The sequence below is a fragment of the Bradyrhizobium sp. LTSP885 genome (genome assembly GCF_000938305.1).
Classification (GTDB): Bacteria; Pseudomonadota; Alphaproteobacteria; order Rhizobiales; family Xanthobacteraceae; genus Bradyrhizobium.
This window is the reverse complement of sequence record NZ_JYMT01000031.1, coordinates 173,015-229,906: the sequence shown is the minus strand read 5'-3', so window position 1 is coordinate 229,906 and position 56,892 is coordinate 173,015. Positions and strand designations below refer to the sequence as shown.

55 protein-coding genes (2 of these 55 only partly in view) are annotated in these 56,892 nt (G+C 63.2%); 26 read left to right on the top strand and 29 right to left on the bottom strand.

The features are described from left to right. Positions 1–44, bottom strand: partial view of a hypothetical protein gene (locus tag UP09_RS19685; RefSeq protein ID WP_044539908.1) — the 5' portion only. Its footprint begins 748 nt before the window's first position; the window shows 44 of its 792 coding nt (coding positions 1–44); its start codon is at positions 42–44; the stop codon falls past the left edge of the window. 49 nt (positions 45–93) lie between these two features. Beyond that, positions 94–306: a hypothetical protein gene (locus tag UP09_RS37695; protein WP_156164677.1), complete on the bottom strand. Its 213-nt coding sequence runs from the start codon at positions 304–306 to the stop codon at positions 94–96. Positions 307–486: 180 nt separating this feature from the next. On the opposite strand from UP09_RS37695, the gene UP09_RS19680 reads away from it, so the two are divergent. Next, positions 487–783 carry an HU family DNA-binding protein gene (locus tag UP09_RS19680; protein ID WP_044539907.1) on the top strand — a complete coding sequence of 99 codons (297 nt, stop codon included), beginning with the start codon at positions 487–489 and terminating at the stop codon, positions 781–783. Positions 784–992: 209 nt separating this feature from the next. Here UP09_RS19680 and UP09_RS19675 read toward each other — a convergent pair whose 3' ends face one another. After that, the gene (locus tag UP09_RS19675; RefSeq protein ID WP_044539906.1) at positions 993–1,187 is read right to left on the bottom strand and encodes a hypothetical protein; all 195 of its coding nucleotides are present in this window, start codon (positions 1,185–1,187) and stop codon (positions 993–995) included. 505 nt (positions 1,188–1,692) lie between these two features. On the opposite strand from UP09_RS19675, the gene UP09_RS19670 reads away from it, so the two are divergent. Both UP09_RS19670 and UP09_RS19665 read left to right on the top strand, forming a co-directional pair. Continuing rightward, positions 1,693–1,881: a hypothetical protein gene (locus UP09_RS19670; protein WP_044539905.1), complete on the top strand. Its 189-nt coding sequence runs from the start codon at positions 1,693–1,695 to the stop codon at positions 1,879–1,881. 120 nt (positions 1,882–2,001) lie between these two features. Then, on the top strand, positions 2,002–2,184 hold the full coding sequence (locus tag UP09_RS19665) for a hypothetical protein (protein ID WP_044539904.1): 183 nt from the start codon (positions 2,002–2,004) through the stop codon (positions 2,182–2,184). A gap of 11 nt (positions 2,185–2,195) precedes the next feature. On the opposite strand, the gene UP09_RS19660 is transcribed toward UP09_RS19665, so the two are convergent. From UP09_RS19660 to UP09_RS38180, 16 genes are all read right to left on the bottom strand, one after another. After that, a complete protein-coding gene (locus tag UP09_RS19660) occupies positions 2,196–3,023 on the bottom strand; it encodes a TIGR04222 domain-containing membrane protein (protein ID WP_044539903.1) in 828 nt (275 codons plus the stop codon). A 4-nt stretch (positions 3,024–3,027) separates the two neighbouring features. Beyond that, on the bottom strand, positions 3,028–3,582 hold the full coding sequence (locus UP09_RS19655) for a glycine-rich domain-containing protein (protein WP_197082701.1): 555 nt from the start codon (positions 3,580–3,582) through the stop codon (positions 3,028–3,030). Positions 3,583–3,845: 263 nt separating this feature from the next. Further along, positions 3,846–5,402 (bottom strand): L,D-transpeptidase, encoded by a 1,557-nt coding sequence (locus UP09_RS19650; RefSeq protein ID WP_044539901.1) that lies wholly within the window; start codon positions 5,400–5,402, stop codon positions 3,846–3,848. A gap of 332 nt (positions 5,403–5,734) precedes the next feature. Next, positions 5,735–6,553, bottom strand: coding sequence for an N-acyl homoserine lactonase family protein (locus tag UP09_RS19645; RefSeq protein WP_082070202.1), 819 nt, complete (start codon positions 6,551–6,553; stop codon positions 5,735–5,737). 165 nt (positions 6,554–6,718) lie between these two features. Then, the gene (locus UP09_RS19640; protein WP_156164675.1) at positions 6,719–6,991 is read right to left on the bottom strand and encodes a DUF6719 family protein; all 273 of its coding nucleotides are present in this window, start codon (positions 6,989–6,991) and stop codon (positions 6,719–6,721) included. A gap of 59 nt (positions 6,992–7,050) precedes the next feature. Then, on the bottom strand, positions 7,051–8,430 hold the full coding sequence (locus UP09_RS19635) for a metallophosphoesterase family protein (protein ID WP_082070201.1): 1,380 nt from the start codon (positions 8,428–8,430) through the stop codon (positions 7,051–7,053). A 48-nt stretch (positions 8,431–8,478) separates the two neighbouring features. Then, positions 8,479–9,588 (bottom strand): patatin-like phospholipase family protein, encoded by a 1,110-nt coding sequence (locus tag UP09_RS19630; protein WP_044539898.1) that lies wholly within the window; start codon positions 9,586–9,588, stop codon positions 8,479–8,481. Between the two features lie 310 nt (positions 9,589–9,898). Then, positions 9,899–10,867, bottom strand: a complete 969-nt coding sequence (locus tag UP09_RS19625; RefSeq protein WP_044539897.1) for a zinc-binding dehydrogenase — start codon at positions 10,865–10,867, stop codon at positions 9,899–9,901. A gap of 45 nt (positions 10,868–10,912) precedes the next feature. Next, complete coding sequence (locus UP09_RS19620; RefSeq protein WP_044539896.1) at positions 10,913–11,908, bottom strand: alpha/beta hydrolase family protein; 996 nt, start codon at positions 11,906–11,908, stop codon at positions 10,913–10,915. Positions 11,909–11,975: 67 nt separating this feature from the next. Next, the gene (locus tag UP09_RS19615; RefSeq protein WP_044539895.1) at positions 11,976–12,971 is read right to left on the bottom strand and encodes an NAD(P)H-dependent flavin oxidoreductase; all 996 of its coding nucleotides are present in this window, start codon (positions 12,969–12,971) and stop codon (positions 11,976–11,978) included. 139 nt (positions 12,972–13,110) lie between these two features. Beyond that, positions 13,111–13,968, bottom strand: a complete 858-nt coding sequence (locus UP09_RS19610; protein ID WP_245302066.1) for a fused MFS transporter/spermidine synthase family protein — start codon at positions 13,966–13,968, stop codon at positions 13,111–13,113. A 3-nt stretch (positions 13,969–13,971) separates the two neighbouring features. Next, positions 13,972–15,057: a ketopantoate reductase family protein gene (locus UP09_RS19605; RefSeq protein WP_044539894.1), complete on the bottom strand. Its 1,086-nt coding sequence runs from the start codon at positions 15,055–15,057 to the stop codon at positions 13,972–13,974. A 156-nt stretch (positions 15,058–15,213) separates the two neighbouring features. Further along, positions 15,214–15,645, bottom strand: coding sequence for a CBS domain-containing protein (locus tag UP09_RS19600; RefSeq protein ID WP_044539893.1), 432 nt, complete (start codon positions 15,643–15,645; stop codon positions 15,214–15,216). Between the two features lie 256 nt (positions 15,646–15,901). After that, entirely contained in the window at positions 15,902–17,245 is a 1,344-nt protein-coding gene (oxlT, locus tag UP09_RS19595) for an oxalate/formate MFS antiporter (protein WP_044539892.1), read from the bottom strand. A 230-nt stretch (positions 17,246–17,475) separates the two neighbouring features. Next, a complete protein-coding gene (oxlT, locus tag UP09_RS19590; protein ID WP_044539967.1) occupies positions 17,476–18,765 on the bottom strand; it encodes an oxalate/formate MFS antiporter in 1,290 nt (429 codons plus the stop codon). Positions 18,766–19,108: 343 nt separating this feature from the next. Continuing rightward, positions 19,109–19,246 carry a hypothetical protein gene (locus tag UP09_RS38180; RefSeq protein ID WP_197082700.1) on the bottom strand — a complete coding sequence of 46 codons (138 nt, stop codon included), beginning with the start codon at positions 19,244–19,246 and terminating at the stop codon, positions 19,109–19,111. Between the two features lie 289 nt (positions 19,247–19,535). Between UP09_RS38180 and UP09_RS19585 the strand changes: the two genes are divergently transcribed. The 5 genes from UP09_RS19585 (at position 19,536) to UP09_RS19565 (ending at position 24,962) form a co-directional block, all read left to right on the top strand. Further along, positions 19,536–20,249, top strand: a complete 714-nt coding sequence (locus UP09_RS19585) for a VC0807 family protein (protein WP_283806008.1) — start codon at positions 19,536–19,538, stop codon at positions 20,247–20,249. Continuing rightward, positions 20,246–21,391 (top strand): DSD1 family PLP-dependent enzyme, encoded by a 1,146-nt coding sequence (locus tag UP09_RS19580; protein ID WP_044539890.1) that lies wholly within the window; start codon positions 20,246–20,248, stop codon positions 21,389–21,391. Before UP09_RS19585 ends, UP09_RS19580 begins: the two co-directional genes overlap by 4 nt. Before the next feature lie 78 nt (positions 21,392–21,469). Beyond that, on the top strand, positions 21,470–22,669 hold the full coding sequence (locus UP09_RS19575) for an aminotransferase class V-fold PLP-dependent enzyme (protein WP_044539889.1): 1,200 nt from the start codon (positions 21,470–21,472) through the stop codon (positions 22,667–22,669). Between the two features lie 3 nt (positions 22,670–22,672). Beyond that, positions 22,673–23,266 (top strand): TetR/AcrR family transcriptional regulator, encoded by a 594-nt coding sequence (locus tag UP09_RS19570; protein WP_052833140.1) that lies wholly within the window; start codon positions 22,673–22,675, stop codon positions 23,264–23,266. Between the two features lie 274 nt (positions 23,267–23,540). Then, complete coding sequence (locus UP09_RS19565; RefSeq protein WP_197082699.1) at positions 23,541–24,962, top strand: lyase family protein; 1,422 nt, start codon at positions 23,541–23,543, stop codon at positions 24,960–24,962. 60 nt (positions 24,963–25,022) lie between these two features. On the opposite strand, the gene UP09_RS19560 is transcribed toward UP09_RS19565, so the two are convergent. From UP09_RS19560 to UP09_RS19535, 5 genes are all read right to left on the bottom strand, one after another. After that, positions 25,023–25,277, bottom strand: a complete 255-nt coding sequence (locus tag UP09_RS19560) for a hypothetical protein (protein ID WP_044539887.1) — start codon at positions 25,275–25,277, stop codon at positions 25,023–25,025. A 261-nt stretch (positions 25,278–25,538) separates the two neighbouring features. Beyond that, positions 25,539–25,877: a hypothetical protein gene (locus tag UP09_RS19550; protein ID WP_044539885.1), complete on the bottom strand. Its 339-nt coding sequence runs from the start codon at positions 25,875–25,877 to the stop codon at positions 25,539–25,541. A gap of 227 nt (positions 25,878–26,104) precedes the next feature. Then, positions 26,105–27,382, bottom strand: a complete 1,278-nt coding sequence (gene frc / locus UP09_RS19545; RefSeq protein ID WP_044539884.1) for a formyl-CoA transferase — start codon at positions 27,380–27,382, stop codon at positions 26,105–26,107. A 64-nt stretch (positions 27,383–27,446) separates the two neighbouring features. Further along, a complete protein-coding gene (gene oxc / locus UP09_RS19540; protein WP_044539883.1) occupies positions 27,447–29,180 on the bottom strand; it encodes an oxalyl-CoA decarboxylase in 1,734 nt (577 codons plus the stop codon). Positions 29,181–29,243: 63 nt separating this feature from the next. Next, positions 29,244–29,936, bottom strand: a complete 693-nt coding sequence (locus tag UP09_RS19535) for a GntR family transcriptional regulator (protein WP_044539882.1) — start codon at positions 29,934–29,936, stop codon at positions 29,244–29,246. 215 nt (positions 29,937–30,151) lie between these two features. Here UP09_RS19535 and UP09_RS19530 point away from each other — a divergent pair, with 215 nt between their 5' ends. From UP09_RS19530 to UP09_RS19510, 5 genes are all read left to right on the top strand, one after another. Further along, entirely contained in the window at positions 30,152–32,281 is a 2,130-nt protein-coding gene (locus tag UP09_RS19530; protein ID WP_044539881.1) for an acetate--CoA ligase family protein, read from the top strand. Positions 32,282–32,395: 114 nt separating this feature from the next. After that, positions 32,396–33,244, top strand: coding sequence for an IclR family transcriptional regulator (locus tag UP09_RS19525; protein WP_044539965.1), 849 nt, complete (start codon positions 32,396–32,398; stop codon positions 33,242–33,244). A gap of 104 nt (positions 33,245–33,348) precedes the next feature. After that, complete coding sequence (locus tag UP09_RS19520) at positions 33,349–33,756, top strand: hypothetical protein (RefSeq protein WP_044539880.1); 408 nt, start codon at positions 33,349–33,351, stop codon at positions 33,754–33,756. Positions 33,757–33,862: 106 nt separating this feature from the next. Then, the gene (locus UP09_RS19515) at positions 33,863–34,645 is read left to right on the top strand and encodes an NYN domain-containing protein (protein WP_044539879.1); all 783 of its coding nucleotides are present in this window, start codon (positions 33,863–33,865) and stop codon (positions 34,643–34,645) included. Between the two features lie 133 nt (positions 34,646–34,778). Further along, a complete protein-coding gene (locus tag UP09_RS19510; protein ID WP_044539878.1) occupies positions 34,779–35,840 on the top strand; it encodes a ketopantoate reductase family protein in 1,062 nt (353 codons plus the stop codon). 21 nt (positions 35,841–35,861) lie between these two features. Here UP09_RS19510 and UP09_RS19505 read toward each other — a convergent pair whose 3' ends face one another. Further along, on the bottom strand, positions 35,862–37,091 hold the full coding sequence (locus tag UP09_RS19505; protein WP_044539877.1) for a metalloprotease: 1,230 nt from the start codon (positions 37,089–37,091) through the stop codon (positions 35,862–35,864). A gap of 311 nt (positions 37,092–37,402) precedes the next feature. Between UP09_RS19505 and gcl the strand changes: the two genes are divergently transcribed. Genes gcl through UP09_RS19490 form a run of 3 tightly spaced genes read left to right on the top strand, consistent with a single transcriptional unit; the run spans position 37,403 to position 40,900 of the window. Further along, complete coding sequence (gene gcl / locus UP09_RS19500; protein WP_044539876.1) at positions 37,403–39,193, top strand: glyoxylate carboligase; 1,791 nt, start codon at positions 37,403–37,405, stop codon at positions 39,191–39,193. Between the two features lie 13 nt (positions 39,194–39,206). Then, the gene (gene hyi, locus UP09_RS19495) at positions 39,207–39,992 is read left to right on the top strand and encodes a hydroxypyruvate isomerase (protein WP_044539875.1); all 786 of its coding nucleotides are present in this window, start codon (positions 39,207–39,209) and stop codon (positions 39,990–39,992) included. Positions 39,993–40,012: 20 nt separating this feature from the next. Next, a complete protein-coding gene (locus UP09_RS19490) occupies positions 40,013–40,900 on the top strand; it encodes a 2-hydroxy-3-oxopropionate reductase (RefSeq protein WP_044539874.1) in 888 nt (295 codons plus the stop codon). 116 nt (positions 40,901–41,016) lie between these two features. Here UP09_RS19490 and UP09_RS19485 read toward each other — a convergent pair whose 3' ends face one another. Together UP09_RS19485 and UP09_RS19480 are read right to left on the bottom strand one after the other, a co-directional pair. Next, complete coding sequence (locus UP09_RS19485) at positions 41,017–41,613, bottom strand: thiamine pyrophosphate-dependent enzyme (RefSeq protein ID WP_044539873.1); 597 nt, start codon at positions 41,611–41,613, stop codon at positions 41,017–41,019. Positions 41,614–41,621: 8 nt separating this feature from the next. After that, a complete protein-coding gene (locus UP09_RS19480; protein ID WP_044539872.1) occupies positions 41,622–42,170 on the bottom strand; it encodes a thiamine pyrophosphate-binding protein in 549 nt (182 codons plus the stop codon). Between the two features lie 169 nt (positions 42,171–42,339). On the opposite strand from UP09_RS19480, the gene UP09_RS19475 reads away from it, so the two are divergent. From UP09_RS19475 to UP09_RS19465, 3 genes are all read left to right on the top strand, one after another. Then, a complete protein-coding gene (locus tag UP09_RS19475) occupies positions 42,340–43,305 on the top strand; it encodes a tripartite tricarboxylate transporter substrate binding protein (RefSeq protein WP_044539871.1) in 966 nt (321 codons plus the stop codon). A 28-nt stretch (positions 43,306–43,333) separates the two neighbouring features. Continuing rightward, entirely contained in the window at positions 43,334–44,383 is a 1,050-nt protein-coding gene (locus UP09_RS19470) for a hydroxyacid dehydrogenase (RefSeq protein WP_044539870.1), read from the top strand. 650 nt (positions 44,384–45,033) lie between these two features. After that, entirely contained in the window at positions 45,034–45,246 is a 213-nt protein-coding gene (locus UP09_RS19465) for a hypothetical protein (protein ID WP_044539869.1), read from the top strand. 24 nt (positions 45,247–45,270) lie between these two features. Here the strand turns inward: UP09_RS19465 and ilvD are convergent, their stop codons facing one another. Then, on the bottom strand, positions 45,271–47,115 hold the full coding sequence (gene ilvD / locus UP09_RS19460) for a dihydroxy-acid dehydratase (RefSeq protein WP_044539868.1): 1,845 nt from the start codon (positions 47,113–47,115) through the stop codon (positions 45,271–45,273). Between the two features lie 228 nt (positions 47,116–47,343). Between ilvD and UP09_RS19455 the strand changes: the two genes are divergently transcribed. After that, complete coding sequence (locus tag UP09_RS19455; protein ID WP_044539867.1) at positions 47,344–47,904, top strand: carboxymuconolactone decarboxylase family protein; 561 nt, start codon at positions 47,344–47,346, stop codon at positions 47,902–47,904. A gap of 1 nt (position 47,905) precedes the next feature. Beyond that, on the top strand, positions 47,906–48,757 hold the full coding sequence (locus UP09_RS19450) for an SDR family NAD(P)-dependent oxidoreductase (RefSeq protein ID WP_044539866.1): 852 nt from the start codon (positions 47,906–47,908) through the stop codon (positions 48,755–48,757). A 7-nt stretch (positions 48,758–48,764) separates the two neighbouring features. On the opposite strand, the gene UP09_RS19445 is transcribed toward UP09_RS19450, so the two are convergent. Continuing rightward, the gene (locus UP09_RS19445; protein ID WP_245302064.1) at positions 48,765–49,760 is read right to left on the bottom strand and encodes a LysR family transcriptional regulator; all 996 of its coding nucleotides are present in this window, start codon (positions 49,758–49,760) and stop codon (positions 48,765–48,767) included. 107 nt (positions 49,761–49,867) lie between these two features. Between UP09_RS19445 and UP09_RS19440 the strand changes: the two genes are divergently transcribed. The 5 genes from UP09_RS19440 to UP09_RS19420 all read left to right on the top strand — a co-directional run. Further along, positions 49,868–50,893, top strand: a complete 1,026-nt coding sequence (locus UP09_RS19440) for an ABC transporter permease (protein WP_245302062.1) — start codon at positions 49,868–49,870, stop codon at positions 50,891–50,893. 68 nt (positions 50,894–50,961) lie between these two features. After that, the gene (locus UP09_RS19435; protein ID WP_044539864.1) at positions 50,962–51,981 is read left to right on the top strand and encodes a sugar ABC transporter substrate-binding protein; all 1,020 of its coding nucleotides are present in this window, start codon (positions 50,962–50,964) and stop codon (positions 51,979–51,981) included. A gap of 265 nt (positions 51,982–52,246) precedes the next feature. Beyond that, the gene (locus UP09_RS19430) at positions 52,247–54,385 is read left to right on the top strand and encodes an ABC transporter permease (protein WP_044539863.1); all 2,139 of its coding nucleotides are present in this window, start codon (positions 52,247–52,249) and stop codon (positions 54,383–54,385) included. Beyond that, positions 54,385–55,506, top strand: a complete 1,122-nt coding sequence (locus UP09_RS19425) for an SMP-30/gluconolactonase/LRE family protein (protein WP_052833139.1) — start codon at positions 54,385–54,387, stop codon at positions 55,504–55,506. The genes UP09_RS19430 and UP09_RS19425 overlap by 1 nt, the downstream gene beginning before the upstream one ends. Next, positions 55,503–56,892, top strand: the 5' portion of a protein-coding gene (locus tag UP09_RS19420; RefSeq protein WP_044539862.1) for a sugar ABC transporter ATP-binding protein. Its footprint extends 149 nt past the window's final position; the window shows 1,390 of its 1,539 coding nt (coding positions 1–1,390); its start codon is at positions 55,503–55,505; its stop codon lies off the right edge, out of view. The genes UP09_RS19425 and UP09_RS19420 overlap by 4 nt, the downstream gene beginning before the upstream one ends.

Below are 56,892 nucleotides of genomic sequence, written 5' to 3'. Positions count from 1 at the left end.
TTGACATGAGCAAAGTTCTTGTAAAGCTGAGAAGTATCTACCACGTGAGTTCTCCATTAATTAATCTAAGATAGTAACCAATCATTAATACACTCATTCCGACGTGAGGCAGTTCACATCCGGCGCAGAATCTTCATCAATATTTTTACGAGCGAAAATCCTCTCATACACCTTTAGATTGATGCAAACTGGCCGCACTTGTTCATCTTCGCTGATTTGAGTTTTCGACCGGAGAGCAAGCACGGCGGGGCCGGCCGACGGAATCGTGGCGGGCAAGGCCACAAAGGAGCCCGGCAGCGTCGACAATCGTCCTCGGGCGTTATGCACAGAATCGAGCTAATCCTTGCGCTTTTGGCCTCGATAGGTTTTAAGCCCGGTGACCCCAGGATCATCCGACACGGACGAGACGCGCATCGCGGTGGCATTTGGAACCGGGGCGTCACACCCGGCGCCGCCCGTGCGCTTCGCTCACATAAGGAAACCAATATGGCCAAGATGACCAAGAACCAGTTGATTGATGCAATCGCGGAAGCAACGCAGCTTTCCAAGGGAGACGTAAAGACCGTCATCGAGCAGATGGCGATCGTCGGCTACAAGGAGCTGAATGAATCCGGCGAGTTCGTTATTCCCGGCTTCGTCAAAATGTCGGTGGTGAACAAGCCCGCGACCGAGGCCCGCAGCGGCGTCAACCCGTTCACGAAAGAGCCGATGGAGTTCGCCGCCAAGCCGGCCAGCAAGTCGGTAAAGGCGTCACCGTTGAAGGTTGCCAAGGACGCCGTTTGATAAGGCGCAAGCGCGAACTGTCAGCCGGACATAATTCGGCGAGCTTGTAGCCCGCATCAGCCAACGGGTCGCGCGAACGCGCGCCCGATGGCAGGCTCCGCGGCCTGCGGGCTACAGGCATCCCGGATATCGCTCCGCTCATCCGAGCTACGCGTGTTGACGTCCGTCCTGGACCCAAAGCAGTCGTGAGCACGCAAAGGCGGGAGCGGCTATTTGCCCGCCGCGAGACGACGTGTTCCTGATGCGGTCAAGCCAAGCTCGCCGAGCCGCCTTAAGGCATAGCCCATGCCGACAAGTCGTTCCCAGTGAACCTGCGGGATCTCGCGCTGCGCGTCGCCCTTGCTGATCTCGCGCAAGGAATCAAACTCACTGGCACTTAAGGTCGGGGAGGGATCATTGGTCATGAGGCTTTTCCCATCCACATCTTGAAGCCGCGACGAATCTTCATCGACATGCATTCTGCAACGGGTCTGTCTCGGAAGTGGCTACGAAGCCGCCGAAAACAAGGCTTTGGCTGCTCTGTTTGGTCAAATGCGTATGCGCATGAGAAAACCATAGCTAGTTGCCGCGAAAGCGCGCACGGTGCGACGATGGCCGGACAATTTAATGGGTTGTCGCGCAGATGCATTGCGCTGCGGATTGTCCATGCACCCGCGACGGGACACGGTACAATTCAGGCACCCGTTCCGCATCGAGGGCATCGATCGCGAGCTTCCGGCCGCCGCACCGCGTTGAGGGCCCTCCGATCGACCTCGACAAGCGTCCCGGCCATGGCCGCGCAAATCGCCACTGATATCTGCCGCCTGCGGGCCAACATCGAGGCCAGATCTGGAGCGGCGTAGCCTGAACGACTGAACTTCATCCGGCCGGTTCGACGCAGAATCGGAACGGCCCAACCGAAAGCACCTGATGCAAAATCTGTCGCCCCGTCACGTCAAGACCGAAGAGGCATCCCGCCTTGGCGTCATCTCCGGCTGGTACTCGACCAAGGTCTCCGGGACCTTCGTCTCCGGCCCGCATGACACCGAAACTGACTGCCTTCGCAAAATCGCCGAAATCAATCCACCACCAGTACCTGTCAAGAAGCGGGTCGGTTGAGCGACGACGAATCGAGAGCCCCGTTCCGAGTCCATCGGAACGGGTCTTGAGAAGCAGCCGCTGAAATGCTGGCGCCGGAGTTTCGTGGCTAAGCTGCAAATTCGGCAGCATGGAGCCGCCATGGCCGAGCCCGCGATCCGCCTTCTTGAAGTCGCCGTGTCGCAATCCGGTCAGGCCCGCTGGAAATGGAACGTCTCGGAAGGGATCGTCGAGATAGCGGCAGGTTATGAGGTGACGCGGAAAGCCGCTCAAGCGGAGGGGGATTCGGCCCTGTTCGCGCTGCTCTCGATCAGCCGGAAATAATAGCGCCCCCTTCAGCTGCATCCGCCGCAACCGCCGCCCCCACCACCACCGCCGCAACCGCCGCCGCCAGCACCGCAACCGCTGCCGCCAGAGCTGCTCATTGTCCGCGAGGCGGCGTAGACCGACGCGTAGGCGGTGCCGGACAGGACGACCGCGCCTGAGAGCGCGACGGCAAGCAGCAGTTCGTGATCGAGCGGCGCGCGCGAGGCCCGCGCATGGGAGGCCTGAGAGGACTGCAGAACGTCGTTGCCGGCACGCGTCCGTGTGCAACGCCACGACAGGACAATGCCGCCGATTGTTGTGAGGATGAGCAGGACCAGCAGAATTTCGATTGGATGATGGCGTTCTGCGCCGACAATGGCCTTGGTACCAAGCCCCAGGAGGAGACCGATGAAGGGCAGAACGGTCATGCGGAAGGCCGTCATCTGAGCGCCGGTCGGGCAATAACCCACCTCTTGCAGGCGCCCGTGAACCCGCTCGGCGATTGGCTTGACTGCCGTCTGGAACTGCCGTCGCGTCATGTTGGGCTGGACCGACAGGAAGAACGAACGGCCTAGCAGGGGCGTCAGGGGCGACTGGTCGGTGACGGTGATCGTGTGATCCCTCGGGTTAATGGTGGCGCCATGCCCCGATGTGAGGCTGAGCAGGACCGCGTCGCCGAGGCGGCGTTCACCGCCGGCGAGGTAAGCCAATTCCAACGGGCTCAATCGGCGGCTCGCCTGCGCAGCCGGCCCGATCATCGACCTTAAGCTGAAGCCCCACGCGAAGATGATGATTGCAATGGTCGAATAGAGGGCAAGGAAAGGGCCGGCCGTCCAGTCGAGCGGATTCCATGGCATCAATTCACCTCCTGAATCGACTGCGGATCCATGCAATGGGCCTTGGCATGACAAGCCAGCGGCTGCGGTCCGTGATGTGATATCGCGGCCGTGCGAAGCGCAGATGCGTCGCCGGCCAGAGCTCCGGGCTCGGCGGCCCGAAGGCGCGCTCGTGCAGCGCCAGCGTTTCGGCATACTGCCGACGATAGATCAATTGGGCCTCGGGCCCGCCGGGTGTGGGATCGTGGTGCAGCCGCGCCTGCAAGGTCTCTCCGCACCAGATCACCCAATAGTCGCGTGAATAGATCAGATGCTGGTGCCAGACCTCGTCGACGACCTCGCTTGGCGTGACTGGCGTCGGCGAGACGACTGCGAGAAAGCAGAAGCGGCGATAGGCATCGACGGCGGCGCGGGCGTCCTCGAGACTCCAGCCATGGTCGCGCGCGAGCCGGCGGGTAAAATTCAGCGGTGTGTCGGGCTCGAAATCATGCTGCTCGACGCGCCGCCACAGCTCCTGCCGCGCTTGTGTCCAGATCGGGTCATCCGACTGGACGTCGATTTTGAACTGCGCCCGTTGCAACGAAAGCTCCAATGGATCGCCTGAATCGACGATAGCATGGGATCGGCATGACGGCTACGCATACGCTCGGCAGCAGATGCTTGGTCGCTGTTGTCGCCGGTTCTTTACGGACAAGCGAGGCCGGTCCGATCGAGCCCTTCAGCAGTTGTCGTGCCGTAGGATGGGTAGAGCGGAGCGAAACCCATCATCTCACCAAGCAGATAGAAAGTTGATGGGTATCGCTGCGCTCCACCCGTCCTACGCCCTAGCGATCAGGCCGCGTCCTACCAGCCCCAACCCTGCTGCGCCGGTTGCGCTGGTTGATAGTACTGCTGGCCGCCGCGCCGGCGCGTGTTGACGGGTTGAGGGGGCGGATCGGGCTGGAAATGGAAGAAGCCGAAACCGAAGCCGTCGTTGCTGGCAACGGGGACCTCGACCGGACGCGGCGTCGGCTTGCGCGTGATGAAGCCGCCCTGGGGCTGGTTGTTCAGGACCGCGACGAACTCGGTGCGATAGTTGGTCTCGCTGCTCAGCGGCTCGTCCGAGACCACGATCGAGGATCGCGGCGCTGCGGTCGGCGCGATCCGATCCAGCAGATCCTGCGGGATGGTGATGCGGTCGAGCGCGTCCTTGGCGTTGTCCCCATCGTCGATCGTGACCGCGGTCCAGCGCAGGCCGGTATCGTTGCGCGCCACCGCCGTGAAGATGTGCGTGCCGATCGGTTTCTCGGGATCGCGGATCGTGACCGGGACCTCGATGGTCGCATCGAACACCTCACCGCCATCCGGCCACGGCTTATGGGTGTTGCGGCGGACGTAAAGCTTCTGCGTCGCGCGGCTGATGTAGACCGAGACCGGCTCGAGTGCAAGCTTGGCCTCGCTCGCCGCCTTGGCGGTGTCGGTCTTCTTTGTCAGGGCCGCCTTGGCGGCGTCCTTTGCGCTCGCCGCGGCGTCGAGTTTGGATTTCGCGTCCGCATCGGCGGTGTCGAGCTGGGTTCCGAGGTCCGCGGCCTTGGCGGCGGCCTTTTGCTTGAGGTCATCGGCCCGCGCTTTGGCCTCGTCCGTCTTCGCGGCGGTGAGCACCTTGTCGGCGTAAGCGAGCTCGGCGTCAGCGCGGGTCTTGAGCGCCTTCAGCTTGCGCAGCGACGCGGTCAGCGATGCCGTGTCGCGTGCCATGGTCGCTGCGGCTTTCTTGGTCTCGTCGATCGCCTTGGCAGCCTCGGCCGCCTCGCGGGCCAGCGCCTCGGCCTTGGCCGGCGCGGCTGCGATCGCCTCCTTGTTCGGCACGAACAGCGCGGGGTGAGAGAACTCGACCGGGGCCGCGTCACCAGGCGCGATGATCACCCGCATCCCGATCCACGTCCTGTCGAACAGGTTCTCGGCAAAACCATAGGGCATCCGCACGCAGCCATGCGAGGCCGCATACCCGGGCAGCGGTCCGCCGTGCAGCGCGACGCCGTTCCAGGTGATGCGCTGCATGTTCGGCATCCAGGCATCGTCGTAGAGGGTCGAGTGGTGGTCTTTGTCCTTCTCCAGGACGGCGAAGACGCCGGCCGGCGTCTCGCGCCCCTTGATGCCGGTCGAGACCGGCGCGCGCAGGATCCAGCCATCGGCGTCGTAGAAGGTGACCTGCTGGCTCTTGATCGACACGATCGCCATGATGGGATCACCGGCCTGGCGCGGTGCCGTCGCCTCGACGGGGGCCGCGGGGTGGGGCTGTTTCGCCGCGGCGGGGGCGGTCAGCGCCGTCAGCGCGGCCATCGCCGCCAGCGTCACAACCGTGGGAGAGCCCCAATGCCGCGTCGCCACGGTGGATTGCGCCGTCGTCAATCGAATTGCCATGCCATGCCTCGGTTGAAATGCCCGTCCGCGCCTGCGTCGATCAAGTGTCAGATTGCGGCTTTCGGATGAATGAACCGCCACTGCCATCGCCGCGCCCAATTCGTTCCCAAAGGGAACCATCGGCACGTTCCGGCAGTGATTCTTTCATTATACGACAGCCCGCGCCGGAGGAAGGGTGGCTGGCTGAAATTGGCCCCAGGCTTCGGTCGCGCGAAACAGCCGGCGGGTTCATCCCGCCAGGTGCTTTGCCGCCAAGGGCTTTGCCGTCAGGTATTATCGAGCACTGCCCCAAAACCGGGGCAGCGCCATCCCGGTTGGTCGTCGGGCAGTAACTATTTGGCGAAGGCGGGAAACACCGGCAATTTGTCGATGTCACGCGCATCGTGCTGGATGATGACCACAGCCTTCAGATTCGCCGCGATTTTCTTCAGGCGCTCGATCGAAGCCACCGTCTGGGCGCGATCGTAGTTGAACCACGGCACGCCGTCGGAATCCCAGTTCTCGTGGAAGTGGACCGCGTCGCCGGTAATGATGACAGGGCCCATCTGCGGCAGTTTGACCAGCAGGCTGGAATGGCCCGCCGTGTGCCCCGGCGTGCGTAGCATGATCACGCTGCCGTCACCGAACACGTCCTTGTCGGTGGGGACCGGCTCGACCTTGCTGTCACCCTTGATCCAGCTTTCGAACGGCTTGAAGTTCGCGCCTTCGGGCGGCTTGGGGCTGGAGATCGCGTCCCACTCCCTGGCGCCGATCAGCAGGGTTGCCTTCGGAAACGAGGCGATCTGGCCGGTGTGATCGGCATGATAGTGGCTGATGCCGACATATTTGATCTGATCGGGTTTGAGGTCGATCCTGGCGAGGGTATCGACCAGGCTCACCTTCGGCGCGACGTTGGGTGCCGTCATCGCATGGCCGGTATCCCACAGCATGTAGTCGTCGCCGTGTTTGATGAGGTAGCAGCTGAAGACGAACTGAATCTTGAGATCACCATAGGCAAAGGTATCCGAGAAACGTTCATTGACGGCCGTCGGTGCCTGTGGCGTGCCGCAATCGATGCGGGCCAGCGACACCTCCGGCGCCGCTTTGGCAGGCGCTGCCATGCCGGCCAGCAGACTGGCGCCGGCCGCAAGTATCATCATTGCTCGATTCATTTTCTCGTTCCTGAATTGCACGTCACGGCCAGCGATTAGGCAGGCGCAGAATACACGGATGTCAGGGGTGATGGACGTCCGTTGAGGCCTTGAACGGATCACATTACTGCGCGGCTGCGCATTGATGCGGTATGCCGACGCGCGGCTTCAGCAGGCCGCCGCCCGTCACCTCGCGGGCCTCGGGATACATTTTCTGGTTCGCGGCCTGGCGTCGAACCCGGCGATCTCGCCGCCGGTCACTTGCTTGACGCTGCCTTTGCCGCAGCTGCCGTCGTCGACCAGCAACACCATTCCCGGCGCCATCTTGCCTTCGGGAGGCTCCTCGTTGACAACTGGAGCGTGGCCGAGCCGGCCTGGAGCCTCAAATTGCGCACGGCAGAGGCCGCCGGCAGCAAGTGAAATACCGAGAGCGACGATCCCGGTAGCAAGCATTCCCATGTTCTCACCTGTATGGCGAGGTTCGGAGATCGTATCCTGCTCCGGTTCGTCGCAGTCCGCTACGAGCGACTACGTCTGGCGCGCGGAGTGTCGAAGGCAACCAGTTTGTGAGAGCTGAGATCGACCGTCACGTGGTCGTCCGGGGCCTTCACATGTCGCCCGTCCGATGCGGGATGGTACTCGACCCGCAACTGCTGCTCATCCACAAATACGCGCAGATAGCCGTAGTTCTGGTCATCGTAATTTTCGAAAACGACCGTATCTCGGCCCTGGGCCAGTTGCGGTAGTTCCGTTGGCACGCGCAAGACCCCGCCATCCTGCTTTCGACGTAATCGCGACGTCGCGTGTCCGCCGTTTCCGCCAATGATGTAGGGTATCTCCCGGTCGGCCATCCTTCGAGTAAAGCGCTGGTAATTGTGGGCGTGCCCGGAGAGAACGGCATGCGGCCAAATTCCGACGTCCTGGCAGATCTTGTCCATCTGCTTCATGACATTCGGACTTCCACCATGGCCCGATCCGTGTGTGAAAATCGGATGATGGATTGCGACAATGACGGCTCCCTTGAAATTCTCGGATTTGATCCGGGTCAGCGCGGCCCGCAGATAGGTCAACTGCACGTCCGTGACTTGCGGAAAATTTCCACCCTCCGTTGAAATGATCCCGGGGTCCTCGAGCGTGTTGCTGTAGAGGCAGAGGATACGCACGTAAGGCGCCTCGAACGTGTAGTAGACGCCGGGCTGAATCATGGTGGTCCGGTCGAGGCCACCCGCTTCGAGAGCGTTCTTGAAACCGGGCGTGCAAAAATTGCTCAGAAAGGCGTCAAGTGTGATCGCATTTGTATTGGGCGCAACCATCCCGTCGTGGTTTCCGGCGATTGCGATAATCGGCGCCGGGTAGTTTCGGTACGGTTCATAGAATTGATCGTAGTAGTATTCTTTCTCGCCAAAACTGTAGACCACGTCACCGAGGTGGAGGAAGAAAATTGGCTTGTCGGCAACTTGCTCCTCAAGGAAATCGGCTTCCATCTTGTCCGCGACCGCCTCTTGCGGCTTGACGCTCCGGGTATTTCCGGTGTCCCCGACCGAGTGAAAGATGATCTGACGGCTTTGAATGACCCTTCGTGCGAGGGATTTTCCTTCCGATCCCCAGATCTGTTCCAGGGTCAGGACAGGCTCGTCGCCGCCACGAGCTCGCGGAAAAGCTGATGGTTTGATCTCGTGATTTTTCTTTAGCTCGTCGAGGATGCTGTACGCTTCCGCGTCGGACTTATGGGGCGTGCGAAATTTGCCGGGAGCCGAGACCGGCTCCGGCTGAGCAAATTCCGGCTCGCCGCCGATAGGTGGAGCCAACGGGCGTGTGCTGGGCGCCTGGCTCGGAGCGATCCGAGTTTTGCGGACAGGTCGAGTCTTGCGGGCGCGTGCTGTTGCTTTCTTACCCATCTGAAAATCTCCCAAAGCTATGAATAAAAATATCTATGAAAGTATCGGTTATCCTAACGGGTGACCCGGGCATGGCCATGTTGGCTTGGCTTGCGTTTTGACGATTTGGGGCGCGTGCTTTCGTATGGCGGCGTCGCAAAGCGCGTATCCCCAATTGATCAGCTGCTCCTGTTCTGTGTCGTCGAATGGATTCAGACGTGTGCGAAGTGCAGCGAGAGGTTGCACGTTCTGGTCAACGCACGGCATCGCGTCCGGCAGCTGGTAGTTCGCGATCCGCGTATCAATGCCCCAATAGGTGCCTGAGCGAGCGCCGCGCTGGAAATCATCGATCAGGGCTCTCTTGCGAAGAGCGCGGGCCTGGTCGGTCGCGACGTCGAGCGCACGCAACGTCTGCTTGACCCAATCGGTCGCCACCGTGCCGTCAAGCCCGAACGGGGCACCTGCGTCGCTCACCAAGACGGTCTGATATCGATTCCAGACAGTTTCCAAACCGAGGTTGTCATAGACGCCGCCGTCACTCAGAAAAATCCGATCCGTGTACTCGGGGCGGCCATTCAGATCGGCACCTTCAACGGCCTCGAAATGGCCCGGGTGATCCAGAATGACCGGCGAGAGGAACGGCGGAAACGCACTTGAAGCGGCGACGACTTGTGCCAGCGAGAGAGTGGGATTGCGGATCAGCCCAATCCGGTAATCACCCATGTATGGCTTCGAGAACCGGAAGCTGCGACCAGTCTGCAGATTGGTCGCGTTGAAAACAAAAGCCGGAGCGTCGACAAGCTGGTTCAAACTGCCACGAAACAGAAATTGGCTGTATTTTTCTGCTACCTCATCACTCGCCGACTTGAGCGGGCTCAGCAATCCTTCGCCAATGGAGAGCGTGTCGATCTGCATGCGGCAGAACGCCCGCAGCGGGGCGACGACGAGATCTTGATAGCTTTTCGGCGTTGGATCTTTTGCGACGTCAGTCCATTGCGACGCAAGGACGCCCGCGAAAACGGAGCCACCCGATACGCTGGAAACGCGGGTCAGCTGCGGAAGAATGCCCAGCTCGATCAGCCGCCAGCACGTGCCGATGTGGAAGAGGGTGGCGCGGAAGCCGCCTCCCGACAGCGCAAGCCCTAGCCCTGCTTCAACGCCTTCCGACCCGAATGGCATGATCCCTGCCCAGTACGAAGCCGCAGGGACGGGAAGCTAGACGATCGCACAAGGGTTGTCTATGACAAAAGTACTACCTGTGACTTTGTTGAACGCAGTTGCCAAAGTCGGCAAGGCGAAAGTCATCCTTGATCGGCAAACTTGCCGCGCTCGAGCGGCTCGCAGCGTTACGGCAGGGGTTTTCCGGCGAAGCGCGTGATCGCAGAGGTGCGCTCGATACGCAGGGCGGATTAGCCGAAGGCGTAATCCGCCGTTGTATCCCCGAGAAGATGGCGGATTACGCTTGCGCTAATCCGCCCTACGAATGCGGTCAGAGCGTCACTACGATCTTGCCGAGGTGCTTGTTGGCTTCCATGTGCGCGAACGCCGCGCCGATGTCGTCGAATTTGTAGACCTTGTCGATCGGCAGCTGCAGTTTTCGCGCTTCGACCGCCGGCCAGATATCTTTCCGCACCTCATCGAAGATCTCGCGGATCTCTTCGATCGAGCGAGTGCGGAAGGTGACGCCGATGTATTCAATCCGGCGCGCTGCGTGGAGATCAAAATTGAAGTCGGCATGGGTGCCGCCGAGCCGGCCGACATTGACGATGCGGCCCTTGACCTTTGTCGCCGCCAGGTTCTGGTTGGCGACCTTGCCGGAGACCTGGTCGACGATCAAATCGACGCCCTTGCCGTCGGTTGCCTTCAGCACCTGATCGACCCAGCGGGGATCGGAAGAGTCGACCGCGAGATCGGCGCCGAACTCGGTCAGCCGTCCGCGGCGCATCGCATCCGTCGAGGATCCGATGACGAGCTTTGCGCCCTTCAGCTTTGCGATTTGCATCGCCATCAAGCCGACGCCGGAACTGGCGCCCTGGATCAATACGCTCTGGCCCGCCTGCAGCGCGCCATTGGTGACCACGGCGTTGTGCATGGTGGCGAGCGCGACGGGCAGGGTGGCGGCCTCGTCGAAGTTCATGTTCGAGGGCGCGCGGAACAGCCGGCCGTGATCGGCGAGCGTGTACTCGGCAAACGCCGCGCCGCCGGAGCCCATGATCTTGTCGCCGACCTTGACGCCTTTGGCATCGGGGCCGAGCTCGGCAACCTCGCCGGCCCATTCCATGCCGAGCACGGTGCCGACGCCGCCGGCCGCGCCGTGGACATGGCCCTTGGTCATGCCGAGGTCGGCGCGGTTCAGCCCACAGGCATGAACCTTGACGAGCACCTGCGTGCCCTTCGGCTGCGGTTTTGCGACCTCGGCGATTTCAGGGCCGTTCGCTCCGTACACGTAAGCTTTCATTGGCTTTGCTCTACTCTTGTTGGCCGAGGCGTGTTCGACGGGACGTTACGGCTGATGGGCGTCCACCAGATGCTTGCGAAAGAAGGCCAGACTGTCAGCGTTCCACTCCTTGTGGAAAGCGACGCGGTCGAAGCCCGGCCGGTCCGTGCAGAATTTCGGCAGCCGCTTTGCCATATCCGCAGAGCAGGGCGACAGGAAGACAAAATGTCCGCCATTGCGGACAATGTGGGTGTCCGCCTTGACCGGCAGGTCGTTGTCGATCGCCGCGACCTGGTCGGGATTGATCTCGCTGATCCCGTCTTCGCCGCTGAGCTCCGAGGCCCAGAGCTGAGTGGGTATCTTCACATCCTTCAATCCGTTCCGATCGAACAACGGACCGAACGCCGGATCGGCGATGACCATGGCCTTGACGCGAGGGTCATGGACCGGAGTTCCGGTCGGAATCTCCTTTCGTTGCAGTTCTCCGCAGCTCGGCTTGCGATCGAACACCGAGCAGAACGCCGTGGCTTTGCTGATATCAGGATTGGCACCGGCGACGACGAGGCCGGTGTAGCCGCCGCGCGAGAAGCCGAAGAAACCGATTTTGTCGGGATCGAGCTTGGCGCGGTCCGACCATTCGCCGAGCATGTAGTCGATCGCGCGCTTGATGTCGGCGGAGCGCTCGGTCAGCACCGCAAGCGTATCCGCCCGGGTCATGTCGCCAGCGCCGGTATCGACGGGATGATTGACCGCGACCACGACAAAGCCGGCATCCGCAAGCGTCTCGGCGGTGTCGTGATGTCCGGTGAAGCTACCGCCATAACCATGCGACACCACAATGAGCGGCAGCTTCTCGCCCATGACAGCGCAATCCGTCGTTCCGGGGAGGGTCAAGGTACGCAGTTGCACCTCGCCCGCGGGTGCAGCGCAGGGCGACCACACCGCGATCTGCATCGGCGGAACACCGTCGGCCTGTACCTTGATCAGCCGAAGGCCGGCCGCATGGGCCAACGTGGCTGACAAACAGAGCGCGGCCGCAACAGCGGACGTGAAGAGACGCATGGAAACTCCCGTCGGAGGATGTCCGGTCTCAGGGAGCCGGCCGCCGCTATGGATACACCATTAGCCGCTATTCGGCTGCCTGGCGTTTTCCGCCTGATGTCATGCCTTCCAGCCGCTCGCGGATGATCGCCTCCGCCTCGCGGATGATGCGCGAGATCAGTTCGCCACAGGTCGGAATGTCGTGGATCAGGCCCTGCACCTGGCCGGCCGACCAGATGCCCTCGTCGGCATCGCCGGTCGCGTAGACCATCTTGCCGCGGGCGCCGGCAACGAGTTCGCGGACGTCCTCGAACTTGGCGCCTTCCTTCTCCATCTGCACGACCTTGGTTGAGATCGCATTCCTGGCCACGCGCGAGGTGTTGCGCATGGTGCGGAAAATCAATTCGGTTTCGCGCTCGTCATTGGCGACGATCTTCTCCTTCACGAGTTGGTGGATCGGGCTTTCCCTGGTGCACATGAAGCGCGTGCCCATGTTGATGCCGTCGGCGCCGAGTGCCAGCGCCGCAACGAGGCCGCGGGCGTCGCCGAATCCGCCCGAGGCGATCATCGGGATCTTCACCTTGTCGGCGGCGGCCGGGATCAGGATCAGGCCGGGCGTGTCGTCCTCGCCTGGATGTCCCGCGCATTCGAAGCCGTCGATCGAGATCGCATCGACGCCCATCCGCTCGGCGGAGAGCGCGTGGCGGACGCTGGTGCATTTATGCACGACCTTGACGCCATTCTTCTTGAACTCGTCGACATGCTCCTGCGGCTTGTTGCCGGCGGTCTCGACGATCTTGATACCGCTCTCGATGATCGCCTGGCGATATTCGGCGTAGGGCGGCGGCTTGATTGAGGGCAGGATGGTCAGGTTGACGCCGAACGGCTTGTCGGTGAGGTCGCGGCAGCGCGCGATCTCCTTGCGCAGATCATCCGGCGTCGGCTGGGTCAGCGCCGTGATCATGCCGAGCGCGCCGGCATTGGCGACGGCTGCGACCAGCTCCGCGCGCCCGACCCATTGCATGCCGCCCTGCACGATCGGGTGGTCGACGCCGAACATCTCGGTGAAGCGTGTCTTGATCATACTGCCCTCGGTTTCCGCTCGAATTTTCCGTGTCGCGGGACAAGCCGCGCACGGTTGTTGTTCGCACGGAGGATGCCGTTCGGGCCGGCAAAAGTCTATCCTGCAGGAGCGGCGGGCCCATGCGGAAATGCGGGGATCTTCAGCGGTCTTCACGCAGGCGGAAGTTCATCTCGATCTTCGTGGCGGCGTTGCCGCTCGACGGGCGCCAGGCCGTGTAGCCCGGCGTGGGATCGGGATCGCTGCCGAGATCGAGCCGCCAGGTGACTTCGTCGATGCCGGGCAGGGCCAGGCTGACGACGCGTTGGCTCGCCTTGTACGACAACGACGCCGTCGCGAGGATGACCTGGCGGTTGCCGTCATGGCCGTGCCAGCCATCGCTCACGCTGACGAGCGCATATCTGCGGCCGCCTTCGGTGACATCGATATGTACATCCTCTTTCGATGGCGGCAGGGCCATGTCCGGCGGCAGCCGGAACTGCAGGTCGAGCGTCATGAAGCCATGCGTGAGGTAGGGCGAGCGGATCAACTCGTACCACGCCCACCACCCGAGCCCTCCGGCGAGAACAAGAAGCGCAACCGCGAAGGGGCGTGAGATGCGCGTCGGTGGCGTGGTGGCGTTGCCGGACGGCGCCGCGGAGGGCACGCTTTTGACGATGCCGATTCCAGTGAATAGCCACACGCCGGCGATGAAGCCCACCACAGCGCCGATCGGTCCGATATTGAAGAAGGCACCCATGGCGGTGCCGCCGTCGCGGTCCGGCCCCGCGAGCGCGACCACCAGAAAGGCGAGCCCGAACCAGCCGGCCAGCATGCCGATCAGACCGGAGAGAAGGCCGAGGATGATGCGCATGAACAGGGTGATGCCAGCCGCGCGAATTCGCTTGGTCATCAAGCTAGCAGGTGCCGACGGCAAGAACCAGTTCACGCCTATGGTTCGCCGCTGCCATCGATCGCGACGAAGACGCGAGCTCCCTTCCGATTCAATCAGAATCGACAAGCTCTACGTCACTGCAAGTGCAACGCCTGTCGGCGCGCCTGAGGCGTCTGCCGCGATGCCCCTCAGTTTCTGATTGACGATCTGCACCGTGCGGTCGATGTCGACATTGGGGACGCCAAGCTGATGTGAAATCAGCTTCACCAGCAGGTCGACGCGCTCGATGGTCGGCGCGCCGCCCGCGACCGCGCGTGCCGCCGACGAGGGCTTGAGCAGGCTTTCCGCCGCTTTGGCGTATTTCTCGAAAGGGACCTGATCGGCGGGATCGGCGCCGAGACGCTGGGCGATGGCATCGACATGGCCGTAGATCGAGCGCGAGAGATTGATATCGCCGTGCACCGCGTCGCGGATCGATTGCGGCTCGCGCTGTGTGATGCAGCGATAATTCCCGGTCAGCAGCATCGACCATTTGGCCAGCGGCACGAACATCGAATCGAACACTCTGAGCTTCACTGGAACGTCCTGACCATCGAGCGTCACCGCATCGATGTCAGTCTCCAGCTCCCGAAGCAGCAGATTATGTTTCGCGTCCGCAAATGGCGCCGCCTTGAAGTTGGTCGGCAGGCCGACATGAAGAACATTCGCCGCCTCTTCCGGTGGACGGAAGGCCTGCGGATCAGGGGAGCAGAGCGACACCAGGCCCGGCTCGAACCGCTCCCATACAGCGGCATTGGTATAGGCCGCCTCCAGATCCATTGTCGCAAGCGCGGGGATCCGCTTGAGATAGGGCAAAGGCGGCATGTTCATGATCGACAGGCAAGGCAGCTTCGCCTTGGCGATCTCTTTCATCAGGGCCTTGATCGCATGGTCGGCGTATTGCGGTTCCTGCATCGCAAGACCGACCAGATCATAGCGCGAAGGATCGACGTCGGCGGGCTCGACCGCGTCCAGGATCCCGGGCAAGTCGCGCGAGAAGATTGGCCGATGGGTCGCTTCATCGCGCAGCTTGATACGAACTTCAGTGCCGTCCCGATTGATGAGGTCGGCCGTCTGTTTCCGGCAAACCAGGGTGGCGTTGTGACCCGCCATCAAAAGCTTTGTCGCCAGCAATGAGCCGTACGAGGCTCCAAGGATCAGAATGTTCCGCGCCATGCGTCCTCCCAAAGATGATGTTTCCGGCGCGCACGATCCCGGCGCAGATTTGCGATCACCTGTCTTGCGACAGGCGTTAGGCCAGATATTGCGGTGTGATGCCGTCGTCCCCGTGCGTGCAATGCCAGGGATATCGGCGCTATCAGAAGCGATCGGTCAGGCCGCGAACACCGTGGCGGTGCCGGTCGCTTCCTCGTCGAGCGCAGCCGAGATGTCGCGCATGCTGACGACGCCGATCAGGCTGTAATTGTCGATCACGGGCACGTGGCGGATGTGGTGCTTGTTCATGAGATGACGGATATGCTCGATCGTGTCGGTCGAATTGCAGGACACCAACTGCTGCACGGACACGAATTGCGACACCCGCATGTTGGCGCCGGCGGCGCCATGCTGGGCGATCGCGCGCACGACGTCGCGCTCGGTGAACATGCCGACGGGGGTGTTGCCCTCGGTGCGGACGACATCCTTCACAACGAGCGCGCTGATATTGCTCGAGCGCATCAGTTGCGCGGCGATCGCCACGGTCTCGTTCATGCGAACGGTTGCGACGCGGGCGGTTTTCTTGCGCAGGATATCTCCGACTTGCATGGCGACCTCCTTGGGTTGTTGGTGACGCTAGTCTGGTATACATAATACCAATTGTCAACACGGCGCAGACGAAGGTACGACCAAATAATCACTGTAAATAGACAGAATTACTGACGCTTGTGGACTATCGGGAGGCGGAGCACGGTACTGAGGGCCTCAGTCATTGGTCTTCTTGTATCTGGCATGCCTGCAGCGGGGCAAAAAGAAGAGGCGCACCGAAGTGCGCCTCCTTCCGGTCCAGCGAGACGGATTGGGATCAGGCCGTCTTGGCATTTGTCTTGGCGTTCGTCTCAGTGCTCGTCTTGGCGCTCGCGGCTTCGGCGGCGGCCTCGCTGCCGAGGATGAAGGCGCGCCGCATCGGCTTGATCACGAACAGCGCCATCAGCGCCGCAGTGGCATTGAGCGCGACCGCGATCACGAACACCGCCTGCCAGCCATAGCTGGCGGCGACGATGCTGGCGGCCGGCACCAGCAGCGAGGCGGTGCCCTTCGCGGTGTAGAGCATGCCGTTGTTGGTGGTCGCGTACTTCGATCCGAAGGTGTCGCCGCAGGTCGCCGGGAACAGCGAGTAGATCTCGCCGAAGACGCCGAAATAGACGGCGGTCGAGAGCACGAACACCAGCGGAATATGGCCCCAGGTCGAGAGCGTCAGCAGCATCAGCGCACCGGTGCCGAACGCGATGAACATGGTGTGCTCGCGGCCGATCTGGTCGGAGACCCAGCCGAAGAACGGACGTCCGAAGCCGTCGAAGATGCGGTCGAGCGAAATCGCAAACGTCAGCGCCGCCATCTGGAAGCCGGCGAGCGAGACCGGCACATTGGCGATCTTGTAGTCGTGCGCGATCGGCGCGATCTGCGCCGCCGTCATCAGGCCGCCGGCAGCGACCATCACGAACACCAGATACATGGTCCAGAAGATCGGGCTGCGCAGCACCTGCGGCGGCGTGAAGTCGATCTTGGTCTGCGGCAGATTGAGCTGCTTCTTCTTCGCCGGCATCGCGACATCAGGCTTCTGGATGAAGAAGGCGAGCACGAAGACGATCAGGCCCTGGCCGATGCCGAAATCGAAGAATGCGCTCTGATACCCGCTCGAAGCGATCATGATCGAGATCGGCCACACGGTCAGCGCGGCGCCGGCGCCGAAGCCGGCTGCGGTGGCGCCGGCGGCGAGGCCGCGGCGATCGGGAAACCATTTCAGCGCATTGCCGACACAGGTGCCGTACACCGCGCCGGCACCCATGCCGCCGATCACGGCGGCGGTATAGAGCAGAGTGAGCGAGTCGGCGTAGGAGTTGAGCACCCACGCGAGCGCGATCATGATGCCGCCGAACATGATGACGATGCGCGGGCCGTATTTGTCGACGAACCAGGCTTCGACCGGCACCAGCCAGGTCTCGGTCACGACAAAGATCGTGAAGGCGAGCTGGATTGCCGCGCGGCCCCAGTGATGCGCGCCGTCGATCGGGTCGACGAACAGCGTCCAGCCGTATTGCAGGTTCGCGATCATCGCCATGCAGACGATGCCCATCGCGAGCTGGAGCCAGCGGAAACCACTCGACGAAGGTTGTGCTTGTGTGACGGCAGCGTTGCTGGACACCATCAAATCCTCCCGAACGCGTTCTTGCTCTTGTGACCGAGTGACGCAATTGGTGTGACGTATCATCACAACCATTGCGTGGATGCTGGTATACTTTATTCCAGAAAGCAAGCCCATCCTTCGGTTGCGTTGCAGCATAATTGGCATCCAGGATACCGTTTCTCACGATGCGGGAAAGCAAAACGCCCGGCAGTTAGCCGGGCGCTTCGTCGTCAGGACGGTTGGGCGATTGCTTACGCCATCGACTTTGCCACCACGATTTTTCGCCAGGGTTTGAGCACCGCGATGGCAAGCACCGAGGCCAGGATGTTGGCGCCGGCGGCGATGATGAACACGTTGTCCCAATGACCCGACGACTGCTGCATGTAGTTTGCGATCGGCACCAATAGCGCCGCGGTGCCCTTCGCGGTGTACAGCAGGCCCGCATTCGTGGTCGCGAACTTGGCGCCGAACGTGTCGGTACAGGTCGAGGGGAACAGCGAATAGATCTCGCCCCAGGCAAAGAACACGAAGCCGGACAGGATCACGAACCATACCGGATCGTGGCCGAGCATGTAGAGCGCCCAGATGCCGAGGCCCTCCATCCCGAACGCGATGAACATCGTGTTCTCGCGGCCGATCATGTCGGAGATCCAGCCGAAGAACGGACGCGTCAGGCCGTTGAGGATCCGGTCGATGGTCGCGGCGAACGTCACCGCCGTCATGGTGATGCCGACCAGCGTCACCGGAATGGCGTCGACCTTCCAGTCGACGGCGATCGGCTTCAGGTTTGCCGTCACCATCAGGCCGCCGGCGCCGACGATCACGAACATGACGTACATCAGCCAGAAAATAGGCTGCCGCAGCACCTCGGTCGGCTGATAGTTGCGCCGGGTCTGGATCAGATTGGCGTTCTGCACCGTCTGCGGCACCTGTCCCGCTTTCGGCGCCAGCAGAAAGAAGGCGAGCAGCATGATGACGATGCCCTGGCCGAGACCGAAAGTAAGGAAGGTGGCCTGGAAGCCGGAGTCCTTGATCATCGCCTGGATCGGCGCGACCGTCAGCGCCGAGCCTGCACCGAAGCCGGCCGCGGTGATCCCGGCGGCGAGGCCGCGCTTGTCGGGAAACCACTTCAGCGCATTGCCGACGCAGGTGCCGTAGACGCCGCCGGCGCCGATGCCCGCGACGATCATGCCGAGATAGTAGCCGTTGAGCGTGGTCGCCTGGGCGTTGATCGCCCAGCCGACCGCGCAGAGGATGCCGCCGATCAGCACGACGACGCGCGGGCCGTATTTGTCGACGAACCAGCCTTCGACCGGCACCAGCCAAGTCTCGAATAACACAAAGAGGGTAAAGGCCCACTGGATCGAGGCGCGATCCCATCCGAATGTCTTCTGGATGTCGGGGACGAAGAACGTCCAGCCGTATTGATAGTTTGCGATCATCACCATTGCGGCGACGCCGATCGCAAGTTGTGTCCAGCGATAGGTGTCGCTGACACGTGCGGCTGTAGCGGCCGTACTTGCCTGAACCATTTCCGACATTGCTCCTCCCAACGCGCGCTTATCGTCATTCTGGTTTTGGCGCGCGCCGGTCAGGTTGGTATCCGATATGCCAAGATTCAACGCGGCGCGGGGCCGCGTGCGTTTTTGCCGCAGAGCTTGGACGGCCGCGCTGGAAGACTAGTTCAAGGCGAAAAAAATGGCCCCGGAAATCCGGGGCCATTGGTCGAAGGTTCAATTTCAGATTGTGTTTCGCAACGAAAGCCCCGCCGCAGCGCGCAAGACTCTCAAGGCATGATCCGGAAAACCGTGTGGCGTGTTGGCGCAGACATCACGCGCGGGCAGGAAACGAAACGCGATGATTGCTCGTCGCGCCTTGGTGACGTCAGAGGCCGACGCGCGGCAGGTCGCCGTTGCGGTTGGAGATCTCCGCGCTCTTCATCAGCAGGCGGTCGATCGAGGCGAGCAGGCGGCCGAACAGGGTGCCGGACGGTGCGATCGCGAGTGCGGTGGTCTTGGACATTTGGTGTCCCCTTATCCTGGAGGCCGGCGACGGGCCGGCTCATCATCTGGGAGTAATCTATGTATACCAGATGCCACGAACAACGGGCTTGTTTGCATGGCAGCATGAACGAGAGTGCAACGCAGCAAAAAAATCTGATTGGCATGCCAGAAGGCTTGGTTTCCGCCGTAGAACCGCTGCAGAGCTCGGCCGGTTCGTATCGCACTTGCGTGTAACGATCGTTTCATGTAACGATTGTTACAGATAACCAGCTCGTGTCGATTCCGCGGGCCAGTCGGAGGTGCTCGTCATGCAATCTATTCCGTCGGCCAAGGGGGCTGCCAAGGGTGGACACGCTTTATCCAGCCGTGTCGCCATCAAGGCGCTTTTCAAGAGCGTGGTGATCAATATGATCGCGCCCGCGGTCATCTACAGCTTGGCGGCACCGCACTTTGCGGCCATGAGTCTGGCGCCGCTGGCCCTGTCGGGTACGCCGCCGATCATCTGGCTCGCCTACGGCGTCGTCAAACTCAGGGCGATCGACTTTCTGGGGCTGTTCGCAGCGGAGAACACGGTCGTCCGCATCGCCGCCCTGGCTCTGGCTCATTCCGAGCAACAGGCGCTGATCGGGCGTTCGATGGAGAATGTGTTCCTGGCGGCGTTGTTCCTGGCGTCGCTGGCCACAACCAAACCATTGGTGCTGCAAATGTCCCGCCAGTTGCAGACTGGCAACGATCCGGCCAAGCGCGATGCTTTCGATGCCGCTGCGACCCGCCCGGCTGCGCTGAAGACCTACCAGACGCTCACGCTGGGCTGGACCTTCGCGCTCCTGATCAAGGCGGCAGGGGCCTATCTCCTGGCCGCCAATTTCGCCACCAAGGATTACCTGCTGTTCTCGCCGCTCTGGGACATCGTCAGTGACAGCGTGCTGGTGACCTGGAGCATGCTCTATGGGAGGTCGCGTCTGCAGCAGCGGCCTACTGAGGATGTCGAATTCATCAGCCACAGCGGAGTAGCGCCATGACCGACGAAGAGTTGCATCGCCTGCTGATAGGTCGCCCCGGCTCTCGCCAGGCGCTGAATACGCCGGCCCTGATCCTCGACCTTGCCGTGCTGAAGGCGAACATCGCACGCATGGCGGAATTCGCCGCCTCCGGCGGGCTGGCTCTGCGTCCTCACGTCAAGACGCACAAGAGCCCGCACATCGCGCGGCTACAGATCGAGGCCGGTGCCATCGGACTGTGCTGTGCCAAGATCGGCGAAGCCGAGGTCATGGCGGAGCATGGCTTGACCAGTGGTCTGCACCTCACTTCGCCTGTAGTGCCGCTGCCGGCGCTGCAACGGCTGGTCGCCCTGAACCTGCGCACAGAGGATTTAAGCTGCGTCGTCGATCATCCGGCCAATGTCGAGGCGCTCGGCGAGGCGGCGCGGACGTCCGGGCGGCCGCTCGGCGTGATGATCGACATCGATCCCGGCATCCGCCGCACCGGCGTCGGCAGCCCGGCGGCGGCGCTTCGGCTGCTGGAGGCGATCCGGCGCGAACCTTTCCTGCGCTTCGCCGGCGTGCAGTGCTACTGCGGCGCTCAGCAACACATCGAGAGCTTCGCAGCGCGCCGGCAGGCCATCGTCGAACGCAACGCATTCATCGCCGAGATCGTCGAGACGCTCGCCGCAGCCGATGCCCGCCCGTCCGTGATCACCGGAGGCGGCACCGGGACTCATCGCATCGATGCCGAGCTCGGCTTGTTCACCGAGTTGCAGGTTGGTTCCTACGTGTTCATGGATCGCGAATATCTGGACTGTGACCTCGCAGGCGACGGCGGACCGTCGCCGTTCGAGACGTCGTTGATGGTGGACGCGCGCGTGGTCAGCGCGAACAGCCCCGGATTGGTCACGGTGGATGCCGGCTTCAAGGCCTTCTCGACCGACGCGGGCGCGCCGTCTGTCCTGGCCGGCGCACCCAAGGGATCCACCTACCGTTTCATGGGAGACGAGCACGGCGCCCTGTTGCTGCCTTCAGGCGTCAACTTGCCGCTCGCGAGCCTGGTCACCTTCGGCGTTCCGCACTGCGACCCCACCGTCAACCTTTACGACACCTATCACGTGGTCGAAGCCGACACTTTGTGTGCGATGTGGCCGGTCGCCGCGCGGGGCCGGTCTCGCTAGCTCTAGCTCGCGGCCCACGGTTCTCGATGGTAGGATTCGCAAGCCGCATGGCGGCGACGTCAACGAGTGAGCCGGACAATGGACATCGAAAGGATCAGGGCGGAGACGCCTGCGTTGGAGCAGCAAACGTTTCTGCTCAGCGCAGGTGCATCATTGATGCCGGATCCCGTCGTGGATGCGATGATCGAACATTTGCGCCTCGAGCGGGCGATCGGCGGCTATGGGGCCGCTGATCGCGAACGCGCGCGCATCGAGGGCGTCTACGCCACTGTTGCCGAATTGGTGAATGCCGACCGGGACGAAATCGCCCTCGTCGAGAGTGCCACCGTCGGCTGGCAGCGGGCGTTCTATGCGCTCGATTGGCAGCCCGGCGACCGCATCCTGACAGGCCGCGCCGAGTATGCCGCCAACTATGTTGCCTTCCTCCAGGTGAGCAGGCGTCGTGGCGTCGTCGTCGAGGTCATCCCGAACGACGCTTTCGGGGCCACCGACCCCGAGGCGCTGCGTGCCATGATCGACGAGCGGGTGAAGCTGATCGCGATTACCTGGGTCCCGACCAATGGAGGCTTGACCAACCCCGCCGCGGCGATTGGAAGGATCGCGCGTCAGGCAGGGGTGCTGTATTTGCTTGATGCCTGCCAGGCCGCCGGACAGATGCCGATCGACGTCAAGGCGCTTCACTGCGACATCCTGGTCGCCAGCGGGCGAAAGTTCCTGCGCGGACCGCGTGGGACGGGCTTCCTCTATATCAGGCGCGAGCTGGCGCTCGGCCTCGAGCCCGCGATGATCGATCATTTCGCCGCGCCCTGGACTGCGACGAGCGAGTATACGCTGCGGCCGGACGCGCGTCGGTTCGAGACCTGGGAAGCCAATTACGTCGACCGGATCGGGTTGGGCGCGGCCTGTCGCTACGCCCTGGCGATCGGCCTCGACGAGATCGCCATGCGTTGCCGGACGCTTGCCGAACGTCTGCGGGTCGGTCTATCCGGCCTGAAAGGGATCGCCCTGCATGACCTTGGCGTCGACAAGTCTGCCATCGTCAGCTTCACAATCGAAGGTCGATCGGTGCGCGAGGTGCTGGACGCGGCTGCGAAGGCCGGGATCGTCATTGGCGCTTCAGCACCCGCAAGCACGCGTCTCGATTCGGATGCCCGAGGGCTTCCCGATCTTCTGCGGGCCTCGCCACACTATTTCAACCTGGAAGCCGAGGTCGATCGCCTCATCGATTTTTGCGCGTCCATGGGGCGGCAACAGCGAGGGGCGGACGATCCGCGCTGAGACATGAGCATAGAATCAACCGGTGATCGACGCACGGAACTCCTGGAGGCCATCGTCGATGTGCTTCTGGCGGACGGGATCGCCGACCTGTCGCTGCGGCCGCTGGCGGAACGTGTCGGCACCAGTGCCCGCCTCCTGATCTACCACTTCGGCAATAAGGAAGATCTCCTGGCCGCAGCCCTGGCACAGGTGCGCGCCCGCATCGCCGGGGAGCTGAGAGCGTTGGCTCAAACCGACTCGTCTCGTTCCATTGACGCTGCGCTGACGCGCTTCTGGCACTGGGCGACTGCCGAACCCAATCAGAAATATTTCCGCCTTCTGTTTGAGATCGACGGCCTCGCGATGCACGACCAGCTGCGCTTCTCCACTCAGGCGAGGAATGAGAGCACGTCGGTCTGGTTGAATCTGATCAGGAACGTGGAGGCTTTATCCGGCCGGTCCTCGATCGACCCGCCAGGGCGGACGACGCTGATCTGGGCAACAATCGCGGGGCTGCTGCAGGATTTCCTGACGACCGGCGATCACGCGCGAACGACCGAGGCCTTGCACTATTTTCTCGGCCTGATTGCTGATGATGAACGAGCCCGGGCCGATTAGCGAAGTCGCAACGGGAGGAGGAGCGGCTGGGCGGCTGCTGGTCGCGCAGTTCGCGTGACCTGGCGTCTTTTCGTCGCTCATGGCCGCCTTCTCATTGGGGCGCGCGATCCCGGCACGCGCCTTCGGGTATCCGGCGTTTGCCCAGCGGGCGATATTCTGGAATACGTCGCAGGCGAAGATGGCAACGCCGATAGCGGCTAGGGGGCTGATCCGACGCGCGATCGATCGCGGCGCGCGCAGCGCGACGTTGCCTTATGCAGACCAGGAGCAAGTCATGGCAAATCTCTCACTTCCCGGGAATCCGCGGTATCAGCCGAAGGACCTGCAATCGGTCTTCGGCTACGACAATTTGTTTCGGGCGATTGCCGAGGTCGAAATCGCAACGTTGAAAACGTTGGCCGACATCGGGATCATTCCCGAGGCCAATATCGCATCACTGACGCCTGCCGTTGAGCAGGAGCTGCTCGCCATCTCGACCAGCGAAGTCGATGATGTCGAACGCAACGTGACCAAGCACGACATTCGCGCCTGGATCCGGATCGCCCAGAGCAAGGTCGACCCCGGACTTCGGCGCTGGATTCATGTTCCGCTCACAAGCTACGATGCGCTCGACACGGCTCGCGCTCTGCAGTTCGTGCGCGGACACGAGGTGGTGAAGCGGCTGACCGACAAGGTGATCGGTCACTTCGTCGAGCAAGTTGATTTATTCGCGCTGCAGCCGCAGATCGGCCGAACCCATGGACAGCACGCGCTGCCGATCACCGTCGGCTTCTGGCTTGCGACGATCCTGAGCCGGATTCTCACCAACATCCAAAGCGCCAACACTGCTGCGGACAAGCTGGTGGGAAAAATCTCCGGCGCGGTCGGCGTCTACAATGCGCAAGTGGGGCTGGGCATCGCAGCGCGCTGCGGCGACAAGACCTTTGAGGCGCGTGTGCTCGAAAAGCTCGGCCTCAAACCCGCGCCGATCAGCACCCAGATCCTTTCGCCGGAGCCACTGGCCGATTACCTGTTCGCCTGCGTCAAGCTCTCCGCCGCCTTCGGCCAGTTTGGTCGGGACGGCCGGCATTTGATGCGGACCGAGATTGCCGAACTCGGCGAACCCTTCGAGAAAGGACAGGTCGGATCGTCAACTATGGCTCACAAGCGGAACCCGATCAATTTCGAGAACCTCGAGGGCACCTGGATCAAGAACCAGGTCGAATTCGGCAAGGTTCTGGCGACGATGATCAGCGAGCACCAGCGTGACCTGGTCGGCAGCCCGATCGCGCGGGATTTCCCGACGATTGTGGTCAATCTGGTCAATCAGCTCAACACCCTGCTGCGCGAAGCAGGCGGCAAGCCGTTCATCTCGCGGATCTCGGTCGACGAAGCCTCGCTCAGGCGAAACTTCGCAGCTCAGGGCGATGCCATTCTTGCCGAGCCGATCTACATCGCGCTCCAGATGGCCGGCTATGAAGGCGATGCTCACGAGTTGGTGAATCACGTCGCCATGCCGCGTTCAGGGCAGGAGGGAGTTTCGCTTCTCGAAGCGACGCAATGGGCGCTTGCGCAGCAGTCAGCAGACCAAGTGTGGAGCAAGATCCCGGCGGAGACGATCAACATGCTGGGCAAGCCGGAAACTTACACCGGCGCCGCGGCAGCGAAGGCTCGCGACATCGCGGCGAGTGCCGAGGCCTATCTCAAGGGGGTGTAGGCCGCGCGCGAACGAGGAAAACCGGGGTTACGACCCCGGCTTTCCTTTGGTGCGTCGGGATCAGTTTGCCTTCATGTTGCCAGTGGCATCGTAGTCCTTGGACGGGTTGTATCCGGACTCGCGCAGGTTCTCGAGGCGCGAATCGTGCGCACTGAGGACATCGGCGGGGAAAGCACCCTCTGCAGCGGGCGCGTTGGTGTCGAGGTGGTGGTGGTAGTGGTGCGTGACGTGGTGGGCGGTGCGGACCGACTCGGTAGCCATGGCAGCACCGCTGACGACGAGAGTGGCCGCAGAAGCGAGGATGAGAAGTCGCATGATAGTCCTCCGTTTTTTTGTTCTTGAACACACGCACGACTACGCCACCCAGCGCAAAAAGTTCAGCCCCGCTTCGGTAAACTTTGGATCGCGGGCGCGTGACGGGATCGTGATGGATGCGACCTGAAGCGGCGAAGCGCGAGGGCTGAGATCGTCGGCGTTGCTCGTTGCCACGCCGACGGCAGCGCTGGTGAGGTGAGGCTGCTGCCAATTGCGCAGCGGTCGCTGCAAGCCTTCGCCGGCTTGCGGAGGAAACGATCGCTACGGAACCCGGCTCAGTTCCACGCCATCGACCACCATCTTCCACGTCCCTGCCTCTTGGTAGGGTGGTTTCGACACCTCGAATGTCGATGAGAAGTATGGAATGCCGACGACAAAATTGTCGCCCTCGAACCTCCGCAGCGGGGCGTTGATCGACGTCGTGATGCTGCCCTTGACGCGCTTGTAGCGGACGGACCCGTCCTGGGCGAGCAGCAGGCTCATCGTTTGCGATCGCCACTCACCGACATAGGCAGCCTTGTCGCTCGGCACCGGCTGTCCGCACGCCGACAAGGTCAACAAGGCCGCGACGGGAATCACGAACCGAATGTGCTTGCTCATTTTGCTCTCCAACCGGCGGAGAACCGGAACATCCCTAAAATGGGAGATTACTGCAACATTTGCGTGTCCAGAAAGACGTCCGGCCAAGCTCGGCGGCATGGATCAGGTGCTCGACCGCGAGCTGCCGGTCCGGCGATATCCGGATCGCGGCGTCGCCGGGTCTCGTCACTCACAAAAATGGCCGCGGTTGCCCGCGGCCATTTTCGTTTCGCGCTGAGTGCGGCCGCTTACTCCGCCGCCTGCTTGCGCGGCGGATCGAGCGCGCCGGAATCGTGGATCTCGGCGACCTGGTGATCGCTGAAGCCGAGCACCTGGCGCAGGATTTCGTCGGTGTGCTCGCCGAGCAGCGGCGAGCGGGTGACTTCGCTGGGAGAGTCCGACAGCTTGATCGGGTTGCCGACCGAGATGTACTTGCCGCGGGTTGGGTGATCGACCTCGACCACGGTGCCGGTCGCGCGCAGCGACTGGTCTTCGGCCAGTTCCTTCATCGACAGGATCGGACCGCAGGGGATGTCGTCCTTGTTGAGGATCTCCATCGCCTCGAATTTTGTCTTGGTCATCGTCCATTGTTCGATGCGAGCAAAAATCTCGTTCAGGCGTGGCAGGCGGGCCGGCGGCTTGGCGTAGTTCGGATCGGTCTTCCAGGTCGGCTCGCCGATCACGTCGCAGATCTTCTCCCACACCGGCGCCTGGGTGATGAAGTAGATGTAGGCGTTCGGATCGGACTCCCAGCCCTTGCACTTCAGGATACGGCCGGGCTGGCCGCCGCCGGAATCGTTGCCGGCGCGCGGCACGGCGTCGCCAAACGGGATGCCTTCGCCGAACTGGCTGTATTCCTTCAGCGGACCGTGCGCGAGACGCTGCTGGTCACGCAGCTTGACGCGGGCGAGGTTGAGCACGCCGTCCTGCATCGCCGCGGTGACCTTCTGGCCCTGACCGGTCATGGTGCGCTGATAGAGCGCGGTGACGATGCCGAGCGCGAGATGCAACCCGGTGCCGCTGTCGCCGATCTGCGCGCCGGTGACCAGCGGCAGTCCGTCGCGGAAGCCGGTGGTGGAGGCGGCGCCGCCGGTGCACTGCGCGACATTCTCATAGACCTTACAGTCTTCGTAGGGGCCGGGGCCAAAACCCTTGATCGAGGCGACGATCATCTTCGGGTTAAGGGCGTGGATCTTCTCCCAGGGGAAGCCCATGCGGTCGAGCACGCCGGGACCGAAATTCTCCACCAGCACGTCGCAGCTCTTGATCAGTGCTGTGAGCACTTCCTTGCCCTTCGGGTTCTTGGTGTCGAGCGTGATCGAGCGCTTGTTGTGGTTCAGCATGGTGAAATACAGGCTGTCCACGTTCGGGATGTCCTGCAGCTGGCCGCGCGTGATGTCGCCGACGCCGGGACGCTCGACCTTGATCACGTCGGCGCCGAACCAGGCCAGCAACTGCGTGCAGGTCGGACCCGACTGGACGTGGGTGAAATCGAGAATGCGAACGCCCTTGAGCGCCTTGGTCATCGTGTATGCTCCGTACTCTGGTCTACCCCTGCACCCGCAGGGAAAATGGGTTGAGGGGAATTGCTTACTTCTTCTTCTGCAGGACGCTTTGCGGATTGAGGTTGCCGATGCGGCCGCTCTCCGAACCTGCGGCGGGGTCGATCACCGCGTTGATCAGCGTCGGCTTGCCCGAATCCAAGGCCGCGTTGACCGCGCGCTTCAGGTCGTCGGGGGAGGTGGCGTTGACGCCGACGCCGCCGAAGGCTTCCATCATCTTGTCGTAGCGCGAGCCCTTGACGAACACGGTGGTCGCCGGATCGGCGTTCGAGGTGTTGACGTCGGTGCCGCGATAGATGCCGTCATTGTTGAAGATCACGATGCAGATCGGCAGTCTGTAGCGGCAGATGGTCTCGACCTCCATGCCTGAAAAACCAAAGGCGCTGTCGCCTTCGACCGCGAGCACGGGGTGGCCGGTCTCGATCGCAGCCGCGATCGAATAGCCCATGCCGATGCCCATCACGCCCCAGGTGCCGACATCGAGCCGCTTGCGCGGCTTGTGCATATCGATCACGCCGCGGGCGAGGTCGAGCGTGTTGGCGCCTTCGTTGACGAAGATGGTGTCCGGACGTTCCGCGATGATGGCCCGCAGCGCGCCGAGTGCGCCGTGATAGTCCATCGGCGAGGCGTTGCTCATCAGCTTCGGCGCCATCTTGGCGACGTTGTCGTCACGCTTCTTGGCGATGGTGGCGAGCCAGTCGGCCGGCGCGGCCGGCCAGTTCGCGCCCATCGCGTCCAGGAAGGCGGCGACGCAGGAGCCGATATCGCCGACCACGGGGGCCACGATCTCGACGTTGGAATCCATTTCCTTCGGCTCGATGTCGACCTGGATGAATTTCTTCGGAGCCTCGCCCCAGCTCTTGCCCTTGCCGTGCGACAGCAGCCAGTTGAGCCGCGCGCCGATCAGCATCACGACGTCGGCGTCCTTCAGCACGGTGGAGCGCGCAGCACCCGCGCATTGCGGATGCAGGTCGGACAACAGCCCCTTGGCCATGCTCATCGGCAGGAAAGGCACGCCGCTCTTTTCGACCAGGGTCTTGATCGCATCATCGGCCTGCGCATAAGCCGCGCCCTTGCCGAGGATGATCAGCGGACGTTTTGCGCTTCTGAGCACATCAAGCGCGCGCTTGACCGCCGATGGGGCAGGGATCTGCGCCGGGGCTGCGTCGATCACCTTGACCAGCGACTTCTGGCCGGCATCGGCGTTCATCACCTGGCCGAACAGCTTTGCCGGCAGATCGAGATAGACGCCGCCCGGACGGCCCGACACCGCGGCGCGGATCGCGCGCGCGAGCCCAATGCCGATGTCCTGGGCGTGCAGCACGCGGAATGCCGCCTTGCACAGCGGTTTTGCAACGGCGAGCTGGTCCATCTCCTCATAGTCGCCCTGCTGCAGGTCGACGATCTCGCGCTCGGAGGAGCCCGAGATCAGGATCATCGGGAAGCAGTTGGTGGTGGCGTGGGCAAGCGCGGTGAGGCCGTTGAGGAAGCCGGGCGCCGACACCGTGAGGCAAACGCCGGGCCGCTTGGTCAGGAATCCCGCGATCGAGGCGGCATAGCCGGCGTTCTGCTCGTGGCGGAACGACAGCACGCGAATGCCCGCCGCCTGGGCCATGCGGCCCAGATCCGTGATCGGGATACCCGGCACACCATAGACGGTGTTGATGCCGTTGAGCTTGAGCGCATCGATGACGAGGTGGAAGCCGTCGGTGAGGTCTTGCTCGGTGTCCGGCGCCTCGGACTTCGCAGCGGTATTCAGCATCGGCTTCGTCTCCCTGATCGTTCTTGGTTCGGACGATCTGATCGTCGTTTGAAGTGAGTGGGCTTAGAACAGTTCCTGGCCGTGTGCCTCGACATAGGCGGCAAGGCCGAGCGTGTGATCGCGTGCGCGCTTTTCGGCGAGCTCGGTGTCGCGCGCTTCGAGCGCCTCGATGATCCCGAGATGCTCGGGCAGCGAGGTCGCGGTGCGGTCCTTGCGTCCGATCGTGAGCTGGCGATAGCCGCGCACATGCAGCAGGAGGTCGTTGGTCAGATCGACCAGAACAGGTGATTCCGAGAGCGAGATCAGCGCCTGGTGGAAGGCGATGTTGGCCTTGGAATATTCCTCGACATGATCCTGCGGCAGGCGATCGTTGCTGAAGTCCTTGAAGAAGTCGCGTAGCGCCGTGATGTCCTTCTTGCGCGCGGTGGCCGTGATCAGGCGCGCGGCCATGCTCTCGAGCGCGGCCCAGGCGCGGATCATGTCGACGATCTCGGTCTTGGTACGGCGGACCACGATGATGCCGCGGCGCGGCACGGTTTTGACGAAGCCGTCCTGCTCCAGCATCGCGATGGCTTCGCGGATCGGCGTGCGGCTGACGCCGAGCCGCTCCGACAATGCGCGCTCGTCGAGCATCACCTGCTCGGGCGTCGCGTAGATGTCCATCTTCAGAATGGCTTCCTTCAAGGCCTCGTAGGCCTTGTTCTTGAAGCTCGTCTCCGGCGCGATCCGGACGATGGCGATATTTGTCTCGGCCATGTTAGGCGACGCCTTGGTCTGTTTTGGTGCGGGCACGACTCGTCTCCTCCTCTTGGAGACGTCTTCTTAGCAGAAGAAACTACCTTAGATTTTTGGCATACCACATGCCAGACTGTCAAGGTGCCCTTGTTTTCGGCGTTTTTGAACGCTCGGCTGGCTTGACAAATCCTTCTCTGGCATACCAAATGCCATCAATCTGTCCCGGGAGGAAGCCAATGTCAAATTCAAAAGATGCGGTTCGCAAGGTTCTCGATGCGGTCAAGGCCGACAAGCGCACGAGCCTGACCGCGCCCGAAGGCAAGCTGGTGTGCGACGCCTACGGCATTCCGGTGCCGAAGGAGGGCGTCGCCAAGTCGGCGGCCGAGGCTATCAGCATCGCCTCCGACATGGGTTTCCCGGTCGTGATGAAGATCGTCTCCCCGGACATTCTCCACAAGACCGAGGCCGGCGGCGTCGTGGTCGGCGTCAAGAGCGCGGCCGAGGCCGAGAAGAGCTACGAGACGATCCTGGCTAACGCGAAGAAATACAAGGCCGATGCCAAGATCGAGGGCATCCAGGTGCAGCAGATGCTGGGCGGCGGCACCGAGGTCATCATCGGATCGATCACCGACGGTTCGTTCGGCAAGCTGGTCGCCTTCGGCCTCGGCGGCGTGCTGGTCGAGATCCTCAAGGACATCACCTTCCGCCTCGCGCCTGCGACCAAACAGGACGCGCTCTCGATGCTCGACGGCATCCAGGCGCATGAGATGCTGAAAGGCGTGCGCGGCGGCGATCCCGTCAATCGCGAGGCGCTGGCTGAGATCATCGTCAAGGTTTCGCAGCTGGTCAGCGATTTCCCCGAAATCATCGAGCTCGACCTCAACCCGGTGTTTGCGACCAAGGCCGACGCGATCGCGGCTGACGTCCGCATCGTCGTCGACTTCGATTACAAGCCGCGCCCGGCGCCGCGTCCGACCGAGGAAATCGTCGCCGCGATGAGCCGCATCATGCAGCCGCAGGGCGTTGCGGTGATCGGCGCCTCGGCCGAGGACGGCAAGATCGGCAACTCCGTGATGAAGAACCTGATCAACGGCGGCTACAAGGGCGAGATCTATCCGATCCACCCGAAGGCGGCCGAGATCCTCGGCTACAAGGCCTACAAGAGCGTCAAGGACGTGCCTGGTGTGATCGACACGGCGGTGTTCGCGATCCCCGCAAAATTCGTCGCCGGCGCGCTGGTCGAATGCGGCGAGAAGAAAATCCCGGGTGCGGTGCTGATCCCGTCGGGCTTCGCGGAAGCCGGCGCCCCCGAGCTGCAGGCCGAGATCGTCGAGATCGGCAAGAAGTACAATGTCCGCCTGATGGGGCCGAATATCTACGGCTTCTATTATACGCCGGCCAATCTCTGCGCGACGTTCTGCACCGCCTATGACGTCAAGGGCCACGCCGCGCTGTCGTCGCAGTCGGGCGGCATTGGCATGGCGATCATCGGCTTCTCGCGCTCGGCCAAGATGGGCGTGTCGGCGATCGTCGGCCTCGGCAACAAGTCCGATATCGACGAGGACGATCTGCTCGCCTTCTTCGAGCAGGATCCCAACACCAATCTGATCGCGCAGCACTGCGAAGATCTGAAGGACGGCCGCGCCTTCGCGGAAGCCGCCAAGCGCGTCTCCAAGAAGAAGCCGGTGATCGTGCTCAAGGCCGGCCGCACCTCGGCCGGCGCGAAAGCTGCCTCGTCGCACACCGGCGCGCTCGCCGGCAATGACAAGATCTACGAGGACGTGCTCAAGCAGTCCGGCGTGATCCGCGCCCGCAGCCTGCGCCAACTGCTCGAATTCGCCCGCGGCGTGCCGGTGCTGCCGACGCCGAAGGGCGAGAACATCCTGATCATCACCGGCGCCGGTGGCTCCGGCGTGCTGCTGTCGGACTCCGTGGTCGACAACGGCATGTCGCTGATGGCGATGCCGCCGGATCTCGACGCGGCCTTCCGCAAGTTCATTCCGCCGTTCGGCGCGGCCGGCAATCCCGTCGACATCACCGGCGGTGAGCCGCCAATCACCTATGTCAACACCGTGAAGCTCGGCCTGTCGGACGAGCGTATCCACGCGCTGATCCTGGGCTACTGGCACACCATCGTCACCCCACCGATGGTGTTCGCGCGCAACATGGTCGAGGTGAAGAAGGAGATGGAGGCCAAGGGCTTCGTGAAGCCGATCGTCGCCTCGCTCGCCGGCGACGTCGAGGTCGAGGAAGCCGCCGAATATCTCTACCAGAACGGCATTCCGTCCTATGCCTATTCGACCGAACTGCCGGTCGAGGTGCTCGGTGCCAAGTACAAATGGGCGCGCGGCGCGGGCCTGCTCTGATCGATCAACAGCGAATGCCGCTTCGGGCATCGTCCGGAGCGGCATTTCTCACGATGCGGGAAAGTTTGGGGTTGGGGCGCCGATTGTCTGACTGAGGATGATATGCAGGTCGCGATGAGGAAGAACGTGATCCGTCGCAGGGCCGTCGAGCCGAAATCCAGCGCCGACCATGACGCCGAGCCGCGCGACGGCGGCGTGCAGTCCGTCGATCGCGCGCTCTCCATCATCGAGACGCTGGCCGAGGACGATCAGGGCTATCGCCTCAGCGACCTCGCGATCCGCACCGGACTGTCGACCTCGACCGTGCATCGGTTGCTGGCGACGCTGGAAAGCCGCCGCTTCGTGCAGTTCAATCGCGCCGATTTGAAATGGCATGTCGGCTCGCGGGCCTTCACCGTCGGCGCGACCTTCGCCCGCCGGCGCAATTTCTCGGCGCAGGCGGTGCCATATTTGCGCAAGCTGCGCGACCTGACACGGGAGACCGCAAATCTCGCCGTGGTCGACGACGAATTCATCATCGTGCTGACCCGGATGGAAAGCCGCGAGATCATGCGCTCGCTGACCAAGGTCGGCGGCCGCGCCGCGATGGTGGCGTCAGGCGTCGGCAAGGCGGTGCTGGCGACCTATTCCGATGAGGCCGTCGGCGCCATCATCCAGCATCACGGCATGCCGCGCATGACCGAGAAGTCGATCGTGCGCCCGGGCGATTTGTTCAAGGAGCTCGAAAAGATCCGTCGCCAGGGCTACGCGGTCGACGACGAGGAGGCCTGCATGGGCCTGCGCTGCATCGCCGCCGTCGTTTACAACGATTGCGCCGAGCCGTTGGCGGCGATTTCCGTCTCCGGCATGACCAGCCGACTGACCGACGATCGGCTCTCGACGTTGGGACAGACCGTGCGCGAGATCGCGGCGGAACTGACGGCCGCGCTGGGCGGCGTGATGCCGGAGCCGAAAGCCGGTTAACGGCATCGATGAAATCGAGGCATCTCCGATAATTCGCCCTTAATGGGAACCCGATTATGTGTCGCCGGCGGCACAGCTGTGTCCGGGGGAGGCGTTTACCCATCATGTTGGTTCAGGTCGATTCAAGTTTCGCAAACGACGATCGCGCCCGGGCGGAGATCGGCGCGGCGGTGCGATATCTGCTCAAGGACGCGACCGGCAGCGCGCGGGACGAGATCGTCCAGGCGATCACCGAGTTGGTTCGCGATGTCGCGAGCGGACCGCTCGCGTCAGACATATCGTCGAAGCAACCGCTGATGAGCGGCGTCGCCTACAAGGACTATGTGATCGACGCTTACCGGCGCGATATCGACCGATGGCGCGCAACGATCCGCCGCTCGAACGGCAAGAAGATCCGGATTGTCTCTCCGCCGGCGGTGCGCGACGAGGTGACGACCGTCACCGATGCGATCACGGCCGAGAAGGCCGTCGAGTTCGCAAAGCGTGCGATCGACGCCGGCGAGGTGATCTGAGGGAAATTAGGTCTGGCGGCGGGCGCCCCGACCTCGGTATACCCATCCATCGCCAAGCCTATGGCGTCGAGGGCGATCTGCCCCCGATTCAACGATGGGGAACGCCATGCCGTCCGAACTCCGCTCGCCCCGTCTCGCTGTTTTGATCGACGCCGACAATGCGTCCGCGAAGATCGCCGATGGGCTGTTCGAGGAGATCGCCAAGATCGGCGAGGCCAGCGTGCGTCGCATCTATGGTGACTTCTCCAATCCGCGTTCCAAGGGCTGGGCCGACATTCTGTCGAAGCACGCCATCATCCCGCAGCAGCAATTCGCCTATACGACCGGAAAGAACGCCTCCGACATCACGCTCGTCATCGACGCGATGGACCTGCTGCATAGCGGCCGGTTCGATGGCTTCTGCCTGGTGTCGTCGGACAGCGATTTTACCCGTCTTGCCGCCCGCATCCGGGAGCATGGCGTCGACGTGTTCGGGTTCGGCGAACAGAAGACGCCGGAGAGCTTTCGCCAGGCCTGCCGCCGGTTCGTCTATACCGAGAACCTGCGTGGTGGCGTGACCACCAGTCCGGACGCAGCTGCGCGCCCGAAGTCGCTTCAGCCTCTCGAGGCTGCTACCCCCATCATCAAGAAGGTCATCAGCCAGATGGCAAACGAGGATGGCTGGGTGACGCTTGGCGAGGTCGGACGGCAGCTTGCCAACCTTGCCTCAGATTTCGATCAAAGGACCTACGGATTCCGCAACTTGAGCGATCTTGTACGCAAAACGAATGCTTTCGAGATCGATGAGCCCAAAGGCGGCTCCCTGCGAATTCGCATCAAGCCAGCGACCGAAGCGCCTCCCAGACGGCGACGTTCCCGAAAACCCGCGCCGCCCACCACCAGTCCATAATTGCCGACATGGCACAGCCCCGCTTTTGGCACGGCGAGACCGCTTGGCGCGAATCGTCGATCAGCTAGAGTAACCGCCAACGGACGGACGCGGTTTGCGCGCGCCCTCCCAAGAAACGCTCGGGAGCAAAAGCATGGGCCGGAAGATCGCGATCTTTGGAGCCGGCGCCGTCGGCGGATATGCCGGCGCGCATATGGTGCAGGCAGGCGAGGACGTCACCTTCATCGATCCATGGCCCGAGCATGTCGAGCACATGCGAACGCACGGCTTGCGCGTCACCCACGCGATGGACGTCGCGGAATTCTCGGTATCCGTGCGCGCGCTCCACGTCACGGATGCGCAGCAGCTCGCCAAGGAGAAGCCTGTCGACATCGCCTTTGTCTGCATGAAGTCCTACGACACCGCCTGGGCCACCATGCTGATCCAGCAATATCTGGCGCCGGACGGCTATGTGGTGTCGCTGCAGAACTGCATGAATGAGGAGACCATCGCCGGCATTGTCGGCTGGGGCAAGACGCTCGGATGTATTGCCAGCAGCATCACCGTCAACCTGCCTGAGCCCGGCCACATCCACCGCGGCGCCGGCAAGGGCGGGGCGGCGCACACCGTGTTTCGTGCCGGCGAGGTGCACGGCCGGATCACGCCGCGCGCCGAAGAGGTTTGCCGTCTGGTCGGCTATTCCGACAGCGCCAAGGTGACCGGCAATCTCTGGGGTGAACGCTGGTCGAAACTGGTTGCCAACGTCATGGGCAACGGGCTCTCGGCCTGCACCGGTCTGCCGGGCGGCGAGATCCTGCAAAGCGAACCGCTACGTCGTTTTTCGACCCGGCTCGGCAGCGAGGCGATCCGCGTCGGCCAAGCCCATGGCTATCAACTGGAAGAAATCCTGCATCTGCCGCCCGAGGCGATCGCGCGCGCCGGGGAGGGCGACGAGACGGCGACGCAGGCCTGCGACGAGCAGCGCTTCAAGGACGCCAAGCGCACCTCGTCGGCTCAGCGCCCCTCGATGGGCCAGGACATGCAGAAGGGCCGGCGCACCGAGATCGAGTTCCTCAACGGTTTTGTGGTGCGCGAGGGCGAGAAGCTCGGGATGGCGTGCAACGCCAATGCCGCGTTGACCGACATCGTCAAGCGCGTCGAGCGCGGCGAACTCGCGCCGGATCCGCGGCACATCACGGAACTGCGGATGAATTGATACCGCTCTCGCTCCACGGCGTCAGACGCGGACGGCGGGAACGATCCAAGTTACCTTCAGGACGAAAATGTAGAGGACGAAGGTTGCGATCGACGCGAGCGCCAAGGCGAGCCTGCCTCTCAGCGTCAGCCGTTCGAGATCGAGGGTTCGGCCGCCGCTGAGGTAGCGCTGCAGCGCGAACAGCAAAAAGGGAGCCCCGATCAGGAATGATTGCGCGTAGATGGCCAGGCTGAGGCCAGCCAAAATCCCGATCCAGCCTGCGATGAGCGCGGACCTGCGGTTCACCGAGCCGATGAGAGCGTTGAGAATCAACCCGCCATCGAGCGGATAGATCGGCAGCAGGTTGGCGGCATTGATGACGGCAAACATCTCCGCGGCCTGTGCTGCATGGATTTGGCCGGTCGCCTGGTAGATCGCGAGCAGGCCGAGCGTCGGAATGAGGCTCAGGCAGGGACCCATCACCGCAATGAAGCCGAGCCGGCCTTCGGTCCGATAGGCGGTCTTGGGAACAGCCACGCCACCGAAGAAGGGAATGAGATAGATGCCGCGTACCCCGACGCCCATCATGAGCATCGCCGCGGCGTGTCCGGCCTCATGCAGGACGATGACCACTGCCAGAAGCAGTCCCAGCTTCCAGCCCAGCAGATAGCAGAAGCTCAGGAAGGCCACGGCTGATAGCAGCAGCCCATTGTTGCCAATGGCGGCAAGGCGATTGTAGGTACCTGCTTCCTTTTCACACTGCTGCTTGATCAGGTTGGCCATCCGGCGCACGCCGATCGGATAGATGATGCGGTCGCGTAAGGAGCGCACGGTCAACTCGTGGGACATGGTGAGCACCGTTCCCGTGGGCGTCGCCGCGACCATGAGCGTCGATTCGATATCGCGGCCGTCCTCCGGGGGCACGGACAGGGCGTGCGCCACCGTGCGGGCGCGAATGATCCCCTTGTCCTCGTTGCGTTCGAGTTCAAGTGCCACACTCTGCGCCCGGGACTGGCCGTTCACACTTAGACGTGTCAGCCAAAGGCCGTTGCTATCGGGCACCGGTGCGCGCGATACCTCCATGACCGGCGGTCCATCGAACACCACGTAATCGGCCGTGCTGAAGCGCCACACAGCCTCGCGCGCCGCGTTGATCAGGACCGTGAACTCGAAGCGCAACCGGTTGCGTCCTCTCACGGCGTCGACGAGCCCTTGCAGGGCATAGAACGCGATGCGCAAGAGTTCGATGGGTAACGTCAGCAGTCCGAGCACGGCTGGCTTTCAGGTGAGGCTCGAAATGCCCGGGATCGTTCAAATAAAAGCATTCGCAAAATCTTTGGATTGCACCGCTGCAACGTTAGCATTTGTTGCTGTCCAGCAAACGATTTGTATCGGCTGATCGGTGCTGTGACCACCAATATTGTTGTCATACTTTCCACCGGGAAGCAGAACCAACTTGCTGATTTCGCGTGCGTTTCCCAGCCGCCTCCCACCCAGCGGGAAACAAAACCGCCGGTGTTGAGATCGCGCGCGTCTCTCGCGACAATCGCAGTCTGTGCCAACACTAGTGAGCGAGGCGCGATATGGCGAAGATGCGGGCGATCGATGCGGCGGTGCGGATCCTGGAGAAGGAAGGGGTCAGTTGCGCCTTCGGCGTGCCGGGGGCTGCGATCAATCCGCTTTACTCGGCGCTGAAGCTGCGCGGATCAATCCGGCACATCCTGGCGCGCCATGTCGAGGGCGCCTCGCACATGGCCGAAGGCTACACCCGCGCAAAGGCAGGCAATATCGGCGTCTGCATCGGCACCTCGGGCCCGGCCGGCACCGACATGATCACCGGGCTCTATTCGGCGATCGCGGATTCGATTCCGATCCTCTGCATCACCGGCCAGGCGCCCCGCGCGCGGCTCTACAAGGAGGACTTTCAGGCCATCGATATCGAGTCGATCGCCAAGCCGGTCACAAAGTGGGCGGTGACCGTGCGCGAGCCCGGCCTGGTGCCGCGGGTGTTCAGCCAGGCGTTCCACGTCATGCGCTCGGGACGTCCCGGGCCGGTGCTGATCGACCTGCCGCTCGATGTGCAACTGGCCGAGATCGAGTTCGACGACACGACGTATGCGCCGCTCTCGGTCTACAAGCCGTCGGCCACCCGCGCCCAGATCGAGCAGGCGCTGGAGATGCTCAATGCCGCCGAGCGGCCGCTGATTGTCGCCGGCGGTGGCGTCATCAACGCCGATGCCTCCGAGTTGCTGGTGACCTTCGCCGAGACCGTCAACGTTCCCGTCGTGCCGACGCTGATGGGGTGGGGCGCGATCCCCGACGATCACGTGCTGATGGCCGGCATGGTCGGCTTGCAGACCAGCCACCGCTACGGCAATGCCAATATGCTGCAATCCGATGTCGTGCTCGGCATCGGCAACCGCTGGGCCAACCGTCACACCGGCTCGATCGAGACCTACACCAAGGGGCGGAAATTCATCCATGTCGACATCGAGCCGACGCAGATCGGCCGTGTGTTCAATCCCGATCTCGGCATCATCTCGGATGCCAAGGCTGCGCTCGAGCTGTTCGTGAGTATTGCGAGGGAATGGCGCAGGGACGGCAGGCTGAAGGAGAGGCAGGCGTGGCCGGCGGCGTGCCAGGACCGCAAGCGCACCATGCTGCGCAAGAGCCATTTCGACGACATGCCGATCAAGCCGCAACGGGTCTATCAGGAGATGAACCGCGCCTTCGGCCGCGACACCACCTATGTCAGCGTGATTGGCCTGTCGCAGATCGCCGGTGCGCAATTCCTCGGCGTCTACGGGCCGCGCAACTGGATCAATGCCGGGCAGGCCGGGCCGCTCGGCTGGACCTTGCCGGCGGCGCTCGGGGTGCGCGTGGCGGATCCCGCACGCGAGATCGTGGCGCTGTCGGGCGATTTCGATTTTCAGTTCTTGATCGAGGAACTCGCGGTCGGTGCGCAGTTCAAGCTGCCCTACATCCACGTCGTCGTGAACAATTCCTATCTCGGGCTGATCCGCCAGGCGCAGCGCGGCTTCGACATGGACTATCACGTCCAACTGTCTTTCGAAAATATCAACGCGCCCGAGCTCGGCGTCTATGGCGTCGACCACGTCGCGGTCGCCGAAGGGCTCGGCTGCAAGGCGATCCGCGTCACCGATCCCAATCACGCCGCCGCGGCGTTCCAGACCGCGCGCGAACTGATGGTGGAATTCCAGGTGCCTGTCGTGGTCGAGTTCATCCTCGAGCGCGTCACCAACATCGCGATGGGCACCGAGATCGACAACATCGTCGAGTTCGAGGACGTGCTCGACCTGCCGCTCGACGACACGCCGGCGGCGCGCCAGCCCGGCGTGCTGCAGCCGGCTTGATGGGGAGGGCACGATGCCGAAATTTGCCGCCAATCTCACCATGCTATTCGGCGAGATGCCGTTCGTCGATCGCTTCGCCGCGGCCAAGGCCGCCGGCTTCGGCGGCGTCGAATATCTGTTCCCGTACGATTTCGAAAAGGCCGAGCTGCGGGAGCAACTCGACGAGCACGGCCTGACCCAGGTGCTGCACAATCTGCCGGCCGGCAACTGGGCGGCCGGTGAGCGCGGCATCGCGATCCTGCCCGACCGCGTCGACGAGTTCCGCGACGGCGTTGCCCGCGCGATCGATTACGCCAAGGCGCTGGACTGCCGGCAGCTCAACTGCCTCGTCGGTGTTGCCCCTCGCGACGCCGACATCTTCGAGCTGAACGAGGTGTTGCTCGACAATCTCCGCTTCGCCGCCGATGCCCTGGCGCGCGAGCGGATCAGGTTGCTGATCGAGCCGATCAACACCATCGACATCCCCGGCTTCTTTCTCAACCGGACCGAGCAGGCGGTGCAGATCATCGCCGACGTGCGCTCGAGCAATCTGTTCGTGCAGTACGACATCTACCACATGCAGGTGATGGAGGGCGACATCGCGCGCCGCCTGCAGCGGCATCTGCCGCAGATCGCGCATGTACAGCTCGCCGACAATCCCGGCCGCAACGAGCCCGGCACCGGCGAGATCAACTATCCCTTCCTGTTCCGCCATCTCGACGCCATCGGCTATCGGGGCTGGATCGGCTGCGAATACAAGCCGCGCACCTCGACGGTCGAAGGCCTCGGCTGGCATGCCGCGCAGACGTTCGAGACGTGATCAACCAAGGACAGTCATCAATGATCGATATCGGTTTCATCGGCCTCGGCACCATGGGCCGTCCCATGGCGGCGCATCTTCAGGCCGTCGGCCATCGGCTGTTCCTGCATGACATCAATCCGGTTGCTCCCGAATTCGTCGCCGGCGGCGGCGTGACGTGCAAATCGGGCCGCGAGGTGGCGCAGGAGGCTGACGCCGTCATCATCATGGTGCCGGATACGCCGCATGTCGAAGCCGTGCTGTTCGGCAAGGATGGCGTCGCGGAAGGGCTGTCGAAAGGCAAGATCGTCGTCGACATGAGTTCGATCTCGCCGCTGGCGACCAAGGTCTTCGCGAAGAAGATCGAAGCGCTCGGCGCCGATTATCTCGATGCGCCGGTGTCGGGCGGCGAGGTCGGCGCCAAAGCGGCGAGCCTGACCATCATGGTCGGTGGTCCCGCGCGCGCCTTCAACACCATGAAGCCGGTGTTCGAGCGGATGGGCAAGAACGTCACCCATGTCGGCGGCAATGGCGACGGCCAGACCACCAAGGTCGCCAACCAGATCATCGTGGCGCTGACCATCGAGGCGGTCGGCGAATCCCTGTTGTTCGCATCGAAAGCAGGTGCCGACCCGGCGCTGGTGCGCCAGGCGCTAATGGGCGGCTTTGCCGCGTCGCGCATTCTCGAAGTGCATGGCGAGCGCATGGTGACGCGCAATTTCAATCCCGGCTTTCGCATCGGGTTGCATCAGAAGGATCTCAATTTGGCGCTCGAAGGCGCGCGTGCGCTCGGCATTTCGCTGCCGGGCACGGCGCTGGCGCAGCAATTGTTCTCGTCCTGCACCGCGCATGGCGGCGAGGCCTGGGATCATTCGGCGCTGGTACGCGCGCTCGAGATGATGGCCGATCACGAGATTGCAGCGGGCTGATCGACGGGCAAGAGTCTTTTCCACGTCATTGCGAGGAGCGAAGCGACGAAGCAATCCATATCTCCGCGTGTGGCGCTATGGATTGCTTCGCTTCGCTCGCAATGACGAGACGGGGCCTACAGCAGCTCGCGCACGCCGAGGCCGGCCATGAAGCGCTCGCGGATCTGGACGGGGTCGCGCCGCGTCGCGCCGGTGCCGGGCTTGTCGTCGATGCGCACGCCGATCAGGCTCGGGCCTGAGGCCGACAGTGATTGCTCGATCAGCCGTTCGAAATCGTCTTCGTCGGCAGCCCAAGAGCTGTTGGCAAGGCCGCTTGCGACCGCGATTGCGACGATATCGGTATGACCCGCTGCCGGCGTCGGCTGCGCGCCCGTGATCTGGTAGATGCCGTTGTCCATCACCACCATGGTGAGATTCTTCGGCGCCAGCGTCGCGATGGTGGAGAGGCAGCCGAGCTGCATCAGCAGCGAACCGTCGCCTTCCAGCGCAAACACGCGCCGGTTCGGCTGCGCCAGCGCGACGCCGAGCGCGATCGGAAATGCGAGGCCCATGCTGCCCAGCATGTAGAAATTCTGCGGGCGATGGCCGGCCGCCCAGAGGTCGAAATTGGTATTGCCGATGCCCCCGACCACGGCTTCGTCCTTGAGTTTTGCAACGAGACGCTGGGTGAGATCGAAGCGGTTCATCACCTTGGTGTTGCGCGCGTGTGTCATGGCTGATCTCACTTGTCGAACACTTTGCCGCCGGTCAACAGCGGCGAGAGGATCAGCGCCACCGGCGCCTGGGTGGTGATGGCCTGCTTGATCGAGCGGTCGGCGATGAATTCGAGCTCGTCGAGCCGTGTGATGGTGTGGTGCTCCATCGCCAGCGAGTCCAGCACGGGGCGCATGGTGCGGCAGACCAGCGCCTGGCCGTAGTTGAACTCGCCAAGCGTGCCGCGCTCGGAGACGAACATGATCAGCGGAATCTGGTAGGGCACTGCGAGCGACGCCAGTACATTGGCGAGCGTGGCGAAGCCCGATGTCTGCATCAGCACCGTGCTGCGCATCCCGGCCATCCAGGCGCCGGAGACGATCCCGACGGCCTCCTCCTCGCGCGCGGTCGGGAACGTGGTGAAGTAAGGATCGGCGTGCAGGTTCTTGATCAGCGTGGTCAGCACCCGGTCGGGCACGTAAGGCACCAGCCGGATCTCGTTGCGCTTCAGCGTCTGCTGCACGATGCCGTGCCAGGTCGGTGGGGACGTCGTGTCCTTGGGCGAGGCGGCCGCCATCCTGTTCTCCCTGATCGCGCGACGCAGACGGCCGCTTGCGGGCAAAACTTGACGCGGTGGGCGGGATTGTCAACATGCCCCGGCCGCAATGCGACCTGCGGATTTCGGCGATTACCTGTGCCGATCCGGCGTGCGATACAGACGGTAACAATAAGCGTGGGAGGCGTGCATGGCCGGGTGGATCTGGCGGACGGCCATTGCGGTAGCGGCGATGATCGCCGCCGGCCTCGCATCCGCCCAGCCCTTCCCGGCGAAATCCGTGCACATCCTCGTCCCCTATCCGCCGGGCGGCGGCGTCGACGTGCTCACCCGCACACTCGCCGACGCGGTCTCCAAGACATGGGGGCAATCGATCGTGGTCGAGAACCGGCCGGGCGCCGGCGGGGTGATCGCCTCGCAGACGATCGCGACCTCGGCACCGGATGGTTACACGTTGATCATGGTGGCCAGCGGCCACGCCACCAATCCGTTCCTGTATCCAAAGCTGCCCTACGACACGTTCAAGGATTTTTCACCGATCTCGCTGCTGGCATCGTCGCCGAACGTGCTGCTGGTGCGCGCCGATTCACCGTTCAAATCGGTCGGCGACGTCATCGCCGCGGCCAAGGCGAAGCCCGGCAGCCTGACCTATGCCCATGCCGGCAACGGCACCTCGACGCATCTGGCCGGTGAACTTCTGAACAATTTGGCGAAGATCGATCTGAGCGCGATCCCCTACAAGGGCGGCATGCCCGCGATCAACGATCTGCTCGGGGGACAGATTCCGATGTCGTTCAACAACGGTCCGGAATCGATCGGGCAGTTGCAGGCCGGCACCGTCCGTGCGCTTGCGGTGACGACGGCCTCGCGCGCGCCCTTTTTGCCCGATGTTCCCAGCATGTCCGAGACCGTGCCGGGCTACGACACCGAAGTGTGGTGGGGCCTGCTCGGGCCTGGCGGCATGCCCGCTGATCTCGTCACCAAAATTTCGCGCGATTTCGTCGCAGCGTTGAATACCGAGTCTGTCAAGGAACGGCTCGGCAAGCTCGGCGCGATCCCGATCGGCAGCACGCCGGAAAAATTCGATGCCAAGATCCACGCCGACTACGACAAATGGGGGTCGATCATCAAGGCCGCCGGCATGAAGGCGGAATGACATCCCAAACTGAAGGTTGCCCGAAGACATGACCGTCAACAACAAGCGCGTGTTCTACGTCAAATATCTCGCCCACGAGATCTATGTCGACATCCTCAAGAAACGCCCGGACGTCCGGCTCGACCGTCTCGAGAATGATACGCCGGAGGCGGCCTTTGCGCCGGTTCTCGCCGATGCGCATGCCTACCAGATTGGTGCTGCGCGCGACGAACTGGCGCCGCACTTCCATGCCCATGCCGAGCTGTTGAAGCGCGCGCCGAACCTCTTGATCGTCTCGTCGAACGGCGCGGGGTTCGATCCCGTCGATGTCGATGCCTGCACCGCGGCGGGCGTGCTTGTCGTCAACCAGTCCGGCGGCAACGCCAATTCGGTCGCCGAGCACGCGCTCGGCATGATGCTGACGCTGTCGAAGCGGATCATCCAGTCGGACCGAAGGCTTAGGCGCGAGCCCAACGTCAACCGCAACGATCTGATCGGCAACGAGTTGAACGAGAAGACCGTCGGCATCGTCGGCCTCGGCAATGTCGGGCGTCGTATTGCCGAGCTCTGCAAGGGGCTGCTGCACATGAAGGTGATCGCCTACGATCCTTATCTCACGGCCGAGGAGATGGCGAAGCGCGGCGGGGAGAAGGTCGAACTCGACGATCTCTTCCGCGGCGCCGATTTCGTCTCGATCTCGTGCCCGCTGGACAACAAGAGCCGCGGCATGATCAGCACCCGCGAATTCGCGCTGATGCAGCCGCACGCCTATTTCGTCACCACCGCGCGCGGCTTCATCCACGACGAGAAGGCGCTGGAAGCGGCGCTGCGTGAAAAGCGTATCGCCGGCGCCGGCCTCGACGTCTGGGACAAGGAGCCGCCGCCGCCGGATCATCCGCTGCTGCAGTTCGACAATGTGCTGGCAAGCCCGCACACCGCCGGCGTCACCCGCGAGGCGCGGATCAACATGGGCAAGATCGCCGCCGAACAGATCCTCGACGCGCTGGACGGCAAGCGCCCGCCGCGCATTATCAATCCGGAGGTCTGGCCCGTGTATGCGAAGCGGTTCGAGAAGGCGTTCGGGTTTGCTCCTGGGTAGGGCGGAGGCGCTCATCAGTCGGGACAAGCCCGGGCGCGCTGCCAAAATGTCGAAAACAACCCCATGCAAAGTAGCCACGGGCTGCCCGTTCGACACGGCAGCTTGACACGTCGGGCAACTCAGCGGCATTCTTCCATTATTCCGAAATAGCGCAGGCGAACCCGCCCCTCGCAACGGGGGAGGGAACCCTGCCATCGGCGCGTCCCTGACTCGCGAGCACAGACGCGCGCGACTGCGTCATGTGGCTCAGAAGCCCTGGAGAAGATATTCTTCGTCACGAGCCCAATTGCAGCAACAAACCCACTGCCAAACACGCGCCCGACAACGCGTCCGTTGTTATTTTCCCTGAGATATCGACGACTTAGCCTGATATCGCCATGTTCGCTCTGTGCCCGACCGCTTCCGGGCACGGAAGGAACTTGATCATGCGACAGGTCCAGACATTTCTCCGCGCAGCTCCGGCCAGGATCGGCCGCCGCATTGCGCAGATCGTCGCGATCGCCGCCGCCAGCCTGCCTCAGGCTGGCGCGTAAGGACAGCTGTCCTGCCTGCGCTTTTCGCGCATCCGTCGCACTGATTTAATCTCACCCGTCCCAGCGCTAGTGCTAATGTGAGTCGATCCGATGCTACGGCGTAGCGGGGAGGATTCCATGTCGCGCTTTGTCGTCCAGTTCATGAAGGACGTGCTCGGCGGTAACGGCCGCGAGCGCGAGGTCTGCCAGGGTTCGCTCGAAATCGATGCTTTGAGCGAAGGCCAGGCGACGGAAATCGCAAAACTGAAATTCTGCGAGCAGCAGGCGCTGTGCGACTGGTCGCTGCATGCCGACCGCATCCGGATCGATGCGGCCGACGTTCACGCCTGATCTGGCGTTACAGAGTAACGCCGATCACTCCGGCAGGATGCGCACCGCGCCCTTTGCCGCGCTGCTGGCGAATGCCGCATAGGCCTTCAGCGCAGTCGAGACGGCGCGCTTGCGCGGCGCCGCCGGTTTCCACGCCGCATTGCCCTTCGCGACCATCGCCTCGCGGCGGCGCTTGAGTTCGGCATCCGCGACCTTGAGATTGACCTTGCGGTTCGGGATGTCGAATTCGATCACATCGCCTTCCTCGACCAGGCCAATCAAACCGCCTTCGGCGGCTTCCGGCGAGACGTGACCGATCGACAGACCCGACGATCCGCCGGAGAAGCGGCCATCGGTGATTAGCGCGCAGTCTTTGCCGAGGCCCTTCGATTTCAAATAGCTGGTCGGGTAAAGCATCTCCTGCATGCCCGGGCCGCCGCGCGGCCCCTCATAGCGGATCAGCACGACGTCGCCAGCCTTCACCTTGTTGCCCAGGATGGCGTCGACCGACGCGTCCTGGCTCTCGAAGATGCGGGCTGGGCCGGAGAATTTCAAAATGCTCTGGTCGACACCCGCGGTCTTCACGATGCAACCGTCCTCGGCGAGGTTGCCGAACAGCACGGCGAGACCGCCGTCCTTGGAATGAGCGTGCTCGGCGTTGCGGATGCAGCCGGTGGCGCGGTCGAGATCGACGTCGTCGAAGCGCTGATCCTGGCTGAATGCTACCTGGGTCGGCACGCCGCCTGGTGCCGCCATGTAGAAATTGCGCACCTTCTCGCTCGTGGTCCGCACGATGTCCCAGCGGTTCAGCGCATCGTCTAGGGTCGCAGTGTGCACCGTCGGCCCGTCGGTCGTGAGCAGCCTGGCGCGATCGAGCTCGCCGAGGATTGCCATCACGCCGCCGGCGTGATGCACGTCTTCCATGTGCACATCAGGCACCGAGGGAGCGACCTTGCACAGCACGGGAACCTTGCGCGACAGACGGTCGATGTCGGTCATCGTGAACGGCACCTCGCCCTCGCGCGCGGCGGCGAGCAGATGCAGCACGGTGTTGGTCGAGCCGCCCATCGCGATGTCGAGTGTCATCGCGTTCTCGAACGACTTGAAGTTCGCGATGTTGCGCGGCAGCACCTTGGCGTCGTCCTGTTCATAGTAGCGGCGGGCGAGGTCGACGATCAGATGACCGGCCTCGACGAACAGGCTCTTGCGGTCGGCATGGGTTGCCAGCACCGAACCGTTGCCGGGCAGCGCCAGGCCGAGCGCCTCGGTCAGGCAGTTCATCGAGTTCGCCGTGAACATGCCCGAGCAGGAGCCGCAGGTCGGGCAGGCCGAACGCTCGATCACGTCGACTTCTTCGTCCGTGACGTTGGAATCGGCCGCTGCCACCATGGCGTCGATCAGGTCGACCGCGCGCTTCTTGCCCTTGAGAACGATCTTGCCCGACTCCATCGGGCCGCCCGAGACGAACACGGTCGGGATGTTCAGCCGCAGCGTCGCCATCAGCATGCCGGGCGTGATCTTGTCGCAGTTGGAGATGCAGACCATCGCGTCGGCGCAATGCGCGTTGACCATGTATTCGACGCTGTCGGCGATCAGCTCGCGCGAGGGCAGGCTGTAGAGCATGCCGTCATGGCCCATCGCGATGCCGTCATCGACCGCGATGGTGTTGAACTCCTTTGCGACGCCGCCAGCCTTCTCGATCTCGCGCGCGACAAGTTGCCCGAGGTTCTGCAGATGCACATGGCCCGGTACGAACTGCGTGAAGGAATTGACCACCGCGATGATCGGCTTGCCAAAATCCTCGTTCTTCATGCCGGTGGCGCGCCAGAGGCCGCGTGCACCCGCCATGTTGCGGCCGTGGGTGGTTGTGCGGGAGCGATAGGCGGGCATCGTAAATCCTTCTCAAATCCTTGGGCTATGGGCATTTTTTAGGGGAGACGCCGTCCTTATGCCCGCCCGGGCCGGCCGTTTCAAGCGCGGAACCGCATGGCTGGACCGCGCTATTTGGGCAATGCTTGTTGGGCAGTGCTTGGCGCTTGGCTTGATCTCCGCCGGCCTGTTGCTCTAGGTGGTAAACGAACCGGAATTCCGGACAAGAAGAAACCAAGGGAGAGACGCGTGGCAAGGCTGCCCCTGATTGATCCGGAGACGACGGGAGGCGACATCCGCGCCTCGTTCGACCGCATGCCGGTCAAGCTCAACATCTTCCGCATGATGGCCCATGCCGAGGCCAACATGATCCCGGCGATGCGGCTCGGCAACTCGATCCTGCACAAGCAGAAGCTCTCGGCGGTCAATCGCGAGCTGTTGATCCTGCAGGCAGCGCAGCTCGAAGGCGGTGCTTACGAATGGCGCCAGCATGTGCCGATCGCGCTCGGCGTCGGCGTGACACAAGCACAGATCGATGCGGTGGAGCGCGCAGACTACAGCGGCGCGGCATTGAATGGGGCGGAGCGCGCGCTGCTGGTGTTCGGCCGCGAGGTCGTCGAGAAGGTCCGCGTCGGCGATGCCGCCTTTGCCGGCGCGCGCCAGCATTTCAGCGAGCAGGAGATCGTCGAGGCGATCATAGCCCTCGGCTTCTACATGATGATGGCGCGCCTGACCGAGGCGACCGAGACCGATCTCGATCCCGCGGCCGGCATGGCCGTGTTCGACGGCGGCAAGAAGCGGAGCGACTGAGATGTCGGAAACGTCGCTCGACGCCAAGGCGGAACGTTACGTGCGTCCCCTCAGCGCGGAATCGTCAGGCACCGCGCCGGGCCGGGGCCGCCTCGATGGACGTCGCATCCTCGTTGTCGGCGGGGGCCAGCGCGTGTTCGACGCGGCGACCGATCCGATCGGCAATGGCCGCGCCATGAGCCTGCTGTTCGCACGCGAGGGCGCGCAGGTCGCCGTCGCCGATCTCAACCGCGCCTCCGCCGAAGACACGGTTGCGCGCATCACGGCTGATGGTGGCCGCGGCTTTGCGATCGCTGCCGATGTGACCGCCGAGCCTGATGTCATCAGGATGATCGGCGAGGCGCACCAGGCTATGGGCGGGCTCGACGGCATGGTCTTGAACATCGGCACCTTCGGCAAGACCGGGCTCGACAATGTCAGTACGGAGGAGTGGAACAGGATTTACGACGTCAACGTCCGCGGTCCGATGCTGTGCTGCCGCGCCGCCTTGCCGAAGTTCGACAATGGCGGCTCGATCGTCTTCATCTCCTCGATCGCCGCGCTCAAGGCGGGATCGCAGATGGCGGTCTATGATTCCTCCAAGGCTGCGCTCGGCGGGTTGATGCGCAACATCGCGCATACCGGGGCACGGCGCGGTATCCGCGCCAATCTGGTCTATCCCGGCCTCGTCGACACCCCGAACGGACGCGAGGCCGGGGCCGGCCGTCCGTCGCGCGGCAAGAGCCATGTTCCGTTTGGCCGCCAGGCGACGGCATGGGAGATCGCCTATGCGGTGCTGTTCTTCATGTCGGACGAGAGTGTCTATGTCACCGCGCAGACGCTCGCGGTCGACGGTGGTCTGAGCGGATTATGATCTGAGTTTATTCCGCGGCGAGACCAACCGGGATCGGCGGCCGGCGCTTCGGGGCGCGGCTGCCCTTGCGTCCGACATCGCTTGGTCCGAGCGTCGCGGCGGCGGCCAAAAGCTGTTCACGCAGCCACTGGTTCGTGGTGTCACCCTCGGCGGTTGCATGCCAGTACAGATAATTGATGTGCGGGCTGATCGGGAAAGGGCAGGGGAACTGTCGCAATAGTCCCGGCTGCTCCAGCACGGACGCCGCGCTTTCGGACGCAGTCAGCAGCATGTTATTCCGGCTCACGACATGACAGGCGGTCGCGAAGTTCTGGCATAGCAGGCGGACAGTGCGCTGGATGCCAAGGCGCTGGAACTGGAAATCCTCAAACGATAATCCGCTGCGCCGCGACGTCACGCAGACATGTTCCATCCGCAAATAGGTCTTCCGGTCGAGCCGTGCGCCGAGGTCGGGATGGTTGCGGCGGGCAAATACCGCGATGCGCTCGGTCAGGATCTGCGCGCGTCGTACCTCTGCCGAGAGCGGCAATAGCGTATCGATCGCCACATCCAGCGTGCCGGCGGCCAGCTCACGCTCCAGGTTGTTGCGCTCGCAGCGCACGGTTGCGATCTCGACCAATGGTGCAACCGCGCTGATCCGGTTGACCAGCGCGCTCAGGATCGGCGCCTCGAGGTTGTTGCGCAGCCCGATGACGAAGCGTTTCGGCGTTTTGGCAGGATCGAACCGGTCGGTGTGGGTGAGCGTCGTCTCCAGGCCGTTGATCGCCTGGCGAACGGTGGTGATGATCTGGCGGGCCAGCGGCGTCGGCGTCATGACGTGATGGCGCCGTACGAACAGGGGATCGTTGAACATGGCGCGCAGCCGCCCGAGCGCGTGGCTCACCGCGGGCTGGGTCAGATTGAGGCGGAAACAGGCACGGCTGACGCCGCCCTCGGAATAGATCGCGTCGAACACGACGAACAGGTTCAGATCGATGTCGCGCACATGCATGAACTTAATCAATCCGTATCTGCCGAATGCATTTGACGAATACTAAGCGCCGCTCTTAAAGTCTCAAGCAAAATAAGACCCAAAAGAAGACATCAAAAAAAGAAGACCTGGAGGAAATGATGAGCGTGCAGTCGCCATCGCGTGGCGTTGCCGTCCCGGCCGCTTCATCGCGCGCGAGCTCGATGTTCGCCAAGCCGAGCCAGGAGCAGATCGTGCTCCTGATCACGATTGCACTGCTGATCGTGTTCGGCCTGACGCTGAACGGCTTTGCCACGATCTCCAACCTCCTGAATTTGCTGCGCAGCATTTCCATCCTCGGCGTGCTCGGCCTCGGCATGGGGCTGATCGTGATCAGCCGCGGTATCGACCTCTCCGAGGTCGCGATCATGGCGGGCGCGTGGTCGATCGCGCTGATCGAGATGCAGCACGGCATGTCGACATTCTCAGCCGTGCTGCTCGCGCTTGCGATTGCGATCCTGATTGGAACCGTCAACGGCGTGATGGTCGCCTTCGTCGAGGCGCCGGCGCTGTTCGTGACGCTGGCCGCCGGCTTCGTCATCTATGGCCTGGCGTTCTGGATCGCGCCGGCCTGGGTCGTCTATGCGCCCAAGGACGCGCCGGGACTGATGTACCTCGGTGCCGGGCGGTTGTTCGGCATCCCGGTTCCAATCCTGGTGTTCCTGGTCTGCGCCATCGCGATGCATCTGTTTTTGTCGCGCACCTCGATCGGCCGTTTCATCTACGCGCAGGGCGACAATCCGGAGGCCGCGCGATTGTCCGGTGTCCCGCTGCGGCCGCTGATCGTGCTGGAGCATGTGCTGGTGGCGCTGCTGGCCTGGGTCGCCGGCTTCGTCTGGGTCGGCACCACCGGCAGCATGCAGATGGCGATCACGCAAGGGACCATGATCTTCGACGTCGTGCTCGTCGTCGTGATCGGCGGCATCAGCCTGATCGGTGGCCGCGGCAGCGTGTTCAGCGTCGTGGTCGGCTGCGTCCTGATCGGCACCCTGCTGAACGCCTTCACCATCATGGACGTCAACACCGAGGTTCAGAACATCGTCAAGGGCGTGGTGCTGCTGGCGGCGATCGTGCTCGACAACTGGCTGCACCCCCGTGACGAGGAGACCGCGCGCCAGGGCGACTGAACGCACCCGGGCGCGCCGCGACGACATCAATCATATCAATCAAAACAAGAATATCTGTGGAGGAAACGATGAATACGACGAAGCTCTGGACTGTCCTGCTGGCCGGCGTAACGCTGGCTGCGTTGCCAATTGCGGCATCGGCGCAGGAGGAAGGCACCAAGACCGCGCGCGAGCTGCGCGCCTCCTACGACAAGGCGCTGGCAGGCAAGACCATCGCCTATCTGCCGATTGCGCTCGGCGTGCCGCTGTCGGACGAATGGGGCCGCGTGGTGCAGGAGGAGGCCGAGTGGCGCGGCATGAAGTACATCGTGCGCGATCCCAACAACAATCCGTCGGCGATGCAGCAGGCGCTGACCGCGCTGGTCGACCAGAAGCCCGACGTGCTGATCGTGCAGAACCCGAGCGTCACGCTGTTGATGAAGGATCTCAAGCGCGCCGAGAGCCAGGGCACGCATGTGATCCAGATCAACATGTCCTCGAACTACAAGTCCGGCGCCTTCGTCGGTGCCGACTGGCGCGAGATCGGCAAGATGCTCGCAACCGAAGTGGTCAAGGCCTGCGGCACCGCCTCCGGCAAGTCGGGCAAGGTCCAGATCGTGCAGGGCGAATTGACCGCAGCCGCCAGCGTCGATCAAGTCGGCGGCATCATGGAGGTCCTCAACAAGGACTCCAACATCAAGGTGGTGTCCAACCAGGCCGCCAATTGGGACGCCAACACCGCGCTCAACGTCACCGCGACCGTGATCCAGCAGCACCCGGACCTCTGCGCCTCGATCGGCTTCTGGGGCATCATGGAGTCGGGCGCCGCCCAGGCCATCCGCAACGCCGGCAAGATCGACGATGTCAAAGTGTATGCCTCGGGCGAGGGCTCGCAACTCGATTGCGACCAGGTCAATTCGGGCAACTTCGCCAAGTTCCTGAGTTACAAGGCGACCGAGCAGGGCCACGATCTGATGTTCGCAGCCGAAACCCTGCTGACGTCAGCCGACAAGCCCGGCACCCGCAATCTCGCCTATTACACGCGGCCGATCTGGCTCGATAAGACCAACGCCTCGGGCGGCAACTGCTTCGCGCTGAAGAAGAACTAACAGCATGATCCGGAAAAGTGGGCACCGGTTTTCCGAGAAGATCATGCTCAAATAAGAAGACGAGATCATGATGCGATTGCTTGCAATCGCATCATGATTGAGGGCGCGGCAGCCGGTGCGGGGCGCGCGCGTCCCGCGCCGGTTGTATCAAGAGCATGATCCGGAAAAGTGGAACCGGTTTTCCGAAAAGATCATGCTCAAATAAAAAAACGAGATCGTGATGCGATTGTCTGCAATCGCCTCATGATCGAGGGAGTGCTTGGCGATGTCGATGGCGATCGATTCCTTTGCCGCGTCGGTGCGGCGGTTTTCACCCCGGCTGTTGCTGTCGGAGCTGCTGCTCAAGCAATGGTTCGAGCCGGTCGTTCCCTTCACCGTGATGATCGGGCTGTGGGCGTATTTCGCGCTCACGATTCCCGATTACGCCTCGGTGCAGAACACGGTGTCGCTGCTGCGGCTGTTCGCCGAATTCGGCTTCGTCGCGCTCGCGATGGGGTTCTGTCTCGTCACTGGCGGCATCGATCTTTCCGTCGGTGCGATCTTCGCGCTGTGTAATTTCGCGGCGCTGTATTTCCTGCTGGTCCGCGAATGGCCGGTCGGCCTCGTCGTGCCGGCGACGCTGCTGGTCGGCGCTGTGCTCGGCTGTATCAACGGCTTCCTGATCGGCTTTCTCAAGACACGGCCGTTCCTGACCACGCTGGTGACGCTGATCATCCTGCGGGCCTCGGTCAACCTGCTCAACACCAGCTATGCGCAGGTGTTTGCCACCAATTCGGTCGACAGTGACGCCTGGGATTTCATCGGCGGCGGCAGCGTGCTCGGCATTCCCATCAACGCGGCGACGCTGTTCGTCGTGCTGCTGATCTGCCACATCTTCCTGTCGCGCTCGCGCTATGGCTGGCATCTCACCGCAATCGGCGCCAGCCGCAAGGCGGCGCGCCACGCCGGCATCCGCGTTCGTCTGATGCTGTTCATGACTTACGTGCTGTCGGGTACGCTGTGCGCGGCGAGCGGTATTTTCTACGCTGCGCGTCAAGCCTCGACGGATTCGACCACCGGCGTCGGCTGGGAATTCCAGGCCCTCACTGCGGTGGTGCTCGGCGGCGTCTCGCTCGCCGGCGGCAAGGGCACGGTGTGGCGGGCGATGATCGGCGCGCTGATCGTCTTCCTGCTGATCAACGGCCTCGTGCGCATGGGCATCCCCGGCTACGTCACCTCGGCGGTGACGGGCATGATCCTGCTTGCTGCGGTCGGCATCGACGTCAAATGGTCGAAGAACCGCGGCAAGGCGATCCAGAAGATCTATGTCAACCCGGCCTATGTGGCGCTGGCGCCGTCGCCGTCGGTGCGGCGCGGCTCCGGTTCGGCCTATGCGCAGAACGATCGGTTGATCAATGCGCAGGCGATCGGCATCGACCAGGTCGAAGGTCCTGAGGACGTCATCGTCGACCGCCAGGGCCGGGTCTACGGCTCGACCCGCGACGGCAATGTGATCCGCTTCTCTGGTGCCAACTTCGAGACCCGCGAGGTGTTCGCCCATATCGGCGGCCGGCCGCTCGGCATGCAGTTCGACCGCGACGAGAATTTGATCGTCGCCGTCGCCGGCATGGGCGTCTACGGCATCGCGCCTGACGGCAAGGTATTCAAGGTCACCGACGAGACCAACCGCACCTGGTACAAGCTGAACGACGATTCCCGGCTGCGTATGGCCGACGATCTCGACATCGCGCCCGACGGCAAGATCTATTTCAGCGATTGCACCACGCGGTACGAGATGACGACCAACACCCTCGACATCCTCGAGGCGCGGCCGAACGGGCGCCTGGTCTGCTACGATCCCAAGACGAAAACGACACGCACCGTCATCAACCATTTCTATTTCCCGAACGGCGTCTGCGTCTCGCATGACGGCCAGTCGGTGCTGATCGCCTCGACCTCGCTGTGCAAGATCTTCCGCTACTGGATCGCGGGCCCGAACAAGGGCCGCACCGAGATCCTGATCGACCAGTTGCCGGGTAACCCCGACAACATCAACCGCGCCTCCGACGGCAATTACTGGCTCGCGCTGGTCGGCATCCGCACGCCGACCTTCGATCTCTCGGTGCGCAAGCCCGGCTTCCGGCTGCGCATGGTGAAGCAGGTGCCGGCCGACGAGTGGCTGGCGCCGGGGCTCAATCATGGCTGCGTGCTGAAGTTCAACGAGAAGGGCGAGGCGCTGGAATCCTGGTGGGATCCGACCGGGACCTCGCATTCGGTGCTGACCTCGATGCGCGAGCACGAGGGCTATCTCTATCTCGGCGGCCTCGAGAACAACCGGATCGGCCGCATCAAGCTCGACGGCGTCGACGACAGCTGGACCGGATACGAGGCCTATTGGGGCGTCAAAAGCAGGGTGATCACGTAATGGGACTGTTCGATCATCTGTTGCGCGATATCAGAAGCGTCGTCGATCGCGATGGCGTCGACAGCACGATCCCGCCGCTCGACGGCGCGCTGAGCCCGAACGACCGGCTCGACACGGCTGTTGCGATCGGCGAGCCGCTGCCCGGTGTCGACGATGTCATCTCGGCCGGTGACGACACGATTTACGTCTCTGCCGGAAGGCGCGTGCTGAAGCTCAGCGGCGAGAATTTTTCGACGCGCGCGGTCGTCGCCGAATTCGAGGAAGACGCCGGCGGCCTTGCGCTGCATCCGGACGGCCGGCTGCTGGTTTGCGTCGCGGGCAGGGGCCTTGCCGCCATCGATCCGGCCAAACCAAATCCGCAATGGTGTGAGGCTGCCGACGGCAGCGCGCTTGCCGGCCTTCTGTCGGTGACCGCGGCACCGGATGGCCGCATCTATGCGGTCGAAGGCAGCGCCGGCCGCCACCCTGCCGAATGGCGTCACGATTTGATGGAGAAGCGGTCGAGCGGCCGATTGATCGCCTGCGGTGCTGATCTCGGCAATCCGCAGGTGTTGCTGCGTGACCTGCCGTATCCCTATGGCGTGACCGTCGCCGCTGGTGGCAAGGGTCTGTGGCTGACCGAAAGCTGGGCGCATCGGCTGAGCCGCTTCGCGCTTGATGGCAGCGGCCTCGGTGCGCGCGAGATCGTCGCCGGCAACATGCCGGGTTATCCGGCGCGGCTGCATCCGGACGGCCACGGAGGTCTGTTGCTCGGCGTATTCGCCCGCCGCACCCATCTGATCGAGTTCGTGCTCAAGGAAGACGATTTCCGCGAGGAGATGATGGTGACGATCCCGCCCGATTACTGGGTCGCGCCGGCGCTGGTCGGCGGCAGCGATTGCCTGGAGCCGATGCAGATCGGGGCGGTCAAGGCGCTCGGCATCCAGAAGCCGTGGGCGCCGCCGCGCTCCTATGGCCTGCTGGTGCATCTCGACGGCGAGGGTGAGGCGACCGACAGCCTGCACAGCCGTGCCGGCGGCCGTTTCCATGGCATCACCGCCGCCTGCGCCACCGACCGCGGCGTCGTCATCGCGGCCCGCGGCGCCGGACGCCTGCTGCTCTACACCGGAGACATCAGATGAATGACGGCGTGACGCAGGCGACCTCGAGCGCCGAGACCGCAACCCGCGAGCCGGTGCTGCAGATCACCAACGGCTCGAAAATCTATGGCGGCGTCCACGCCATCGAGGGCGTCAATTTCGATCTCTATCCCGGCGAGGTCCATGCGTTGGTCGGCGAGAACGGCGCGGGCAAATCGACGCTGTGCAAGGCGATCGCGGGCGCGATCAATCTTACCTCGGGCGACTATATGCTCGACGGCAGACCTGCCAAATTCGAGCAGCCGCGCGATGCGCTCAACGCCGGCATCTGCATGGTCTATCAGGAAACCAGCCTGGTGCCGACCATGACCGCGGCGCAGAACATCGAGCTCGGCAACGAAAAGCTGCTGACGCGCTTCCGCACCCTCAACATCCAGGCGCAGCAGCTCCTGCAGTCGCTCAATTTCCACGTCGATCCGGCTACTCCCGTCGGCCTGCTCGGCACCGCCAAGAAGCAGATGGTGGAGATCGCGCGCGCGATCTACAACAAGGCGCGCATCATCATCTTCGACGAGCCGACCGCCAGCCTGACGCCCGAGGAGATCGTCCACTTCTTCCACCTGGTGCGCGATTTGCGCGCCCGCGGCGTCTCAATCATCTACATCTCGCATGCGCTGGAGGAATCGCTGCAGATCGCCGACCGCATCACCGTGCTGCGCGACGGCAAGCTCGTGATCACGGCGCCGGCTAAGCAACTCACCCGCGATGCGCTGGTGCAGCACATGGTCGGCCGCGAGGTGGCGCAGGCGGTCTATGGGCGAAGAGAGAAGACGCATCAGCGCCGCGAGAAGGTGCTGACGGTCGAGAACGTCACCATGGGCATGGCGGTCAAGAACATGTCGTTCTCGGTCTATGCCGGCGAGGTCGTCGGCATCGCCGGCCTGATCGGCTCCGGCCGCACCGAGATCGCCAAGGTGATCTACGGCGCGCTGAAGCGCAATTTGGTCAATGGCGGCACCATCCGGCTGCGGGGAAAACCGATCCGCTACCGCGTGCCGCGGCAGGCGATCAATGACGGCATTGCCTACATCACCGAGGACCGCAAGGCCAACGGCTTCTTCGAGACCATGGTGGTCGACGACAACGTCTATATCGGCAGCCTCGCCACCCGCAAGGGCTGGAGTTTCCTGCTGTCGCGCACCCGGCGCAGCAAGCTCGCCAGTTACTGGGTCGAGCGCCTCAAGATCAGCGCCCTGCAGCGCAAGGCGCGGATCGTCGAATTGTCCGGCGGCAACCAGCAGAAGGTGGTGCTGGCGAAGACGCTGGTGCAGGACCCCTCGATCATCATCTTCGACGAGCCGACGCGCGGCGTCGACGTCGGCACCATCCCGCATATCCACAGCGAGATCCGCCGTCTCGCCGACGAGG

Excerpts from the sequence above, each read along its gene's own strand:
- UP09_RS19680 (WP_044539907.1), top strand. The coding sequence starts at position 487 with ATGGCCAAGATGACCAAGAACCAGTTGATTGATGCAATCGCGGAAGCA.
- UP09_RS19675 (WP_044539906.1), bottom strand. The coding sequence starts at position 1,187 with ATGACCAATGATCCCTCCCCGACCTTAAGTGCCAGTGAGTTTGATTCC.
- UP09_RS19670 (WP_044539905.1), top strand. The coding sequence starts at position 1,693 with ATGCAAAATCTGTCGCCCCGTCACGTCAAGACCGAAGAGGCATCCCGC.
- UP09_RS19665 (WP_044539904.1), top strand. The coding sequence starts at position 2,002 with ATGGCCGAGCCCGCGATCCGCCTTCTTGAAGTCGCCGTGTCGCAATCC.
- UP09_RS19660 (WP_044539903.1), bottom strand. The coding sequence starts at position 3,023 with ATGCCATGGAATCCGCTCGACTGGACGGCCGGCCCTTTCCTTGCCCTC.
- UP09_RS19650 (WP_044539901.1), bottom strand. The coding sequence starts at position 5,402 with ATGGCAATTCGATTGACGACGGCGCAATCCACCGTGGCGACGCGGCAT.
- UP09_RS19645 (WP_082070202.1), bottom strand. The coding sequence starts at position 6,553 with ATGAATCGAGCAATGATGATACTTGCGGCCGGCGCCAGTCTGCTGGCC.
- UP09_RS19640 (WP_156164675.1), bottom strand. The coding sequence starts at position 6,991 with ATGGGAATGCTTGCTACCGGGATCGTCGCTCTCGGTATTTCACTTGCT.
- UP09_RS19635 (WP_082070201.1), bottom strand. The coding sequence starts at position 8,430 with ATGGGTAAGAAAGCAACAGCACGCGCCCGCAAGACTCGACCTGTCCGC.
- UP09_RS19630 (WP_044539898.1), bottom strand. The coding sequence starts at position 9,588 with ATGCCATTCGGGTCGGAAGGCGTTGAAGCAGGGCTAGGGCTTGCGCTG.
- UP09_RS19625 (WP_044539897.1), bottom strand. The coding sequence starts at position 10,867 with ATGAAAGCTTACGTGTACGGAGCGAACGGCCCTGAAATCGCCGAGGTC.
- UP09_RS19620 (WP_044539896.1), bottom strand. The coding sequence starts at position 11,908 with ATGCGTCTCTTCACGTCCGCTGTTGCGGCCGCGCTCTGTTTGTCAGCC.
- UP09_RS19615 (WP_044539895.1), bottom strand. The coding sequence starts at position 12,971 with ATGATCAAGACACGCTTCACCGAGATGTTCGGCGTCGACCACCCGATC.
- UP09_RS19605 (WP_044539894.1), bottom strand. The coding sequence starts at position 15,057 with ATGGCGCGGAACATTCTGATCCTTGGAGCCTCGTACGGCTCATTGCTG.
- UP09_RS19600 (WP_044539893.1), bottom strand. The coding sequence starts at position 15,645 with ATGCAAGTCGGAGATATCCTGCGCAAGAAAACCGCCCGCGTCGCAACC.
- oxlT (WP_044539892.1), bottom strand. The coding sequence starts at position 17,245 with ATGGTGTCCAGCAACGCTGCCGTCACACAAGCACAACCTTCGTCGAGT.
- oxlT (WP_044539967.1), bottom strand. The coding sequence starts at position 18,765 with ATGTCGGAAATGGTTCAGGCAAGTACGGCCGCTACAGCCGCACGTGTC.
- UP09_RS38180 (WP_197082700.1), bottom strand. The coding sequence starts at position 19,246 with ATGTCCAAGACCACCGCACTCGCGATCGCACCGTCCGGCACCCTGTTC.
- UP09_RS19585 (WP_283806008.1), top strand. The coding sequence starts at position 19,536 with ATGCAATCTATTCCGTCGGCCAAGGGGGCTGCCAAGGGTGGACACGCT.
- UP09_RS19580 (WP_044539890.1), top strand. The coding sequence starts at position 20,246 with ATGACCGACGAAGAGTTGCATCGCCTGCTGATAGGTCGCCCCGGCTCT.
- UP09_RS19575 (WP_044539889.1), top strand. The coding sequence starts at position 21,470 with ATGGACATCGAAAGGATCAGGGCGGAGACGCCTGCGTTGGAGCAGCAA.
- UP09_RS19570 (WP_052833140.1), top strand. The coding sequence starts at position 22,673 with ATGAGCATAGAATCAACCGGTGATCGACGCACGGAACTCCTGGAGGCC.
- UP09_RS19565 (WP_197082699.1), top strand. The coding sequence starts at position 23,541 with ATGGCAAATCTCTCACTTCCCGGGAATCCGCGGTATCAGCCGAAGGAC.
- UP09_RS19560 (WP_044539887.1), bottom strand. The coding sequence starts at position 25,277 with ATGCGACTTCTCATCCTCGCTTCTGCGGCCACTCTCGTCGTCAGCGGT.
- UP09_RS19550 (WP_044539885.1), bottom strand. The coding sequence starts at position 25,877 with ATGAGCAAGCACATTCGGTTCGTGATTCCCGTCGCGGCCTTGTTGACC.
- frc (WP_044539884.1), bottom strand. The coding sequence starts at position 27,382 with ATGACCAAGGCGCTCAAGGGCGTTCGCATTCTCGATTTCACCCACGTC.
- oxc (WP_044539883.1), bottom strand. The coding sequence starts at position 29,180 with ATGCTGAATACCGCTGCGAAGTCCGAGGCGCCGGACACCGAGCAAGAC.
- UP09_RS19535 (WP_044539882.1), bottom strand. The coding sequence starts at position 29,936 with ATGGCCGAGACAAATATCGCCATCGTCCGGATCGCGCCGGAGACGAGC.
- UP09_RS19530 (WP_044539881.1), top strand. The coding sequence starts at position 30,152 with ATGTCAAATTCAAAAGATGCGGTTCGCAAGGTTCTCGATGCGGTCAAG.
- UP09_RS19525 (WP_044539965.1), top strand. The coding sequence starts at position 32,396 with ATGAGGAAGAACGTGATCCGTCGCAGGGCCGTCGAGCCGAAATCCAGC.
- UP09_RS19520 (WP_044539880.1), top strand. The coding sequence starts at position 33,349 with ATGTTGGTTCAGGTCGATTCAAGTTTCGCAAACGACGATCGCGCCCGG.
- UP09_RS19515 (WP_044539879.1), top strand. The coding sequence starts at position 33,863 with ATGCCGTCCGAACTCCGCTCGCCCCGTCTCGCTGTTTTGATCGACGCC.
- UP09_RS19510 (WP_044539878.1), top strand. The coding sequence starts at position 34,779 with ATGGGCCGGAAGATCGCGATCTTTGGAGCCGGCGCCGTCGGCGGATAT.
- gcl (WP_044539876.1), top strand. The coding sequence starts at position 37,403 with ATGGCGAAGATGCGGGCGATCGATGCGGCGGTGCGGATCCTGGAGAAG.
- hyi (WP_044539875.1), top strand. The coding sequence starts at position 39,207 with ATGCCGAAATTTGCCGCCAATCTCACCATGCTATTCGGCGAGATGCCG.
- UP09_RS19490 (WP_044539874.1), top strand. The coding sequence starts at position 40,013 with ATGATCGATATCGGTTTCATCGGCCTCGGCACCATGGGCCGTCCCATG.
- UP09_RS19485 (WP_044539873.1), bottom strand. The coding sequence starts at position 41,613 with ATGACACACGCGCGCAACACCAAGGTGATGAACCGCTTCGATCTCACC.
- UP09_RS19480 (WP_044539872.1), bottom strand. The coding sequence starts at position 42,170 with ATGGCGGCCGCCTCGCCCAAGGACACGACGTCCCCACCGACCTGGCAC.
- UP09_RS19475 (WP_044539871.1), top strand. The coding sequence starts at position 42,340 with ATGGCCGGGTGGATCTGGCGGACGGCCATTGCGGTAGCGGCGATGATC.
- UP09_RS19470 (WP_044539870.1), top strand. The coding sequence starts at position 43,334 with ATGACCGTCAACAACAAGCGCGTGTTCTACGTCAAATATCTCGCCCAC.
- UP09_RS19465 (WP_044539869.1), top strand. The coding sequence starts at position 45,034 with ATGTCGCGCTTTGTCGTCCAGTTCATGAAGGACGTGCTCGGCGGTAAC.
- ilvD (WP_044539868.1), bottom strand. The coding sequence starts at position 47,115 with ATGCCCGCCTATCGCTCCCGCACAACCACCCACGGCCGCAACATGGCG.
- UP09_RS19450 (WP_044539866.1), top strand. The coding sequence starts at position 47,906 with ATGTCGGAAACGTCGCTCGACGCCAAGGCGGAACGTTACGTGCGTCCC.
- UP09_RS19440 (WP_245302062.1), top strand. The coding sequence starts at position 49,868 with ATGAGCGTGCAGTCGCCATCGCGTGGCGTTGCCGTCCCGGCCGCTTCA.
- UP09_RS19435 (WP_044539864.1), top strand. The coding sequence starts at position 50,962 with ATGAATACGACGAAGCTCTGGACTGTCCTGCTGGCCGGCGTAACGCTG.
- UP09_RS19430 (WP_044539863.1), top strand. The coding sequence starts at position 52,247 with ATGTCGATGGCGATCGATTCCTTTGCCGCGTCGGTGCGGCGGTTTTCA.
- UP09_RS19425 (WP_052833139.1), top strand. The coding sequence starts at position 54,385 with ATGGGACTGTTCGATCATCTGTTGCGCGATATCAGAAGCGTCGTCGAT.